Annotated in this window: 50 protein-coding genes and 5 pseudogenes (1 of these 55 running past the window's edge); 24 read left to right on the forward strand and 31 right to left on the reverse strand. The window is 66.1% G+C overall.

Annotated features, from left to right (window positions below; translation table 11 throughout):
- Window positions 1-184: pseudogene (locus AWB95_RS14625) on the reverse strand (LpqN/LpqT family lipoprotein); the annotation flags it as partial.
- A 170-nt stretch (window positions 185-354) separates the two neighbouring features.
- On the opposite strand from AWB95_RS14625, the gene leuS reads away from it, so the two are divergent.
- Window positions 355-3,240, forward strand: a complete 2,886-nt coding sequence (gene leuS / locus AWB95_RS14630) for a leucine--tRNA ligase (RefSeq protein WP_062540159.1) — start codon at window positions 355-357, stop codon at window positions 3,238-3,240.
- A 72-nt stretch (window positions 3,241-3,312) separates the two neighbouring features.
- Here the strand turns inward: leuS and AWB95_RS14635 are convergent, their stop codons facing one another.
- The 10 genes from AWB95_RS14635 to AWB95_RS14680 form a co-directional block, all read right to left on the reverse strand.
- Complete coding sequence (locus AWB95_RS14635; protein WP_062540158.1) at window positions 3,313-3,978, reverse strand: SDR family oxidoreductase; 666 nt, start codon at window positions 3,976-3,978, stop codon at window positions 3,313-3,315.
- A gap of 30 nt (window positions 3,979-4,008) precedes the next feature.
- Window positions 4,009-4,512, reverse strand: a complete 504-nt coding sequence (locus AWB95_RS14640) for a MarR family winged helix-turn-helix transcriptional regulator (protein ID WP_062540157.1) — start codon at window positions 4,510-4,512, stop codon at window positions 4,009-4,011.
- Window positions 4,513-4,567: 55 nt separating this feature from the next.
- Window positions 4,568-5,317 (reverse strand): amino acid ABC transporter ATP-binding protein, encoded by a 750-nt coding sequence (locus tag AWB95_RS14645; RefSeq protein WP_062540156.1) that lies wholly within the window; start codon window positions 5,315-5,317, stop codon window positions 4,568-4,570.
- Window positions 5,314-7,098, reverse strand: a complete 1,785-nt coding sequence (locus tag AWB95_RS14650) for an ABC transporter substrate-binding protein/permease (protein WP_062540155.1) — start codon at window positions 7,096-7,098, stop codon at window positions 5,314-5,316. The genes AWB95_RS14645 and AWB95_RS14650 overlap by 4 nt, the downstream gene beginning before the upstream one ends.
- 44 nt (window positions 7,099-7,142) lie before the next feature.
- A complete protein-coding gene (locus AWB95_RS14655) occupies window positions 7,143-7,820 on the reverse strand; it encodes a GntR family transcriptional regulator (RefSeq protein WP_062540154.1) in 678 nt (225 codons plus the stop codon).
- A 43-nt stretch (window positions 7,821-7,863) separates the two neighbouring features.
- A complete protein-coding gene (locus AWB95_RS14660) occupies window positions 7,864-8,667 on the reverse strand; it encodes an LLM class F420-dependent oxidoreductase (RefSeq protein ID WP_062540153.1) in 804 nt (267 codons plus the stop codon).
- A 9-nt stretch (window positions 8,668-8,676) separates the two neighbouring features.
- Window positions 8,677-9,561, reverse strand: coding sequence for an alpha/beta fold hydrolase (locus tag AWB95_RS14665; protein WP_084707130.1), 885 nt, complete (start codon window positions 9,559-9,561; stop codon window positions 8,677-8,679).
- 31 nt (window positions 9,562-9,592) lie between these two features.
- Window positions 9,593-10,687 carry an inositol-3-phosphate synthase gene (locus AWB95_RS14670; RefSeq protein WP_062540152.1) on the reverse strand — a complete coding sequence of 365 codons (1,095 nt, stop codon included), beginning with the start codon at window positions 10,685-10,687 and terminating at the stop codon, window positions 9,593-9,595.
- A gap of 49 nt (window positions 10,688-10,736) precedes the next feature.
- On the reverse strand, window positions 10,737-11,279 hold the full coding sequence (locus tag AWB95_RS14675) for a PadR family transcriptional regulator (RefSeq protein WP_062540151.1): 543 nt from the start codon (window positions 11,277-11,279) through the stop codon (window positions 10,737-10,739).
- Between the two features lie 108 nt (window positions 11,280-11,387).
- Complete coding sequence (locus tag AWB95_RS14680) at window positions 11,388-12,233, reverse strand: DUF1707 SHOCT-like domain-containing protein (RefSeq protein ID WP_062540150.1); 846 nt, start codon at window positions 12,231-12,233, stop codon at window positions 11,388-11,390.
- Between the two features lie 99 nt (window positions 12,234-12,332).
- Here AWB95_RS14680 and AWB95_RS14685 point away from each other — a divergent pair, with 99 nt between their 5' ends.
- From AWB95_RS14685 to AWB95_RS14725, 9 genes are all read left to right on the forward strand, one after another.
- Window positions 12,333-13,514 carry an LLM class flavin-dependent oxidoreductase gene (locus AWB95_RS14685; RefSeq protein ID WP_062540149.1) on the forward strand — a complete coding sequence of 394 codons (1,182 nt, stop codon included), beginning with the start codon at window positions 12,333-12,335 and terminating at the stop codon, window positions 13,512-13,514.
- 50 nt (window positions 13,515-13,564) lie between these two features.
- On the forward strand, window positions 13,565-13,999 hold the full coding sequence (locus AWB95_RS14690) for a DUF5318 family protein (RefSeq protein WP_062540148.1): 435 nt from the start codon (window positions 13,565-13,567) through the stop codon (window positions 13,997-13,999).
- Window positions 13,992-16,553 (forward strand): transglycosylase domain-containing protein, encoded by a 2,562-nt coding sequence (locus tag AWB95_RS14695; RefSeq protein WP_085168353.1) that lies wholly within the window; start codon window positions 13,992-13,994, stop codon window positions 16,551-16,553. Before AWB95_RS14690 ends, AWB95_RS14695 begins: the two co-directional genes overlap by 8 nt.
- Complete coding sequence (locus tag AWB95_RS14700) at window positions 16,550-18,178, forward strand: glycosyltransferase family 87 protein (RefSeq protein WP_062541849.1); 1,629 nt, start codon at window positions 16,550-16,552, stop codon at window positions 18,176-18,178. Before AWB95_RS14695 ends, AWB95_RS14700 begins: the two co-directional genes overlap by 4 nt.
- An 85-nt stretch (window positions 18,179-18,263) precedes the next feature.
- Complete coding sequence (gene rpsF / locus AWB95_RS14705; RefSeq protein WP_062541848.1) at window positions 18,264-18,554, forward strand: 30S ribosomal protein S6; 291 nt, start codon at window positions 18,264-18,266, stop codon at window positions 18,552-18,554.
- A gap of 131 nt (window positions 18,555-18,685) precedes the next feature.
- Entirely contained in the window at window positions 18,686-19,207 is a 522-nt protein-coding gene (locus AWB95_RS14710) for a single-stranded DNA-binding protein (RefSeq protein ID WP_085168354.1), read from the forward strand.
- 30 nt (window positions 19,208-19,237) lie between these two features.
- Window positions 19,238-19,492: a 30S ribosomal protein S18 gene (gene rpsR / locus AWB95_RS14715; RefSeq protein ID WP_045375648.1), complete on the forward strand. Its 255-nt coding sequence runs from the start codon at window positions 19,238-19,240 to the stop codon at window positions 19,490-19,492.
- 24 nt (window positions 19,493-19,516) lie between these two features.
- Entirely contained in the window at window positions 19,517-19,975 is a 459-nt protein-coding gene (gene rplI, locus AWB95_RS14720; protein WP_062541107.1) for a 50S ribosomal protein L9, read from the forward strand.
- 450 nt (window positions 19,976-20,425) lie between these two features.
- On the forward strand, window positions 20,426-23,503 hold the full coding sequence (locus AWB95_RS14725) for a replicative DNA helicase (RefSeq protein WP_062541106.1): 3,078 nt from the start codon (window positions 20,426-20,428) through the stop codon (window positions 23,501-23,503).
- Between the two features lie 25 nt (window positions 23,504-23,528).
- On the opposite strand, the gene AWB95_RS14730 is transcribed toward AWB95_RS14725, so the two are convergent.
- From AWB95_RS14730 to AWB95_RS14745, 4 genes and pseudogenes are all read right to left on the reverse strand, one after another.
- Window positions 23,529-23,846, reverse strand: coding sequence for a PAS domain-containing protein (locus tag AWB95_RS14730; protein WP_232315729.1), 318 nt, complete (start codon window positions 23,844-23,846; stop codon window positions 23,529-23,531).
- Between the two features lie 418 nt (window positions 23,847-24,264).
- Complete coding sequence (locus AWB95_RS14735) at window positions 24,265-24,705, reverse strand: nitroreductase family deazaflavin-dependent oxidoreductase (RefSeq protein ID WP_062541104.1); 441 nt, start codon at window positions 24,703-24,705, stop codon at window positions 24,265-24,267.
- A 79-nt stretch (window positions 24,706-24,784) separates the two neighbouring features.
- Window positions 24,785-25,727 (reverse strand): annotated as a pseudogene (locus AWB95_RS14740) (acetoacetate decarboxylase family protein).
- Between the two features lie 93 nt (window positions 25,728-25,820).
- A complete protein-coding gene (locus tag AWB95_RS14745; protein ID WP_062541103.1) occupies window positions 25,821-26,528 on the reverse strand; it encodes a type 1 glutamine amidotransferase domain-containing protein in 708 nt (235 codons plus the stop codon).
- A 205-nt stretch (window positions 26,529-26,733) separates the two neighbouring features.
- Between AWB95_RS14745 and AWB95_RS14750 the strand changes: the two genes are divergently transcribed.
- Window positions 26,734-27,420: a TetR/AcrR family transcriptional regulator gene (locus AWB95_RS14750; protein ID WP_084707247.1), complete on the forward strand. Its 687-nt coding sequence runs from the start codon at window positions 26,734-26,736 to the stop codon at window positions 27,418-27,420.
- On the opposite strand, the gene AWB95_RS14755 is transcribed toward AWB95_RS14750, so the two are convergent.
- The 4 genes from AWB95_RS14755 to AWB95_RS14770 all read right to left on the reverse strand — a co-directional run bounded on the left by AWB95_RS14755 (window position 27,417) and on the right by AWB95_RS14770 (window position 32,969).
- Entirely contained in the window at window positions 27,417-28,409 is a 993-nt protein-coding gene (locus tag AWB95_RS14755; RefSeq protein WP_062541102.1) for an NAD(P)H-quinone oxidoreductase, read from the reverse strand. The two genes, AWB95_RS14750 and AWB95_RS14755, sit on opposite strands and share 4 nt — an antisense overlap.
- A 279-nt stretch (window positions 28,410-28,688) precedes the next feature.
- Window positions 28,689-30,698 (reverse strand): fatty acid desaturase, encoded by a 2,010-nt coding sequence (locus AWB95_RS14760; protein WP_062541101.1) that lies wholly within the window; start codon window positions 30,696-30,698, stop codon window positions 28,689-28,691.
- 126 nt (window positions 30,699-30,824) lie between these two features.
- Window positions 30,825-32,060 carry a PucR family transcriptional regulator gene (locus AWB95_RS14765; RefSeq protein WP_062541100.1) on the reverse strand — a complete coding sequence of 412 codons (1,236 nt, stop codon included), beginning with the start codon at window positions 32,058-32,060 and terminating at the stop codon, window positions 30,825-30,827.
- Window positions 32,061-32,156: 96 nt separating this feature from the next.
- Window positions 32,157-32,969, reverse strand: a complete 813-nt coding sequence (locus AWB95_RS14770) for a DUF1906 domain-containing protein (RefSeq protein ID WP_062541099.1) — start codon at window positions 32,967-32,969, stop codon at window positions 32,157-32,159.
- 125 nt (window positions 32,970-33,094) lie between these two features.
- Between AWB95_RS14770 and AWB95_RS14775 the strand changes: the two genes are divergently transcribed.
- Genes AWB95_RS14775 through AWB95_RS14785 form a run of 3 tightly spaced genes read left to right on the forward strand, consistent with a single transcriptional unit; the run spans window position 33,095 to window position 35,091 of the window.
- On the forward strand, window positions 33,095-33,340 hold the full coding sequence (locus AWB95_RS14775) for an AbrB/MazE/SpoVT family DNA-binding domain-containing protein (RefSeq protein WP_062541098.1): 246 nt from the start codon (window positions 33,095-33,097) through the stop codon (window positions 33,338-33,340).
- The gene (locus AWB95_RS14780; protein WP_062541097.1) at window positions 33,324-33,746 is read left to right on the forward strand and encodes a type II toxin-antitoxin system VapC family toxin; all 423 of its coding nucleotides are present in this window, start codon (window positions 33,324-33,326) and stop codon (window positions 33,744-33,746) included. The genes AWB95_RS14775 and AWB95_RS14780 overlap by 17 nt, the downstream gene beginning before the upstream one ends.
- A gap of 55 nt (window positions 33,747-33,801) precedes the next feature.
- Entirely contained in the window at window positions 33,802-35,091 is a 1,290-nt protein-coding gene (locus AWB95_RS14785) for a DUF2786 domain-containing protein (RefSeq protein ID WP_062541096.1), read from the forward strand.
- A 114-nt stretch (window positions 35,092-35,205) separates the two neighbouring features.
- Here AWB95_RS14785 and AWB95_RS14790 read toward each other — a convergent pair whose 3' ends face one another.
- Window positions 35,206-36,111 carry an IclR family transcriptional regulator gene (locus tag AWB95_RS14790; RefSeq protein ID WP_062541095.1) on the reverse strand — a complete coding sequence of 302 codons (906 nt, stop codon included), beginning with the start codon at window positions 36,109-36,111 and terminating at the stop codon, window positions 35,206-35,208.
- A 64-nt stretch (window positions 36,112-36,175) separates the two neighbouring features.
- Here AWB95_RS14790 and AWB95_RS14795 point away from each other — a divergent pair, with 64 nt between their 5' ends.
- Genes AWB95_RS14795 through AWB95_RS14810 form a run of 4 tightly spaced genes read left to right on the forward strand, consistent with a single transcriptional unit; the run spans window position 36,176 to window position 40,401 of the window.
- Window positions 36,176-37,114, forward strand: coding sequence for an SDR family oxidoreductase (locus AWB95_RS14795; protein ID WP_180275998.1), 939 nt, complete (start codon window positions 36,176-36,178; stop codon window positions 37,112-37,114).
- The gene (locus tag AWB95_RS14800; RefSeq protein ID WP_062541094.1) at window positions 37,111-37,902 is read left to right on the forward strand and encodes an acetoacetate decarboxylase family protein; all 792 of its coding nucleotides are present in this window, start codon (window positions 37,111-37,113) and stop codon (window positions 37,900-37,902) included. The genes AWB95_RS14795 and AWB95_RS14800 overlap by 4 nt, the downstream gene beginning before the upstream one ends.
- A gap of 2 nt (window positions 37,903-37,904) precedes the next feature.
- Window positions 37,905-39,119, forward strand: a complete 1,215-nt coding sequence (locus tag AWB95_RS14805) for an amidohydrolase family protein (RefSeq protein WP_062541093.1) — start codon at window positions 37,905-37,907, stop codon at window positions 39,117-39,119.
- A 13-nt stretch (window positions 39,120-39,132) separates the two neighbouring features.
- Window positions 39,133-40,401, forward strand: a complete 1,269-nt coding sequence (locus tag AWB95_RS14810; protein ID WP_085168355.1) for an amidohydrolase family protein — start codon at window positions 39,133-39,135, stop codon at window positions 40,399-40,401.
- Between the two features lie 25 nt (window positions 40,402-40,426).
- On the opposite strand, the gene AWB95_RS14815 is transcribed toward AWB95_RS14810, so the two are convergent.
- Complete coding sequence (locus AWB95_RS14815) at window positions 40,427-41,320, reverse strand: helix-turn-helix transcriptional regulator (RefSeq protein ID WP_062540552.1); 894 nt, start codon at window positions 41,318-41,320, stop codon at window positions 40,427-40,429.
- Window positions 41,321-41,420: 100 nt separating this feature from the next.
- Between AWB95_RS14815 and AWB95_RS14820 the strand changes: the two genes are divergently transcribed.
- The 4 genes and pseudogenes from AWB95_RS14820 to AWB95_RS14835 all read left to right on the forward strand — a co-directional run.
- Complete coding sequence (locus tag AWB95_RS14820) at window positions 41,421-42,305, forward strand: aldo/keto reductase (protein ID WP_062540551.1); 885 nt, start codon at window positions 41,421-41,423, stop codon at window positions 42,303-42,305.
- A gap of 9 nt (window positions 42,306-42,314) precedes the next feature.
- Window positions 42,315-43,304, forward strand: a complete 990-nt coding sequence (locus AWB95_RS14825) for an aldo/keto reductase (RefSeq protein WP_062540550.1) — start codon at window positions 42,315-42,317, stop codon at window positions 43,302-43,304.
- Window positions 43,305-43,316: 12 nt separating this feature from the next.
- The gene (locus AWB95_RS14830) at window positions 43,317-44,366 is read left to right on the forward strand and encodes a zinc-dependent alcohol dehydrogenase family protein (RefSeq protein ID WP_062540549.1); all 1,050 of its coding nucleotides are present in this window, start codon (window positions 43,317-43,319) and stop codon (window positions 44,364-44,366) included.
- A 29-nt stretch (window positions 44,367-44,395) separates the two neighbouring features.
- Window positions 44,396-44,829: pseudogene (locus AWB95_RS14835) on the forward strand (LLM class flavin-dependent oxidoreductase); the annotation flags it as partial.
- Window positions 44,830-44,921: 92 nt separating this feature from the next.
- On the opposite strand, the gene AWB95_RS14840 reads toward AWB95_RS14835, so the two are convergent.
- The 10 genes from AWB95_RS14840 to AWB95_RS14885 form a co-directional block, all read right to left on the reverse strand.
- Window positions 44,922-45,905, reverse strand: a complete 984-nt coding sequence (locus tag AWB95_RS14840) for a glycoside hydrolase family 6 protein (RefSeq protein WP_085168356.1) — start codon at window positions 45,903-45,905, stop codon at window positions 44,922-44,924.
- Between the two features lie 57 nt (window positions 45,906-45,962).
- Window positions 45,963-46,994 (reverse strand): fused (3R)-hydroxyacyl-ACP dehydratase subunits HadA/HadB, encoded by a 1,032-nt coding sequence (locus tag AWB95_RS14845; RefSeq protein ID WP_062540548.1) that lies wholly within the window; start codon window positions 46,992-46,994, stop codon window positions 45,963-45,965.
- Between the two features lie 187 nt (window positions 46,995-47,181).
- Window positions 47,182-49,956 (reverse strand): MMPL/RND family transporter, encoded by a 2,775-nt coding sequence (locus AWB95_RS14850; RefSeq protein WP_062540547.1) that lies wholly within the window; start codon window positions 49,954-49,956, stop codon window positions 47,182-47,184.
- Between the two features lie 35 nt (window positions 49,957-49,991).
- A complete protein-coding gene (locus AWB95_RS14855) occupies window positions 49,992-50,390 on the reverse strand; it encodes an MmpS family transport accessory protein (RefSeq protein WP_062540546.1) in 399 nt (132 codons plus the stop codon).
- 239 nt (window positions 50,391-50,629) lie between these two features.
- On the reverse strand, window positions 50,630-51,055 hold the full coding sequence (locus AWB95_RS14860; RefSeq protein WP_062540545.1) for a hypothetical protein: 426 nt from the start codon (window positions 51,053-51,055) through the stop codon (window positions 50,630-50,632).
- Between the two features lie 68 nt (window positions 51,056-51,123).
- Window positions 51,124-52,011 (reverse strand): fructose bisphosphate aldolase, encoded by an 888-nt coding sequence (locus AWB95_RS14865; protein ID WP_062540544.1) that lies wholly within the window; start codon window positions 52,009-52,011, stop codon window positions 51,124-51,126.
- A 90-nt stretch (window positions 52,012-52,101) separates the two neighbouring features.
- Entirely contained in the window at window positions 52,102-52,749 is a 648-nt protein-coding gene (locus tag AWB95_RS14870; RefSeq protein ID WP_373280785.1) for a VldE C-terminal domain-containing protein, read from the reverse strand.
- 105 nt (window positions 52,750-52,854) lie between these two features.
- The gene (locus AWB95_RS14875) at window positions 52,855-54,048 is read right to left on the reverse strand and encodes an NAD(P)/FAD-dependent oxidoreductase (protein ID WP_062540542.1); all 1,194 of its coding nucleotides are present in this window, start codon (window positions 54,046-54,048) and stop codon (window positions 52,855-52,857) included.
- Between the two features lie 3 nt (window positions 54,049-54,051).
- Entirely contained in the window at window positions 54,052-54,240 is a 189-nt protein-coding gene (locus AWB95_RS14880) for a ferredoxin (RefSeq protein ID WP_062540541.1), read from the reverse strand.
- Window positions 54,237-55,142 carry a metal-dependent hydrolase gene (locus AWB95_RS14885; RefSeq protein WP_062540540.1) on the reverse strand — a complete coding sequence of 302 codons (906 nt, stop codon included), beginning with the start codon at window positions 55,140-55,142 and terminating at the stop codon, window positions 54,237-54,239. The genes AWB95_RS14880 and AWB95_RS14885 overlap by 4 nt, the downstream gene beginning before the upstream one ends.
- 136 nt (window positions 55,143-55,278) lie before the next feature.
- Here AWB95_RS14885 and AWB95_RS14890 point away from each other — a divergent pair.
- Both AWB95_RS14890 and tnpB read left to right on the forward strand, forming a co-directional pair.
- Window positions 55,279-55,840, forward strand: a pseudogene (locus AWB95_RS14890) (IS607 family transposase).
- A pseudogene (gene tnpB, locus AWB95_RS14895) lies at window positions 55,840-56,762 on the forward strand (IS607 family element RNA-guided endonuclease TnpB); it runs 477 nt beyond the window's last position. Before AWB95_RS14890 ends, tnpB begins: the two co-directional pseudogenes overlap by 1 nt.

Below are 56,762 nucleotides of genomic sequence, written 5' to 3' on the forward strand. Positions count from 1 at the left end.
CGCAGGTTCCCGACCCCAATGTGCCCGACGCGTTCGCGGTCATCGCCGACCGGGCCGGCACCGGGGTGGGTCCGGGCGGAAACAGCGGGTCCGCCGAGGCCGTGCCGCCGCCGCACACGACACCCGCGACGCCGACGGCGACACCGGCTACCAGCACCCGCAGGCCGCGGGCAATCTGCGTCATCAGAGTCGCTCCTTCCCTCCGCTCGGCGTTAGAGGCCGACTGTAACCAGCGGAAACCGGCAACGGCAGGCTTGAGATGGAGCTGGGATGAAGCCCTGATCGGTATGCGACGAAACCGAGACCAACCTGTGGCCGGAAGGCCCTGAGCGCCGTCCTTATACCCTGTGTGACGTGACCGAATCCCCGACCGCAGCAGCCGGCGCCGTCCCGGGCGCCGATGACGCGGACTCCGACGCGCCGCGGTACCGCTACACCGCGGAACTGGCCGGTCGCATCGAACAGACCTGGCAGGACAACTGGGCCCGGTGGGGGACATTCAACGTGGCCAACCCGGTCGGCTCGCTGGCGCCCGCAGACGGATCCCCGGTGCCCGAGGACAAGATGTTCGTCCAGGACATGTTCCCGTATCCGTCCGGCGAAGGCCTGCACGTCGGTCACCCGCTGGGCTACATCGCCACAGATGTCTACGCGCGCTACTTCCGGATGACCGGACGTAACGTGTTGCACGCGTTGGGTTTTGATGCGTTCGGGCTGCCCGCCGAACAGTATGCGGTGCAGACCGGCACCCATCCGCGGACCCGCACCGAGGCCAACATCGTCAACTTCCGGCGCCAGTTGGGACGGCTGGGCTTCGGCCACGACAGCCGGCGAAGCTTTTCCACCACCGACGCCGAGTTCTACAAGTGGACGCAGTGGATCTTCCTGCAGATCTACAACGCCTGGTTCGACACCACCGCCAACAAGGCGCGGCCGATCGCCGAGCTGATCGCCGAATTTGATTCCGGCGCACGGACTTTGGACGACGGCCGGGACTGGGCGGCGCTGTCGGCCGGTGAGCGCGCCGACGTGATCGACGGCCACCGGCTGGTCTACCGGGCGGATTCGATGGTGAACTGGTGCCCGGGATTGGGCACCGTGCTGGCCAACGAAGAGGTCACCGCCGACGGCCGCAGCGACCGGGGCAACTTCCCGGTGTTCCGCAAACGGTTGCGGCAGTGGATGATGCGGATCACCGCCTACGCCGACCGGCTGCTGGACGACCTGGACCTGCTGGAGTGGCCGGACAAGGTCAAGACCATGCAGCGCAACTGGATCGGCCGCTCGACCGGCGCCGCCGCGCTGTTCGGCAGCGACGCCGGCGATATCGAGGTGTTCACCACCCGCCCCGACACCCTGTTCGGCGCAACCTATCTGGTTCTGGCACCCGAACACGAGCTGGTCGACCGGCTGGTTGCCGCCGAGTGGCCGGACGGCGTCGACCCGCACTGGACGTTCGGCGCCGCCACACCCGCCGAAGCCGTGAAGGCGTACCGGCAGTCGATCGCCGCGAAGTCCGAGCTGGAGCGCCAGGAGAACAAGGCGAAAACCGGGGTGTTCCTCGGCACTTACGCCACCAACCCGGCCAACGGTCAGAAGGTGCCGATCTTCGTCGCCGACTACGTGCTTGTCGGCTACGGCACCGGGGCGATCATGGCCGTGCCGGGCCATGACCACCGCGACTGGGAGTTCGCGCACGAGTTCGGCCTGCCGATCGTCGAAGTGATTGCCGGCGGCGACATTTCGAAGGACGCCTACACCGGTGACGGCGTCCTGGTGAACTCCGGCTTCCTCGACGGGATGGATGTGGCCGCGGCCAAAAAGGCCATCACCGCGCGTTTGGAAGCCGAGGGCCGTGGCTGGGCGCGGGTCGAATACAAGCTGCGGGACTGGCTTTTCGCGCGGCAACGCTATTGGGGTGAACCGTTCCCGATCGTCTACGACAGCGACGGACGCCCGCACGCGCTGGACGAAGCGGCGTTGCCGGTCGAGTTGCCCGACGTCCCTGATTACTCTCCGGTGCTGTTCGACCCCGACGACGCCGACAGTGAGCCCGAGCCGCCGCTGGCCAAGGCCACCGACTGGGTGCACGTCGACCTGGATCTCGGCGACGGACTGAAGTCCTACACCCGCGACACCAACGTGATGCCGCAATGGGCGGGCAGCTCCTGGTACGAGCTGCGCTACACCGACCCGCACAACCCGGACCGGTTCTGCGCCAAGGAGAACGAGGCCTACTGGATGGGTCCGCGGCCGACCGAGCACGGCCCGGACGACCCGGGCGGTGTGGACCTGTACGTCGGCGGCGTCGAGCACGCGGTGCTGCACCTGCTCTATGCGAGGTTCTGGCACAAGGTGCTCTACGACCTGGGCCACATTACTTCACGCGAGCCGTACCGCCGGCTGGTGAACCAGGGCTACATTCAGGCGTTCGCCTACACCGATGCGCGCGGATCCTATGTGCCGGCCGCCGAGGTGATCGAACGCCACGGCAGGTTCTTCTACCCGGGGCCGGACGGCGAGATCGAGGTCTTCCAGGAATTCGGCAAAATCGGTAAGAGCCTGAAGAATTCGGTTTCGCCCGACGAGATCTGCGACGACTACGGCGCCGACACGCTGCGCGTGTACGAGATGTCGATGGGACCGCTGGAGGCGTCGCGTCCGTGGGCCACCAAGGATGTCGTCGGCGCGCACCGGTTTTTGCAGCGGGTGTGGCGGCTGGTGGTCGACGAGCAGACCGGCCGCAACCGGGTGGTCGACGCCGATCTCGATCCTGACACGCTGCGGCAACTGCACCGCACCATCGCCGGGGTGTCGGAAGACTATGCGGCGCTGCGGAATAACACGGCAGTGGCCAAGCTGATCGAGTACACCAATCATCTGACCAAGGAGCATCGCGACGCGGTGCCGCGCGCCGCGGTCGAGCCGCTGGTGTTGATGCTGGCGCCGCTGGCCCCGCATGTGGCCGAGGAGCTATGGCAGCGGCTGGGTCACACCACGTCGTTGGCGCACGGCCCATTCCCCGTAGCCGACCCCGCCTATCTGGTCGAGGACACGGTGGAATACCCGGTGCAGGTCAACGGCAAGGTGCGCGGAAAAGTGGTGGTGGCCGCCGACGCCGACAACGACACCCTCGAGGCCGCCGCACTGGCCGACGAGAAGGTGCAGGCGTTCCTGAACGGCGCACAGGTCAGGAAAGTCATTGTGGTGCCCGGCCGCCTGGTGAACCTGGTCGTCTAACTCTAACCTAACCAGCGCGAGCAGACGCAGAATCGCACTCCGCCAGTCGAAATCGCGCGATTTTGCGTCTGGTCAACGGGGGCGGATCACCACGTCGTGCACGTGTCCGTCCGGCGGGGTGGCAACCACGTTGGCGACCGCCGCAGCGACGGTCGCCGGCCGCAGAAAACGGGCGGGGTCGTACTCGCCGCCCTCGTAGGCGACCAGCTCGCGCTGCATATCGGTATCGACCCGGCCGGGATACACCGTGGTGACCCTCAGCGACGGCTCGTCGGCGCGCAGCGAATCGGCGAACGCGCGCAACGCAAACTTGCTCGCCGAATAGGACGCCATCCCCGGCGAAACCCTGCGCCCCGAGCCCGAGTTGATGAACACCACCTGGCCGCCGGCTCGCCGCAGCGCGGGCAGCAGCGCCAACGTAACAGCCACCGCGCCAACGACATTCACGTCGATGGTGGTGCGCCACTGCTCGACGGTGGACTCGGCGACGCGCCCGGGCAGGGACACGCCGGCATTGTGTACCAATACATCCAACTCGTCGATCGACTCGGTGGCGGCCGGGATCGCGTCGGTGTCAGCCAGATCCAGCGGAAGCACGGTCGCGCCGAGACGCTGTGCCGCAGCGTCGAGCGCAGCCGAGGGTCGACCGGCCAGCAGCAGCGTGTGCGTCGGGGCCAGGGCGTCGGCGATCGCAGAACCGATACCCCGGCTCGCGCCGGTGATCAATGCAGTGGGCATACGGTCAATACAGTTGTGACGCTAAGGCTTTCACGCCTGCTCGGCCTCGCCGGGGCAAACAGCGGTGGCCGGCTCAAGGGTGGCCAACCTTTCCAGCGGCGCCAGCGCCTTGGTCAGGGTTTCCAGTTCGGATTCGCTGAGCTTGCTGAGCATCCCGGCCAGCGCGGCGATCCGGTTGGCCAGCGACTCTCGGTGAACCGCGAGGCCCCGCGGCGTGATGTCGACGAGCACGGCCCGCAGATCAGACGGGTCGCGCGACCGCTTCACCAAACCGATCTTCTCCAGCCGGCGAATGGCCACGGTGGTGGTGGGGGTGCGCACCCGCTCGTGTGCGGCCAGGTCCGTCATCCGGATCGGACCCCGGTCGAGCAGCGTCACCAGGATCGACAGCTGGGCCAGGGTCAGCTCGCCGGCGGTTGCGGCGCCCGCACTCGGGTCGCCGCGGCGCAGAATGGAGAAAAGCTTGGACAGCGTGCGGTGTAGACCCTCAGCCAGCTGTGTCACTTCCGGCACGGTGGCTTCGCGTTCCGCCATAATTCGCCAGTCTAACCGGATTGCTCCGAACCAGTCGCCAAAATCGCTTTTGCTGTCAAAGTACTTGTGATAAGAACCGCTGCAGCCGCTCGGTTTCGGCGGCCTCGAAGATCTGCTCGGGCGGTCCGGTTTCCACCACCGCGCCGTGGTCCATGAACACGACGGCGTCGGCTGTCGACCTGGCAAAACCCATTTCGTGGGTGACGACAACCATCGTCATGCCCTCGTCGCCCAGCTCGGCGATCAGCGCCAGGATGCCCTTCACCAGCTCCGGGTCCAGCGCCGACGTCGCCTCGTCGAAGAGCATCACCTGCGGGCCCATGGCCAGCGCGCGAGCGATCGCGACACGTTGCTGTTGACCGCCCGACAACGCGCCGGGACGGACGAGCGCCTTGTGTTTCATGCCGACCCGGTCCAGCTGCGCCAGCGCCAGCTGGCGCGCCGCGTCGGCCGGCAGCCGCTTGAGCTTCCGCGGTGCGAGCATCACGTTGTCCAGCACGCTGCGGTGCGGGAACAAGTTGAAGTGCTGGAACACCATCCCGATGCGCTGGCGCAGCCGGTTGGGGTCATCGCCCAGCACGGAGCGGCCATCGAGCAAGACGTCGCCGCGGTCGGGTTCGTACAGCCGGTTCAGGGTGCGCAGCAACGTCGACTTGCCGGATCCCGACGGGCCGATGATCGCGACCGTGCTGCCGGCCGGCACGTCGAGGTCGACGCCGCGCAGTACCACGTTCTGCCCGAACGAGAGGTGAATGTCCTTGGCCGCCAACGATACCGGCGCTGCACGCTCGACGGCCGCGGTCATAGCATCTCCTGCCCGGTTGCCGAGGCGAGCGCGTCGAGCGGGTCCGGCGGCTCAACCGCGGCGGGGCCCTGGCGAAGCCGCTTGTCGACGTAGTTCACCAGATGGGTCAGCGGGATCGTCAGTATCAGGTAGAAGACACCCGCGGCCACCAGCGGCGACAGGCTGCCGGTCTGCGCGTTGAAGTCGCGGCCGACCTGGAACAGCTCGCGCTGGCCGGCGATCAGCCCGAGGAAGTAGACCAATGCGGAGCCTTTCAACAGCGCGATGAACTGGTTGACCAGCGCGGGCAAAACCCGGCGAATGCCCTGCGGCACCACCACCAACCGCATCGACGACGGGTAGCTCAGCCCCAGCGCCCGGGACGCTTCGAGCTGGCCGGTGTCGACGCTTTGAATGCCCGCGCGGAAGATCTCACCGATGTACGCCGCCGCCGTCAACCCCAGGGCGGCGATACCCAGCGGATACGGATTGTTGTGGGTCAACCCGCCGACGATCGGGCCCATCCCGAGGCCGATCAGCAGGATGATCACCACTTCGGGCAGCCCGCGGAAGATGTCGGTATACACCCGGGCCGGCCAGCGCAACCACCGGGTGTGGGAGATCCCGGCCACCGCCAGTGCAATCCCGACCACCAACCCGATGACGCTGGCGCTGACCGTCAAGATCAACGTGTTCGGCAGCCCCGTCGTCAGCAGCACCGGGATCACCTGCTTGTAGAGGTCCCAGTCGAGGAACGAATCCCGCAGCTGGGCCAGCGTCGACGTCGGTGCGGGCGGCCCGGTTTGGGGCCGGTGATGCTTCTCGGCGATCTTCGCGAAATCGGGCAGGTGCGGCGTCAGCGCATCCTTGGACCCCGGTTTCCAGTCCGGCGGCAGCGGCCGCGGCACCCAGTCGGAGTACAGACCCGACCAGGTGGCGTCGGCGATGACGGCGTCCAGCGCGGAGTTCAGCGCATCGATCAGCGGCCTGTTGTCTTTTGCGACCGCGTAGGCCACGAAGTCGCCTTCGCTGAACGTGTTGGCGACGATCGCGGCCGGGTCGCCGGGCCGCACCGCGTTCACCGCCTCCAGCCCGCCCGCCACCCAGGCGTCGATCTGGTGGGTCTTCAGGCTGGTGTAGGCGGTGATGATGTCGGGGAATTTGACCGGTTGCAGGTGCAGGGTCTCGACAACGTAGGCGTCCTGCACGGTGCCCTGAACGACGCCGATGCGCTGCCCCGGTGCCAGGTCGTCGAACCCGGTGATCGGCGAGCCCGGCTGCACCACCAGCGAGGCATAGCCGAAGTCGTAGCCGTTGGTGAAGCCGACCGTGCGCCGCCGCGCGTCGGTGGCCATGATCGACGCCGAGCCGACGTCGAAACGGCGCGACGACACCTGGGCGAGCAAGCCGGCGAAGTCGGTGCCGACGAAGCGGACCCGCAGGCCCAGTTTGGCGGCCATCGCGCGCAGCAGCTCGTTGTCGAAACCGGTGTAGTGCCCGGCGGGGTTGATGCAGGCGTTCGGCGGCGCCTCCGAGACGGTGCCGACGGTCAGCGTGCCCGGCGTGATGAGACCCAGCGCTGCGGCGTCGACCGAGCTGAGCGGCTCGACCCCGGCGGTGGTGTACTTGTCTTCGCGCGGGCGTTTGGCGGTGGCCAGCTTGGGCGGCAATGCCGTCGCGTTCTCCAGCCCGGCCGGCGCGCACTGGTTGGTGTCGGCCGAGGCGGGTGGCGCCGCCGCGAGGCCCCACACCATCAGGGTCACCGCGATCACCGCGACGAGCTTTCCGGCGATGACGTTCATATTCGCAACGTACCGGCCCGTTGCGCGCCGTCGGTTCGGCCGGTTCAGAGCGCGACGGCGGGTTTGTCGGGCGGGGCCAGCACGCGGCGGCGAACGAGTTCCGCCACCGTGATCTTGGCCATCAGCGCGGCGCAGCCGGCGCAAGCGGCGCGGGCGGCGGCGGGATCGCGACGGCGGATGGCGGCCGTCTCGTCCTCGTAGAACGGCAGCATCTCGGCGATGACATTGGGGTAGCTCAACAGGAACGCGCGCGGAATCAGGCCTGTTGACGCGCGGATCGCCGCGTGCAGTCGTGGCCCGGCGTACTCGTCGGTGACGGCACGCCGATATTCCCGCGCCGCCTGCTGGAAAGCGCGCGGCTCCTTCGTGGTGCGCAGCGTGCGCATCAGGGCGTCGAGCTGATCCAGGATTCGCGGCGTGGGGTTGGCGGCGGCACGCGCCGACGCGATGCCGTTGAGCACGCCGTGCAACTCGTGATGCTCGGCGATGGTGTCCTCGTCGAATCTCTCGACGAACGCGCCGCGGTGATACCGGGTGGACAGCACCCCGTCGTGTTCCAGCTGGACGAGCGCCTCCTGGATGGGGACACGGCTCATGCCGAGCGCTTCGGCGATCTCGTTGCGGTCGACCCGGTCACCGGTGCGCAGCTTGCCGGTCAGCACCAGGTTGAGGATGTAAGCGACAACCTGGTCCTTCTCTTTAGCGCCGTATCTCTTCGGCATATCCCTTTCGAGTTTTCCACGCCGCGCCGGTTTACGTTGGGGTTCAACGATTATCGCGCCAGCGGCACAGCGTTTCGGCGGCGCTCAGGTCGTAGTCCGGGCCGGTCGAGCCGACGGTCAACAGGGTGACGCCCAGGCCCGTCAAGGCTTCGGCCTCGGCGATCAATGCGTCGGCGCTCCGACCGCGGCCCGTTTCACCGCCGACCGCGGCGGATCGCTCGATGCTGTCCGGGTCGCGGCCGACCGCCGCGCAGTGCCGGGCCAGCACGTCCGCCTTCGCGGGATAGGTGTCGGCGGTGGCGAAGCTGTGCCACATGTCGGCATGCTCGGCGACCAGCCGCAGCGTCTTCTTTTCGCCCTCGCCGCCGATCAGCAGCGGAATCGGGCGGGTGGGCGGCGGATTGAGCTTGCCCAGCCGCGATTCGATCCGGGGCAGCGCCGCCGCCAGGTCGTCAAGACGGCTGCCAGCCGTGCCGAACTCGTAGCCGTACTCGTCGTAATCCCTGCGTTTCCAGCCCGACCCGATGCCCAGGATCAGCCGGCCGTCCGAAATGTGGTCGACGGTGCGGGCCATGTCGGCGAGCAGCTCCGGGTTGCGGTAGGAGTTACAGCTCACCAGCGCGCCGATTTCGATGCGTGACGTCTGCTCGGCCCAGGCGCCCAGCATGGTCCAGCATTCGAAGTGGGGGCCGTCGCGATCGCCGTAGAGCGGGAAGAAGTGGTCCCAGTTGAACGCGATGTCGACGCCGATGTCCTCGCAGCGGCGGACCGCGTCGCGGATCTGGCTGTATTGCGGGGCGTGCTGCGGCTGCAGCTGCACGCCGATGCGAACGGGGGAAGAGGTCATGGTGCCACGTTAGCCGTCGAGCACGGTGCGCAGAATGCCGATCAGCGCCCGAGGCTGGTCGCTCTGCACCGAATGCCCGGACCCGTCCACGGTGTGCGCGCCGCGGAAATGCTTTGCGCGCCGGGCTAACTCGTCGGCGTCTTCGTCGGTGACGAAACCCGAGTTGCCGCCGCGCACCAGGGTGATGGGCGCGTCCGTGGCGGCGACGTCGTCCCACAGCCCGGCGAAGTCGGGCATGGTCTGCATCATGTCGTAGCGCCAGGTCCAGCGCCCGTTGTCCAGGCGGCGGGAGTTGTGAAAGACGCCGCGGCGCAACGACTTCGGATCACGGTGCGGCGCCGCGGCGGTGGTCACCTCCAGCATCGCCGCAAAGCTGGGGAATTCCCGCTCGCCGTGCACCAGGGCGACCGTGCCCTGCTGTTCGGCGGTCAGCTCGGCGTGCCGCTTCAGCGCCGACGGGGTGACGTCGACCAGCACCAGCTCGCGCACCGGCGCCGCGGCGGCCAGCGCTATCGCGGTCAGCCCGCCCAACGACATGCCCACGACCAGGTCGGCGTTTGGGGCAAGCTCGCCCAAAACCGGCGCTAGCGCAGCGGCGTTGCGCCGCGGCGAGTAGTCACTGTCGTCGCGCCACGCCGAATGGCCGTGGCCGGGCAGGTCTACGGCAAGAGCCGGTTCACCGAGTCCGACGATCACGGTGTCCCAGGTGTGCGCGTTCTGCCCGCCGCCGTGCAAGAACACGACGCGGGGTGGGCCGTCGCCCCACGTGAGCGCGCTGATGGGGCCGCGGTCGACTCGTGCGACGGTGGGCACCCTGTCCACGCCGGCTTGTTCGGCGTTCTCGGGCAGCAGAGCGAATTCGTCGAGACCGAGCAACTCGTCGTCGGAAATCACCTCGACGAGGTTACCCCGCAGAATCGATGCCCTAGCCGACGATGAACTGCTCGAGTTGGGCGCGGGCGATGTCGTCGGGCAACTGCTTCGGCGGGCTCTTCATCAGATACGCCGACGCCGCCACCACGGGGCCGCCGATGCCGCGGTCCTTGGCGATCTTGGCGGCCCGGATCGCGTCGATGATCACGCCCGCCGAGTTCGGCGAGTCCCACACCTCGAGCTTGTACTCCAGGTTCAGCGGCACGTCGCCGAAGGCCCGACCCTCGAGCCGCACGTAGGCCCACTTGCGGTCGTCGAGCCAGCCGACGTGGTCGGACGGGCCGATGTGCACGTCTTTGGTCTTGAACTCGCGCTGCACGTTGGAGGTGACGGCCTGGGTTTTGGAGATCTTCTTCGACTCCAGCCGCTCACGCTCGAGCATGTTGAGGAAGTCCATGTTGCCGCCGACGTTCAGCTGCATGGTGCGGTCCAGTTGCACGCCGCGGTCCTCGAACAGCTTGGCCATCACCCGGTGGGTGATCGTCGCGCCGACCTGGCTCTTGATGTCGTCGCCGACGATCGGCACCCCGGCGTCGGTGAACTTGCGGGCCCACACCGGCTCCGAGGCGATGAACACCGGCAGCGCGTTGACGAATGCCACACCGGCGTCGATGCAGCACTGCGCGTAGAACTTGTCGGCCTCTTCCGAACCCACCGGCAGGTAGGACACCAGCACGTCGACCTCGGCGTCCCGCAGCACTTTGACCACGTCGACGGCCTCGACGTCGGAGACCTCGATGGTGTCGGCGTAGTACTTGCCGATGCCGTCCAGCGTCGGGCCGCGCTGCACCACCACGTTGGTGGGCGGCACGTCGGCGATCTTGATGGTGTTGTTCTCGGACGCGAAGATCGCCTCGGACAGGTCGAAGCCGACCTTCTTGGCGTCCACGTCGAACGCGGCGACGAACTTGACGTCGCGGACGTGGTACGGCCCGAACCGCACATGCATCAAGCCGGGCACCGACGCCGTCTCGTCGGCGTTCTGGTAGTACTCGACGCCCTGAACCAGCGAGGACGCGCAGTTGCCGACGCCGACAATGGCGACCCGGATTTCCGTCGACGCCTCTGCCGCGGTTTGCTCAGTCATTAGGGCGTTCTCCTTACCTCTACCTGTGTCGTGCGTTGCTTGGATTGGATTAGGACTGCTCGGCGCGGCGTTGCGCCACGCGTTCGGCTGTGATCAGCTCGTTCAGCCACTTGACTTCCCGTTCGCTCGATTCCAGCCCTAATTGATGCAGCTGGCGGGTATAGCGATCGAGCGAGTTGCTGGCCCGCGCCACTGCTTCACGCAGGCCCTCGCGGCGTTCCTCGACCTGGCGACGGCGGCCCTCCAGGATGCGCATCCGCGCCTCGGCCGGAGTGCGGTTGAAGAACGCCAGGTGCACTCCGAAGCCGTCATCGGTGTAGTTCTGCGGGCCGGTGTCGGCGACCAGCTCGGAAAAGCGCTGGCGGCCGGCCTCGGTCAACTGGTACACCCGCCGGGCCCGGCGCACCGGGGTCCCGGCCGGGGCGGCGTCCTCGGCGATCAGCCCGTCGGCCTGCATCCGGCGCAACGCCGGGTACAGCGAGCCGTACGAAAACGCCCTGAACGCTCCGAGCAGGCCGGTCAAACGTTTGCGCAGTTCGTAACCATGCATGGGCGACTCGAGCAGGAGTCCGAGGATGGCAAGCTCCAGCAACGAGTCACCTCCTTTGCTCGCACCGTTAGGACATATCGACGCCTCGCGACATAGTATCGCCCCGATATATTTAGCACCACACCCGGTATTCGCCCGCCGTTCAGGCGCTCAGGAGGGATAGTTCACCCGGTTGACGGTTCCGTCGCCGGCGAACTGGATGTAGCCGCTGCCGTAGTCGCTGGAGACATACACCGACAGCGACACCGTCTCGGGCGCGGTCGGGTCGCGCGACGGCTCCACGATCAGATACGTGGTCTTGACGTCGGAGGCCTTGATGCCCAGCGTTTCGGGCGCCCCACGCAGAATGCCGACCGTCGCCTTCGGGTCGAACTGCCCCAAGTCGACCAGGACGGCGTCGCTGCTCTTGGACGAGCTGTTCGGATCGCCCCACCCGCCGCGATAGGTGTAGCTCAGAACCCGGCGATCTTCCTTGGGGTCGGCGCGATCCATTACCGCGTAGTCGGGGTAGATGACCAGCCGATAGCCCTTGGTGTCGCCGAATTTCTTGCGAGCCTGCTCCAGCAGGCCAGTCAGGCCGCCCAGCGACTGCAGTTGGCGCGGCGGGGTCAGCACCACCGGCGCGACGCCGTCCGGCTTGGCCCCGGGATCGGAGGTGAAACTCAGCGGCGAGCTGGTGTTGCCGTAGAGCCCCCAGCCGATGCCGACACCGAGCAGCACCGCCACCACGAGGGCGGCCGCCGCGATGCCGGCGCCGCCGAACTTCGGCTGGGCCGATTTCAGCGACGGCAGCAGCACCGGCGCGCTGGCGGTCTGCAGATCGGCGACCAGCGCGTGCAAATCGCCGAGAGTGACGGCGCTGGTGGCCGCGCTGACCCGTTCGCGGTGCTCCTCCATCGACAGCTGGCCCTCGTCGAGGGCCCCGTCGAGAATGCGGCAGGTGTCCTGCCGGTCGCTGTCCTTGGCCCGGGTCGCCGTCGTCGCCACGGCGATGATCGTAGAAGCCCATGCTGGCGGTGATCGCGGAACCGCAGTTCTAATCAGGCTGGGCCGAAGCCTTTTCGCGGCGCCGGCCGTCGGGCATAACTGAATAGCGTGTCAATACATCTGCATTGGTTTCTTACTACCTACGGAGACTCCCGCAACCTGATCGCCGGCGGGCATGGCAGCACCATGCGCGGCGACCGGCCGGCCGATTTGCGGTACCTGATCCAGCTCGCGCAGGCCGCCGAGATCAACGGCTTCGAGGCCGTCCTCACGCCGACCGGTCAATGGTGCGAAGACGCCTGGCTGTCCACGGCGATGCTGCTCGACGCCACCCAATCGCTGAAATTCCTGGTTGCGCTGCGGCCCGGGCTCATCAGCCCGACGCTGGCCGCGCAGATGGCCGCCACCTTTCAGTGGCAATCGCAGGGGCGGTTGCTGCTCAACGTGGTCACCGGCGGCGAGAGCATCGAGCAGCGGGCGTTCGGCGACTTCCTGACAAAGGAGGCCCGATACGAGCGGTGTGCGGAGTTTCTCGACATCGTTCGCCGGCTGTGGACCTCGGAGGACCCCGTGACTTTCACCGGGGAGCATCTGCGGGTCGAGCAGGCGTCGCTGGCGCGACGTCCCGAGCCGTTGCCGGCCGTCTTCTTCGGCGGCTCGTCGGCGGAGGCGGGCCGGGTCGCGGCCAGATTCGCCGACACCTACCTGACCTGGGGTGAGCCGCCCGAGCAGGTCAGCGACAAGTTGGACCGGATCCGTGGCTTGGCGTCGGCGCAAGGGCGCGTCCTCGGCTACGGAATCCGGCTGCACGTCATCTCCCGCGACACGAGCGAACAGGCTTGGGCGGAGGCAAATCGGCTGCTGTCGGGGTTGGACCCGCACACCGTGGCGGCCGCGCAGCGCTCGCTGGCCCGCTCGGAGTCCGAGGGCCAGCAGCGAATGCGCCAATTACACGGTGGCGGCGGCGATTTCACCGCAGGCGCCGACGCCCGCAGTCTGGAGATCTATCCCAACCTGTGGTCCGGGGTGGGGTTGGTTCGCGGTGGCGCGGGCACCGCATTGGTCGGTTCGCACCAGGAGGTCGCCGACCGCATCGCCGAATACGCGGCGCTGGGCCTACAGCACTTCATCTTGTCCGGTTATCCGCATCTCGAGGAGGCGTACACGTTCGGCGAGGGCGTGCGGCCGCTCCTGGCGCAGCGCGGATTGCTGGAGGACAACGCGGCGACGCCCACGGAACCGGTCCGGTCGGCATTCCTCAGCGGGCTCGGAGACGTCAGCGCGTCCTAACCCACCGGGCAAGCTCTCGGCAACGGCGATCCGCACGTACTCTGGTCAACGTGCGACTGCAGCGACAGGTAGTGGATTACGCGCTTCGGCGCCGCTCACTGCTGGCCGAGGTCTACTCGGGCCGGACCGGGGTGTCCGAAGTCTGTGACGCCAACCCCTACCTGCTGCGCGCCGCGAAATTCCACGGCAAGCCCAGCCCGGTGATGTGCCCGATCTGCCGCAAAGAACAGCTCACGCTGGTGTCCTGGGTGTTCGGCGACCACCTGGGCGCCGTATCGGGATCGGCGCGCACCGCCGAGGAACTGGTCGTATTGGCATCCCGTTACGAGGAGTTCTCGGTACACGTGGTGGAGGTATGCCGCACCTGCAGCTGGAATCACCTGGTGAAGTCGTATGTGCTCGGCGCGGCCCGCCCGGCCCGCCCGCCACGAGGCACACGAAGCACGCGGACGGCGCGCAACGGCGCCCGCACGGCCAGTGAATAACGAAGGGCCAGAAGACCGTTCGGCCAGTGACGTCCCGAGCGGGTCACGGGCCGACGGCGAGTCGACACACCCGTCAGGCGGCGACAACGGTGCCGGGCCCCGCCGCGCATCCGGTCCGCCGCGGCACCGGCGTCCGGTCCCGCCCGACGACCGGTTGACCACGGTCTTGCCGCCGGTCGTCGACGAGCGACGGCTACGCGATCCGGTCGAACAGGTCAAGGCTGCACTGGACGGAACTCCACCGCCACCCCCACCGCCGCGGCGTTCCCGCCGCGATCCGGTCGAGCAGGTCAAGGCCGCACTGGACGGCACGCCGCCGCCCAGGCGTCCGGACCGTGAACTGAGGATGGGCGGACGACCGCCGGGCGGAGGCCCGCCCGGTCCGCCGCCGGGCACCCATGGCCAACCGAACTGGGATTGGCTGCGGCAACTGGACTGGACGTGGCTGCGCCGGATCAACTGGTTGTGGGTGCGCCGCGGCCTCTACGTGGCGGCGGTGGTGCTGCTGCTGCTGCCGATCGTCACGTTCGCGATGGCCTACTTCATTGTCGACGTGCCCAAGCCGGGCGACATCCGCACCAACCAGGTGTCGACCATCCTGGCCAGCGACGGCACCGAACTGGCGAAAATCGTTCCGCCCGAAGGCAACCGGGTCGACGTGAACATCAACCAGGTGCCGGTGCACGTGCGCCAGGCCGTGCTGGCCGCCGAAGACCGCAACTTCTATTCGAATCCGGGTTTCTCGCTGACCGGCTTCGCGCGGGCGGTGAAGAACAACATCTTCGGCGGCGACACGCAGGGCGGGTCCACGATCACCCAGCAATACGTCAAGAACGCACTGGTGGGCTCGCAGCGCGCCGGGGTGGGCGGCCTGATCCGCAAGGCCAAAGAACTCGTCGTCGCCACCAAGATGTCGGGTCAGTGGTCCAAAGACGATGTGTTGCAGGCGTATTTGAACATCATCTACTTCGGCCGCGGCGCCTACGGGATTTCCGCGGCGGCCAAGGCATACTTCGACAAACCCGTCGAGCAGCTCACCGTCGCGGAAGGCGCGCTGCTGGCCGCGTTGATCCAGCGGCCGTCGACGCTGGACCCCGCCGTCGACCTCAAAGGTGCCACCGAACGGTGGAACTGGGTGCTCGACGGCATGGTGGAGATCAACGCCCTGGCACCGAAGGACCGTGCCGCACAGGTATTTCCACCGACCGTGCCGCCGGATGAGGCCCGCGCACAGAATCAGACCACCGGGCCCAACGGTTTGATCGAGCGTCAGGTGACCAAGGAACTGCTGGACCTGTTCAACATCGACGAGCAGACCCTCAACACCCAGGGCCTGCAGGTCACCACCACGATCGATATGCAGGCCCAGCGGGCCGCCGAGAAGGCCGTGTCGACGTATATGGATGGACAGGATCCCGACATGCGGGCGGCGGTGGTGTCCATCGATCCGCACAACGGCGACGTGAAGGCCTACTATGGCGGCTCGGACGCCAACGGTTTCGACTTCGCGCAGGCCGGGCTGCAGACCGGGTCGTCGTTCAAAGTGTTCGCGTTGGTCGCCGCGCTCGAGCAAGGCATCGGGCTGGGCTATCAGGTGGACAGCTCGCCGCTGACCGTCAACGGCATCAAGATCAGCAATGTCGAGGGCGAAAGCTGCGGAACCTGCAACATCGCCGAGGCGCTCAAGCGTTCGCTGAACACCTCCTATTACCGGCTGATGCTCAAGCTGAAAAACGGCCCCGAGGATGTGGCCGAGGCCGCGCACAAAGCTGGCATTGCCACCAGCTTCCCGGGCGTGCCGCACACCCTGTCAGAGGACGGCCAAGGCGGGCCGCCCAACAACGGAATCGTGTTGGGCCAGTACCAGACTCGCGTGATCGACATGGCTTCCGCGTATGCCACGCTGGCCGCCTCCGGCGTCTACCACACGCCGCATTTCGTGGAGAAGGTGGTCAACTCCGAGGGCCGGGTGCTATTCGACGCGGCCACCCAGGACAACTCCGGTGAGCAGCGCATCGACAAGGCCGTCGCCGACAACGTCACCTCGGCGATGCAGCCGATCGCCGGCTATTCGCGCGGCCACAACCTGGCCGGCGGGCGGCCGTCGGCGGCCAAGACCGGCACCACGCAACTCGGCGATACGGACGCCAACAAGGACGCCTGGATGGTCGGGTACACGCCGTCGCTGTCGACGGCGGTGTGGGTCGGCACCGTGCAGGGCGACCAGCCGCTGGTGAACAAGTGGGGTGGCCCGGTGTATGGCTCGGGCCTGCCGTCCGACATCTGGAAGGCGACCATGGACGGCGCCCTCAAGGGCACCAACAACGAATCGTTCCCGAAGCCCACCGAGATCGGCGGATACGCCGGTGTGCCGGCCGCGCCGCCACCGCCTCCGCCGCCGCCGCAGGTGACGGTCATCCAGCCCACAATTGAAGTGGCGCCGGGCATTACGATCCCGGTCGGGCCGCCGACCACGGTGCCCGTGGCGCCGGGACCGCCACCGTCGCCGCCGGGCGCGCCCGAGGGTCCCGCAGCGCCGCCACCGCCGCCATGACGGGTGACACCGTTTCGCCGCGGCAGTTGGCTGCTGACCGGCGCTCCGCTGACGATCGCGATTGTCCCAGCCGCACAGACTTTTTGGGCTCGGCGATGTCGGGCGTCATCGGCGGTCCGGTGGGCCGGCACGCGCTGATCGGCCGGGCCCGGTTCTGGACGCCGTTGCGGGTGATGTTCGCGATCGCGCTGGTGTTCCTGGCGTTGGGCTGGTCGACGAAGGCGCCCTGCCTGGTGAGCACCGGGACGGGTCCTGGTGACCAACGGGTGGCCAATTGGGCGAATCAGCGCGCCTACTACGAGCTGTGCTACTCGGACACCGTGCCGCTCTACGGTGCAGAGTTGTTGAGCCAGGGCAAGTTTCCGTACAAGTCCAGCTGGGTCGAAACCGATGCCAGCGGCAAACCGCAGATCCGTTACGACGGCCAGACGGCGGTGCGCTACATGGAGTATCCGGTGCTGACCGGGGTCTACCAGTACGTGTCGATGGCTCTGGCCAAGACCTACACCGCGTTGAGCAAGCTGATCGCCCTGCCGGTGATCGCCGAGGTGGTGGTGTTCTTCGACGTCGCCGCATTCGGTTTGGCGCTGGCCTGGCTGGCGACGGTGTGGGCCGCCGCGAGTTTGGCGGGCCGGCGGGTGTGGGATGCGACGCTGGTGGCCGCGTCGCCGCTGCTGATCTTTCAGGCGTTCACCAATTTCGACGCGCTGGCAACGGCTTTGGCGACGGGCGGGCTGCTGGCCTGGGCGCGCCGACGGCCGGTGCTGGCCGGTGTGCTGTTCGGCTTGGGTGTGGCCGCCAAGCTGTATCCGGTGTTGTTGCTGGGCCCATTGCTGGTGCTGGGCATCCGGACCGGCCGCTTGCGTGAGCTGGCCCGCACCGCGGCGGCGACGGCGATGACGTGGCTGCTGGTCAATCTGCCGGTGATGGTGCTGTTTCCGCGCGGCTGGTCGGAGTTCTTCCGGCTCAACACGCGCCGCGGGGATGACATGGATTCGCTGTACAACGTCGTCAAGTCGTTCACCGGTTGGCGGGGTTTCGACCCGTCGCTGGGCTTTTGGCAGCCGCCGACGGTGCTGAACACCGTGGTCACGGTGTTGTTCGTATCCTGTTGCGCCGCAATCGGTTACATCGCGCTGACCGCTCCGCAGCGGCCGCGGGTGGCGCAGCTGGCGTTCCTGGTGGTGGCGGCGTTCCTGTTGACCAACAAGGTGTGGAGCCCGCAGTTCTCGCTGTGGCTGGTGCCGCTGGCGGTGTTGGCGTTGCCGCATCGGCGGGTCCTGTTGGCGTGGATGACGCTCGACGCGCTGGTGTGGGTGCCGCGGATGTACTACCTCTACAGCACGCCCAACCGCGGGCTGCCCGAGCAGTGGTTCACCGCGGCGGTGCTGCTGCGCGACCTGGCGGTTGTGGGGTTGTGCGTGCTGGTGGTCCGCGAGATCTATCGCCCCGACGAGGACCTGGTCCGCTGGGCCGGCCGGGTGGACGACCCGACCGGTGGGGTGTTCGACGGCGCCGCCGACGCGCCGCCCGGGTGGCTGCCGGATTGGCTACGCCCGGCAGCGCTGCGGTCCCCAGCTCCATCGCCGGAGCGCGATTTCGCAAGCTCAACTGTCGTCCGGTAACCTGATCCGGTTGCCGACGCAGGCGACCCTCCTGCCGCGGAGAAGACCGTGGCCGCACACGACCATAGGAGGTGATGAGGTTCCCATGCGTCCATACGAAATCATGGTCATCCTTGACCCCACCCTCGACGAGCGCACCGTAGCTCCGTCGTTGGAGGCCTTTCTCAATGTCATCCGCAAGGACGGCGGAACAGTGGAGAAGGTCGACATCTGGGGGCGGCGCCGACTGGCCTACGAAATCGCCAAGCATGCCGAGGGCATCTACGCGGTGATCGACGTCAAGGCCGCGCCCGCGACGGTGTCCGAGCTTGACCGTCAGCTCAGCCTGAACGAGTCCGTGTTGCGCACCAAGGTGATGCGCACCGACAAGCACTAGTGGCGATCGCCAGCGCGGCGAACCCGGGCGCAGCGGGTCGCCACCGACAAGCACTAGCCTGTGGGCGAACGGCCGCGCCGCGTCGGAGCCGTTGCGTAGGCTCAGCCCAATGCCAATCCCAGGAGGAGCTAATGGCTGGTGACACCACCATCACCGTTGTCGGAAACCTGACCGCTGACCCCGAGCTGCGGTTCACCCCGTCCGGTGCTGCCGTGGCGAACTTCACCGTGGCCTCCACACCGCGCATCTACGACCGCCAAAGCGGGGAATGGAAGGACGGCGAGGCGCTGTTCCTGCGGTGCAACATCTGGCGTGAGGCCGCCGAGAACGTGGCCGAAAGCCTGACCCGGGGATCGCGGGTGATCGTGCAGGGCCGGCTCAAGCAGCGCTCGTTCGAAACCCGCGAGGGCGAGAAGCGCACGGTGGTCGAGGTCGAGGTCGACGAAATCGGCCCGTCGCTGCGCTACGCCACCGCCAAGGTCAACAAGGCCAGCCGCAGCGGCGGCGGAGGCGGTGGCTTCGGCGGAGGCGGTGGCGGGGGTTCGCGGCAGCCGGCGGCGCCCGCCGCGGGCGCCACCACCGGCGACGACCCCTGGGGCAGCGCTCCGGCATCGGGCTCGTTCGGCGGCGGCGACGACGAACCACCCTTCTAGTACCCGAAAGACAGAACGAAAGAGACAGACATGGCCAAGAGCAACAAGCGCCGGCCGGCACCCGAAAAGCCGGTCAAGACACGCAAGTGCGTGTTCTGCGCCAAGAAGGACCAAGTCATCGACTACAAGGACACCGCGCTGCTGCGCACCTACATCAGTGAGCGCGGCAAGATCCGCGCGCGCCGAGTCACCGGCAACTGTGTGCAGCACCAGCGCGACATCGCCCTGGCGGTCAAGAATGCCCGCGAGGTGGCGCTGCTGCCCTTCACCTCCTCGGCGCGCTAGACCCAGAACGGAAAGCACACAACGATGAAGCTGATTTTGACTGCCGAGGTCGACAAACTCGGTTCCGTCGGCGACACCGTCGAAGTCAAAGACGGATACGGCCGCAACTACCTGCTGCCGCGCGGGCTGGCGATCGTCGCGTCCCGCGGCGCGCAGAAGCAGGCCGAGGACATCCGGCGCGCCCGGGAAACCAAGCGGGTGCGCGACCTCGACCACGCCAACGAGCTCAAGACGGCGCTTGAGGCGCTGGGGCCGGTGGCACTGCCGGTCAGGACGGCGGGCGACACCGGCAAGCTGTTCGGCTCGGTGACCGCTGCCGACGTCGTCGCCGCCATCAAGAAGGCGGGCGGGCCCAACCTCGATAAGCGCATCCTGCGGCTGCCCAAGGCCCACATCAAATCCGTCGGCAGCCACCCGGTCACCGTGCACCTGCATCCCGACGTCAACGTCGAGATCGCGCTGGACGTCGTCGCGGAAAGCTAGACCCTTCCTCACGCACCCCGGTGGCAGTCATGCCGCCGGGGTTGTCGTGTTGGCTGGCGAACTTTTCGGCGCGCCGCCCGCGCTGTGAACGTAACCGTCTGTTAACGCCCGGCACGGCTGGCCGCCACGCAACACGCCCGAAACGGCAACCTGCCACGACACGCCGAAGAGATTCCCATCCACACAAACTGCACCCCGTTGTGGTGGGCTTATCTGCAGTAATGCGGTACCCCTCGACAGTGCTCCACAGGTTTTCCACACCCGCCTCAACACAGGGGCCGATGGATATGCACACGCGATGCACAGCTTCATGAACAACACCGTTTGGAAGCCTTGCCAGCAACCTTTAGCGTCAACCCGTCGCGAGGCGGTGTCGGTGGCTTGACTTAACGTCAAATCACCAGACTCGAATGAACGTTCGAGCGATGTGCTGGAGGAGGTGGGGAGCTCATGGCAGTCGTCGACGACCTCGGTCAGCCGGGCATGGGTACCCCCAGCGAGGACTACGGCCGTCAACCGCCGCAGGACCTCGCCGCCGAGCAGTCGGTGCTGGGTGGGATGCTGCTTTCCAAAGACGCCATCGCCGACGTGCTGGAGCGGCTGCGGCCCGGTGACTTCTACCGCCCCGCGCATCAGAACATCTACGACGCCATCCTGGATTTGTACGGGCGCGGGGAGCCGGCCGACGCGGTGACGGTGGCCGCCGAGCTGGATCGGCGCGGCCTGTTGCGCCGGATCGGCGGGGCGCCGTATCTGCATGATCTGATTTCGACGGTGCCCACGGCCGCCAACGCCGGCTACTACGCGAGCATCGTCGCCGAGAAGGCGTTGTTGCGACGGCTGGTCGAGGCGGGCACCCGGGTGGTGCAGTACGGCTACGCCGGCGCGGAGGGCGCCGATGTCGCCGAGGTGGTGGACCGGGCGCAGGCCGAGATCTACGACGTGACCGATCGTCGGCTCTCGGAGGATTTCGTCCCGCTGGAGGATCTGCTGCAGCCCACGATGGACGAGATCGACGCGATCGCCTCCAACGGTGGGGTGGCCCGCGGGGTGCCGACGGGGTTCGCCGAACTCGACGAGGTGACCAACGGTCTGCACCCCGGGCAGATGATCATCATCGCGGCGCGGCCCGGTGTGGGTAAGGCGCTGGCGCTGGGCACCCCGCTGCCCACCCCGACGGGCTGGACGACGATGGGCGACGTCGCGGTCGGTGATGCGTTGCTCGGCGCCGACGGGCAGCCGACGCGGGTGGTGGCGGCCACCGAGGTCATGCTGGAGCGGCCCTGCTACGAGGTCGAGTTCTCCGACGGCACGGTCATCGTCGCCGACGCCGATCACCAGTGGCCGACGGGCTACGGCATCCGCACGACCACCCAATTGCGTTGCGGCCTGGACACAATCGCCGGCGCCGGCTCAATCGGGCGGTACGCGGAAGGCGGCGCAACGCTGATGGCGCCGGTGTTGCAGCTGGACGCGGTGCGACGGGTGCGCAGCGTCCCGGTGCGCTGCGTGCAGGTCGACAACGCCGCGCAGCTGTATCTGGCCGGCCGCGGGATGGTGCCGACGCACAACTCCACGCTCGGCCTGGATTTCATGCGGTCGTGCTCGATCAAGCACCGGATGGCCAGCGTCATCTTCTCGCTGGAGATGAGCAAGTCCGAGATCGTGATGCGGCTGTTGTCGGCCGAGGCGAAGATCAAGCTGTCCGATATGCGGTCGGGCCGGATGAGCGACGACGACTGGACCCGGCTGGCGCGCCGGATGAGCGAAATCAGTGAAGCGCCACTGTATATCGACGACTCGCCGAACCTGACCATGATGGAGATCCGCGCCAAGGCCCGGCGGTTGCGGCAAAAGGCCGATCTGCGACTGATCGTGGTGGACTACCTGCAGCTGATGACCTCGGGCAAGAAGTTCGAGTCGCGGCAGGTGGAGGTTTCCGAATTCTCCCGGCATTTAAAGCTTTTGGCCAAGGAGCTGGAAGTTCCGGTGATCGCGATCAGCCAGCTCAACCGCGGGCCGGAGCAGCGCACCGACAAGAAACCGATGCTGGCTGACCTTCGTGAGTCGGGATGCCTCACCGCTGGGACGCGGATCCTGCGCGCCGACACGGGTGCTGAGGTGACGTTCGATGAGCTGATGCGCACGGGCGAGCGCCCGCTGGTGTGGTCACTGGACGAGCAACTGCGGATGGTGGCTCGCCCGATGACGAACGTGTTTCCGAGTGGCCGCAAGGAGGTGTTCCGGTTGCGGCTGGCCTCGGGTCGCGAGGTCGATGCTACTGCCAATCATCCGTTCATGACGCTCGACGGCTGGACACCGCTGGGAGACCTCCACGTTGGCGACCGCCTTGCGGTGCCGCGCATGGTTCCCGAGCCCGTCGAAACGCAATCGATGGACGAAGCGGAAGTTATTCTGCTGGCACACATGATTGGCGACGGCTCGTGTGTGAAGAACCAGCCGATCCGGTACGCGAGCATCGATGAAGCCAATCTCGCAATGGTGACCATCGCGGCAGCGCACTTCGGGGTGAGCGCCGTCCGCGATGAATACCCCGCAGCTCGGGTAACGACGCTGAGGCTACCGGCGCCGTACCACCTGACGCACGGTCGACGTAATCCGATCGCCGAATGGTTGGACGATCTGGGGCTGTTCGGCCTGCGCAGTCACGAAAAGTTCGTGCCGGAACGGGTTTTCGCGTTGCCGAATGACCAAGTGGCGTTGTTCCTGCGCCACCTGTGGGCGACGGACGGTTCGGTGCGGTGGGACGACAAAGTCGGCCAGGGGCGGATTTACTATGCGTCGACAAGTCGACGTCTCGTTGATGATGTAGCGGCACTTCTGCTTCGGGTGGGCGTGTCCTCGCGCATCAAGCGCGTGCTGAAGGCCGGATACCGCGACTCGTGGCATCTATACATCTACGGTGCGGAGAATCAGACCAGGTTTCTTCGTTACGTTGGTGTGCACGGCGCCAAAGCGACTGCGGCACAGGAGGTCCTCGCCCAACTCGACGGAATCGTCCGCAACACCAACCTGGACACCGTGCCCAGGGAGGTGTGGACGCAGGTAAAGGCGTCGCTGATCAGCAGGCAGATGACGCACCGGCAGTTCGCCGCCGCCATGGGTACGCAGTTCTGTGGATCTACGATGTGGAAGCACGCGCCGAGCCGGGCACGGTTGCACCGAGCGGCGGCATTGCTCGAAGACCGCGAGATTCATGCCTTAGCCGTAAATGATGTGTTCTGGGATCAAATCGTGGAGATCGCCAGCCTTGGCGAGATGGATGTCTACGACGGAACCGTGAGTGACACACATAATTTCGTCGCAAACGGGATCAACGTGCATAACTCCCTTGAACAGGACTCGGACATGGTCATTCTGCTACACCGCCCCGACGCGTTCGAGCGAGACGACCCGCGCGGCGGCGAGGCAGATTTGATCATTGCCAAGCACCGTAACGGCCCGACCAAGACCGTGACCGTCGCCCACCAACTGCACCTGTCGCGTTTCGCCAATATGGCTCGCTGAGAATCAGCAGTACCAACACGGTCGTTCACCGCTTCTCGTCGTGCCACAACTGTTCGGTCAGGTCGTGGAAAGCCGCCAGCGCAATGTTGTCGTCGGCACGCACCATTGCCGACTTGCTCATGCGAGCGCGGACGATGGATCCGTCGCGGTGCGCCAGGTCGACAAGCTCGTCGGCGTAAGCACGCATCGTCTCAACCGGCTCGGCAGCAGGCAGATTGCGGAAAATGCTGTGAAATGTCAGGTCGACCATCGTGTGTCGGGTGTGGCCCAACATGGCGGCAAAGGCCGTGTTAGCGAACAAGATGGCGCCGCCCGGACCGATGGCCAGCACGGGAATAGGCATCCGCTCCAGTACCACCACTGCAGGTAGTTCGCGCAGCGTGTCAGCAGGCGATTGGTCGGCCCGTCTCGGACGCCTTCGCTCCGCCCGTGCATAGTCGGCTCGCTCGCCCGACGAGCCACATACCTCGTGCATTAGATTTCCCCCAGCGTCGAAAGGTCGCGTCACGACTCGCGCCAGCGCCCCGGTGGATAGCGGCCCAGCATGATTGATCGCGGTCCGGGGCGGGATCGGCGGCCAGGGAACAGGGGGCCTACCCGTTGGTAACACGATAAGGCATCGAGCATCCGGCCTCTAGCTCTAGCACGAATTCGAACGGTCGACGCCGACGCCGCAGCCCTCCGTTACCGAGAGGTTGTCCGTGCCGGTTCACCGAGCTCGCCGTCGCGACCTGGCTGCGACGCCGCTGCGATTCGGCAGTTCAACTCCGCACCTCGCAGATCACCACGGGTATCTCGCGGCTAGTGCGGGTTTGGTAATCCGCATAGCCCTTGTACGCCGCAACAATCTTCGGCCACAGCTCGGCCCTTTCTTGCGCAGCTGCGGTGCGGGCGTGAACCTTTCGCCGGGTACCGTCGATCACCAGCTCTGCGTCGGGATGCGCCTGAAGATTCCGGTACCAGTCGGGGTTGCGGTCGTCGCCACCCTTCGACGCGACGAGCACTACCCGATCCGAATCGTGAACGGGCGTGGTCAGATAGCAAGACCGGGGCAGCCCGGACTTGCGACCGGTAGTGTGGAGCTCCACCACCGGCATCCCAAACGGATTGGCCAACAACCTGTTTCCGCTTACCGTCAGGATGACCCGGTGCGCGCGGTTCATCAATTTGGCGCCGGTGTCCTTCAGTGCGTTGCCGTTCATCGAATGTTCCTGTCTCGAATTGTGTGCCGTGGTCGGAGATTCACTTGAGCGCTCGGGGGCGGCGATCGTAGAAAATTTCTCAACTGAACGCGATTCGTGAGCGCGATGGCGCGTTCGGCATTGAGGTGGGCACCGGCATGTGCAGAGCGAGCTGGCCTTTTGTAATGACGTCCAGCTGAATCGTCCTGATTGGCTTGAGCGATTGCAGGTCATCAGACATCCGCCCGGTCCCGGTCTGCAGATCGACCTGACGCGGGAAGCGCACCGTTCCACCCGCCAGCACATTGGTCTGGCTGAGCGTGGAGTGCCAGGCACCGTTGATCGACGTATATGACGTCAACGTCGACACCCCGCTCACCGGTGGGGTAGCGGGTCTGGGCGGGCGTGGGCGCCGACAGCGCCAGGTCGGTTCCCTCGGTGTCGTTGGCCACCCGCGCGGTGGTGCGGTCGGCGTCGATATCGACGTCGATTTCGGTGACCCATTTAGGGAAGCCGTAGCCATCGTGGCCGCGCACCTGCGCGATCTCGGCGTTCACCGGCAGGGAGAACACATATGAGTGCACGTGGTCGTTGCCGAGCCCGGTGACCAGATCGAAAAAGACAGGTCCGCCGTGGCGTGCCGGCCGCACCGCTGCCCCGACAGCAGCCTCGGTGTAGAAGTCGATGTCGCACACGTCATAGCGGAAGAAGATCACCGAAATCAGCCCCAACCCAGGCGCTACCTCCAGGGGAGCCAGCTCCCTGGGCAGACGAGCGCGGATCGCGTCCGAGCGGGCCAGCATCGTCAGCCGCGCCGTGGAGATGAGGTAGTAGAAGTTCGGGGAGAACGTGGGACCGATCAGCGAGTCGACCTTGGTCTTGGGCAGCTTGCGAAAGAAGTCCACACTGGGCACCCGCGGATCGCGGGCGACCTCGTCGAGATCGGTCTGCATCCGATACCGGTCGTACAGACCGCCTTTCGGAACCGTCACCACGTGGCCGCCTAAATCGACCTTGACGGTGTCCTGCTGGGTCGACGACATTGCAGCGCCCCCCTCACCGGTCATGTATGCACTGTTCACATCACGCTAGCCCGGCGATGTGAGCACTGTCAACACCGCGCCCAGGTGTGGACCTCACGCGGCAGCGGCGGCGATTTCGGCCACGAGGCGCCGAGCGAGTTTCTCCGAAGATTGTGGATTCTGCCCGGTGTAGAGGTTGCCGTCGACGACCACGTGAGGGCGCAGCGGAAAACCCTTGGAGTAGTCCACGCCGGCTTCCCTCAGCCTGTCCTCCAGCAGCCAGGGTGCCTTCTTGGCGAAGCGGTTGAGCAGCTCCTCGCGGTTGGACAGCCCGGTCATCTTGCAGCCGGCGAACGGCGACCTGCCATCCGGTCCGGCTGCCGCCAGGATCGCCGCAGGTGCATGACACAGCAGCGCCAGCGGCCGGCCGGATGCCAAGCGTTTGGCCAGCAACGCACCGGACGTCTTGTCATAGGCCAGATCCTCCATGGGGCCATGCCCGCCGGGGTAGAAAATCAGGTCGAAGTCGTCCGGATCGACAGTGTCCAGGGGTACGGGATGGTCGAGCACATCGGAGATGCGGTGCAGGTAGCGCCGGACTTTGCGCCGCGTCCACGGCATTCCGCCGGAGATCCCGAGGCTGAGTTGATCCAACGTCGGGGACTTGCCCCCCGGGGTGGCGACGGTGATGTCCCATCCGGCCTCCGAAAAGATGCGATACGGCATCGCCACCTCTTCGGCCCAATACCCAGAGGGATGCACCGTCCCGTCGTTGAGTGTCCAACGGTCGGCCGCTGAAATCACCATCAGAACCCTTGTCATGGCTCACCCCTCCCGATGCATATGCCAGCCAGACTCGTCGCCAGACGCGGTACTCCCGGCTCAATGTGTACAGCGCTCACATTAGCGATTAACGGTCGCGGCGTCAACGGCGCGGCTCAAACCGTGCTTGGCCTCGCCCGCATTTAATGAGCGGTGCTAACATCATGGGGAATGTAAACGGTGTCCACACTCGGTAGGTTCAGATATGCCCCCGTCGTCCAAGCGCTATCACCATGGCGATCTGCCCGCTGCGCTGGTGCGTGCCGCCATTGATCTTCTCGAGGAAGGCGGGGCGGCCGAGTTGTCGCTTCGCGAGGTGGCGCGCCGCGCCGGAGTGTCACCTTCTGCGCCGTATCGCCATTTCGCCGGCCGCGACGAGCTGTTGTCGGCCGTAGCGGCCGTGGGTTATCGCGAATTGGGTGAAGCGTTGGTCAAGGCGCATGCCGCGCCGAACTCGGCCGACGACCTCGCCGACATCGCGGTGGCCTACGTGCAGTTCGCGCTGACGCGACCCGGGCTTTTTCGCGTCATGTTCGGCGAGCCGTGTGACCCCAATGCTCCCGACCGGGTGGCGGCTGTGGAGACAATCCACGGATACCTCAAATCCGTTGTGCAGAAGGTATTTCCAGCTGCAGATCCGGAGGCGATGTCGACAGCGTCGTGGGCGCTGGTCCACGGCCTGGCTTTTTTGCACCTCGACGGCAAGTTGGACGTCTCATCCAAGCGGGCAGTCTCCAACAGGGTCAGAGGAGCCGTGCGCGCAATGATGTCGAATCCGCTCGACACCGTCGTCGCATCGAGCGCCTCGACGGCACCCATACGGGCTCGCTCCGGTAGAAGTCATGCAGGATCCGCGGCGAAGGCCCGAGCAAGCCGGGCGACCCGCCGCTAGGGTTGACGCACCGTCAGCACCACCTTGCCGATCGTCTTCGCCGAGTCCAGCAAGGTATGTGCCTCGCCGGCGTCGGTGATCGGCACTTCGGCGCAAACCACCGGCGCGACGGCGCCGTCGGAGATCAGCGGCCAAAGATGTTGCCGCAGTGCGGAAATGACCTCGGCCTTAGAGCCTGGGCCGTCCTGGGGCCGGCGCCGCAGGTTGGTCACGTGCACCGAACCCCGTTTGAACAGCAGCAGCCCAAGATTCAGCTCCGCGGTGGCTCCGCCCTGCAACGCGATGATCGTCAGGTGGCCGTCGTCGGCCAGCGATTGGACGTTGCGTTGCAGATAGCTGCCGCCCATGATGTCGAGGATGGCGTTCGCGCCGCCGAGCTCGTCGGTCACAACCTTCGCGAAATCCTGGTCGTGGTAGTTGATTAACGTCTGCGCCCCGAGTTCCCTACAGCGGTCCAACTTGTATCTTGATCCGGCCGTGACCGCGACGTGGGCACCCAGCGCACGGCACACTTGGATGGCGTGGGTGCCGATGCCGCTGCCGCCACCGTGAATGAGGGCCACCTGCCCGCTGCGCAGACCGGCGGTCATCACCAGGTTAGACCACACGGTAGCTGCCGCCTCCGGCAGTGCCGCCGCTGCGGTCAGGTTCACACCTTGCGGCACCGGCAGCACCTGACTGGCCGCCACGTTCACCCGTTCGGCATAACCACCGCCGGACAACAGCGCGCACACCGCATCACCGGGGCTCCAATCCTCAACCTCGGAACCAACTTCGGCGATGACACCGGAGACCTCAAGGCCGAGAGTGTCGCTGGCGCCGGGCGGCGGCGGATAAAACCCTTGGCGTTGCATCACATCGGCACGGTTGACTCCCGCCGCAGCCACATCGATGGCAACCTCGCCGCGGCCGGGCGCGGGCAAATCATCAACCTGTGTCCACGCCATCACCTCGGGGCCTCCGAATCCGCTGAGCGTGACCGCGTACATGCTGTCCTCCCTATGCTCGAATGTGTACGCCGCTCACATTAGTGGGGTTGTGAGCATTGTCAACATCGAGGGTGCGCGGATGCGGCGGTGCCAGTCGCACACCTGCGGGCCTTGCCCTCGGATGACGGAAGGAAAGCGGACTCCGCGAGCGACCACCACGACTGTGTTTCGGCCGACAGTCGGCTCGGCGCGCAGCGCTCCGCCAGTGAGCGTCGCGGCGACGTGTGCTTCAGCCCCGGTCCAGCCTGACAGGATTCAAACCCGGGGCTACTGTGCTTTTCAGCTGTCGTAGTCGACTGCGACCGCCTGCGTGGTGGGATGAGATTGGCAGGTCAGTATGAAGCCGGCCTCGAGCTCGGCTGTGTTAAGTGCAAAGTTTTGCTCCATCGATACTGCTCCTGTCGTGATCCGGGCTTTGCAGGTGCCACAGGCGCCGCCGAGGCATGCGTACGGCGCGTCGATGTTGTTTTTCAGCGCGGATTCGAGGACGGTCTCACCCGCGGCGAGTTCCACGGTGTGCTCCGCGCCGGACAGAGTGATGGTCACTTCGGACTTGCGAAAGTCATCAGCGTGTGCGGATTGCTTTGTGCCGCGGAACAGTTCGAGGTGGATCCGCTCGCTCGGCACCCCGACAGACGCAAGGTCGTCGCACATTGTCGTGACGAGATCGCTTGGGCCGCACAGGTACCAGCGATCGATCGAAGCGAGGTCGTCGGCGAGCAGCCGTCGAACCATCGCCGAGTCGATGCGGCCGCGAAGAGAGGCGGGGTGGTGCGGCTCGGCGGAGCGGACGTGGCAGATGCGTAACCGGTCTGCATATCGCGTTTCGAGCTCGTCGAGTTCGGTGGCGAACATGGTCGACTCTGCGGTTCGGTTGCCGTAGAAGAGGGTGAAGCGGCTCTCGGTCTCGATCTCCATCGTGGTGCGCACGATCGACAGGATGGGTGTGATGCCGCTGCCGGCGGCTACCGCGACGTAGTCGCGCCGAGCGAGTGGATCAAGCGGTCCGCCGAAGCTACCTGTGGGCGTCATCAGCTCCAAAACGTCACCGGCCCGCAGCGTTTCGACCGCGAAGCTCGAGAACATCCCGCCGGCGATGCGGCGTACTCCGATCGCCAATTCTCCCGAGGTGGCCGAGGTGCAGATCGAGTAGTTTCGTCGCACCTCCTTCCCGCCCATGCGGTGTCGGACGGTCAGGTGTTGGCCCGCCTGGAATTGGAATTGGTCGCTGAGGTGATCGGGAACGTCGAACGTGACCTTGACGCTGTCTGGGGTCAGGGGCTCGACGCTTTTGACCGGGATCGGGTGGGTGCTGGCGTGGCGCGCCGCGGACGAACGCGGTATTCGGACTGGAAGCAGCGCAGCTAGTTTGCCGTTGAGGCGTTTCCATTCGTGGTACTGCGTCGCGTCGAGCTGCTGTCCGAAGACGGTGCTTATCGCCGAGCCGCGCTCGAGGTAGGCGGCCTCGTTGCGTCGCCAGGCCGCGACGTAGCGGTAGAAGGGGATGGAGGGGTGTAAGTGGTGGACCAGGTGATAGTTCTGCGACAAGAGCAGGGGAGTCAGGATCCACTCCGAGCCGACGCGGTTGCGGGTCGCGCGATAGCGGTTCTCGCGTTGGGTGTCTTCCAGGTCGTGATGCGGTAGCCAGTCGAACCACCACGCCAGCACGAACATCGCCACCCGCTCGGGGATCAGGTAGATCAGCGCGAGCGTCCACAGATGTCCGGTGAAGGCGGCCCACACGATCATCGTCACCGCGAAGGTCATCAACGCCGCCGTTTCGAGGATCTCGGCGCGTGGCCGCCTGCGCAGGTTATGTACCAGGAAACTGATGTATGGCAGGTCCATGGCCGGGAAGCGGATGGGCAGCTGCCACCAGGGCGCGGCGCTGACGAAGTGGTCGGGATCGGACTCACCGTCATTGGTGTTGCGGTGGTGCTCAATATGGATGAACGCGAACGACCTGAATGAGATCAGAGACGAGACGAAGAACATTGCCACGCGACCGAAGGCGACGTTGACCCAGCGATGTGAGCTGATCGAGTAATGCGACGCGTCATGCAATACGGTGAACAGCACGAAGATCGCCGCGGCGCTCGCGGCGATCGTGGCGACCGCAGGCACCGCGCCGGTCAGGGCAGCCCACGTCGATGTGCCGAAGAGCGCAAGCGCGAAAGAAAAGATGCCGACTATCGGCCAAGACAACGTCGGAACCTGCTCGCCCGGATCAGGCAAGGCATGCTGCGAGGCTGCTGCTGCGGGTTGGGTGTGTTGAGTCGTGGTCACCATCGGAAGTCCTCGGTCGCGCTTCGGGATGAGATGCTTCGCAACCTACGAAGAACCGGTGTCGGTCAACAAGGCCCTCTCAGCCCTTTGCGGTGTGCTGCGAGCACATCCAGCGCGCTCGGGCTCCTGTCAACGAGGCGATGACTCGGGCAACACCGAGGCCCCCAGCACGTCGCAGACGAGTAGGGCGGCGTGCAGTTCGGCGACGTGGACCGTTGCGGGCCGGCCCCTGCGCTCTTCGGCACGACGCACCCTTTGCAGGACCGTGTTCTTGTGGATTCCCAAGGTGCGTGCTGCGGTCGTCAGACTCCCTTGCGCATCGAGAACAGCCAGGAGGGTGGCGCGCTCGTCGCGCGCTTTGGTGTCGTCCCGTGCGAGATCGCCGAGCTGAGCGGCAACGAAGGCCCTTGCCGCATCCAGGTCGCGCGAGATGGCATCCACCAACGCGACATCGCTGAACTCGGTGATCGACGGCGCCGCGCGCCCCGACAGTTCGACGACCCGGCGAGTGCGTAGAGCCTCGAGGTGGGAGGTGCGGAAGCCCGCGGCCCCCTGATGGGGCGAGCCCACCGCGATGTGAACGGGAGACTCCGTCGCCATGCCCGCGAGCGACGTCCGGGCGTCCCCGGTGATCGAGGCCCATCCCCACACCGCGAGTGGGCCGTCCGCCACGACGAGTGAATGACCCGCCCCGAGGTACCGACCAACCTGCCGAGCGAATCCCTCGAGGTCGACGCCGCGGTCGTCGACCCAGCACACGAAACCGATCTGCCGGCCCGTGAGCCGGTGGCTGAGCACACGTTCGGCCCGGGCAAGGTCGACACGTTCTCCAGCCAGCAGCGCCCGCACGACATCGTCGCGCTCGGCTCGTGCCTGGTTCTGGCGGCGGTCGAGCTCAGCGATGTACTCGGCAGCCACCAGACTGGAGATGCGGTCGATATAGCGAAACCCGAACCGCTCGAGGTCGATAAACGTCCTCAGCGCGACAGCGGGATCGTCGATCCAGTCAGTGAGCGACTCGGAGAGCATCTCGGTGAAGTACTCATGACCCAACCGATAGAACCGCAGCATCACATCGACGCTGTGCCCGCGTGATGCCATTGCTCGTGCGTGTTCGAGCGCCGTCACCGGCGCCTCCGCCGCGGCTACGTCGATCCCATGACGAAACATCGAAAGCACGGCTTCGAGATTGGACGAGCACGATCCCAGGGTCAGGCCGCGAAGCTCCGCATCCCCGCCGACTTCCGGTATCCGCTCGGCGATATACAGGAGCATGTCGTCAGCGAGGCTGGACACATTCGCCAGCAGAGACGCAGCGATACCTTTTCCCACGTCCGCGCCGCGGGCCGGCTCAAGCGCGTCCATAACTGCACACTAACGGCGGCGCGATTGGCCAACGCCGTGAACTGGGCGGGTGTGCGGGACGCCGACCATCGGTAATGGCGGGGTCCTGCCACGACCTCACCGATGTAGGTTCCACTGGCCGCAATCCTGGGCCAGAACGTCGTTGACGTCGACTTCGAGGCCGCCGACCAGCGGGCCTGGATTCGACGCGGTGCTCACTATGCGCTGGTAGAGAACGGCGGCGGGGTCGACCTGATTGCCAGACCAGGCTCGGGTCTGCCAGGCCCACCGGTGACCGGGCGTACGCGAATTCCCGATGACGCCATCTGCCGCGGCCCACTGGCACACTTTGATGCCCCCGTAGACGCCGGTGCGCTGCACGCCGAGGACCGAGTTGATTCCGCGAAACCACTGCAGCGCCACCGTGTTCCAGGTGTCGCGGTCGATGTCGTCGTCAATGGTGAAGAAGATCGGCGCACTCTGGCCGCCACCGGCCGCGGTATGCAGCTGCCAGGCGGTGCGAGCGTCGGCGACCCCGCCGGCAAACCCGCGCGTGAAGTCCGATGGTGCTGTCCCGCCCGGCTTTCCGTATTGATAGTTGCTGACGATCACCAGCCCGGCGGCGGTCAGAGACTCGGCGTAGGGCCGGGTGATCGGCTTGGCGCCAAACGACGAGCCTGGCCGCGATAGCGAGACGTAGTTGACCACCCCGGAATAGCCGGCAGCTCGGATTTGCTCGGCCGGAATCTGGTGCATGGCGAAGTCGATCAGTTGCGGGCGAGCGGCGGCCGTCGCGGTAGGGGCGCCGGCATTTGCTGATGCCGCACCGAGCCCGGCCAGCGCCGACACGGCTGCGGCATAACGGAGTGCGTCACGCCGGGAAACCGGGCGGGATCGCCGGAGGCTGATTGTCCCCGACGAGTCCTGCATCGCGCGATGTTAACAATGTGGCTGCTGTTAACCGTGTAGCCTCACCGCGCCGCGGGCCGGGTAAGTCCTGCTCCACAGGATGCCTGCCATCGACCATTTTGCCAATCAAATGGTAATCTAATGCCATGAACGTGACGGTGGATCGGCTAGGACGGCTGGTCATCCCGAAAGCGCTGCGGGTGGCGCTCGGGATCACCCCCGACACGCAGCTCGAACTGATTCCGGACGGATCCGGTCTGCGGATCGAGCCCGTCCAGCGGCGTGCCCGCCCGATCGAGACGCGCGACGGTCTTCCGGTACTCGGCCGGGTGGAGGGTGCAGTGCTGACCGATGACGACGTGCGCCGACTTCGCGATGACATCCAACGATGACCTTTGGGCCTGCGACACCAGTGTCGCCGTCGCCGCACTTGATTCGACCCACGAAGCCCACCCGGCCTGCCGCCGAGCCCTTGTTCAGCGTCGTCCCGCGCTGGCGGGCCACGCGATGTTCGAGACGTATTCGGTGCTCACCCGCCTGCCTCTGCCGCTCCGCCTGAACGCAACTCAAGCGGCCTCAGTCCTGGCGAAGGCGTTCCCGGCCGAGTGTTGGCTCGACGCACGGGCGACCGGGGATCTTTTCCAGCGGCTCGCCGGCCTCGGCATCGTCGGCGGGTCGGTGTATGACGCTCTTGTCGGTCAGGCGGCCTCGACGAATCGGCGCGTGCTGCTCACCCGTGACCGTCGGGCAGAGCGCACCTATCGCGCACTCGATGTGCCATACCAGTTCATCGACTGAGCAGGGCGGCGCGCCTGACGTAACCTGTCGGACCCCTTCGGAACACTTCGGGTGCATGAGCAGACGCAACCGAGAGAAGCGGGCAGCCAAACACAAGAACCGGCGCCGCGCCAAAGACGAGCGCGCCGGCTTCGATCCAGGGCCGGACCGCGCGCTGATCGTCGAAAGCCTCGTCGTGGCATTGAGCACGGCCGCGTCGGGTGCTGCCGAGCAGGTGCCGCGTCGCGCCGCCGAACTGCTCAGGGAGTGCCGGGCGTTTGCACGCGAGCTAGCCGTTGCGGCTGACCTCGCCATGAACGAGGCCATCCGAGCGGCCTGGGAGCACGGCTGGCAGCCGTCCGACTTGCACGAAATCGCCGGTCGCCGACTGAAGCCAGCCGAGGTCCGGTACCTCGACGAGGCCATCGTCCTCGAGTCTCGGCAGTACGCGACCGCGACACTGCACCCGGCCTGGCGTGCCGACATCGCCGGGCTCTCGGCCACTGTCGGCGCACGTACACAACCGCCGCAGATGTGGCGGTGGGCGGCCTCGAACGCCGCCGACCGGTGCGAGGCCCTGACCGTCGTCCTCAAACTGCTGAATCTTCTCGGCAGACTCCCCGTGCTGGAAGTGATCGTGCCGTTGCCCGGTGCATACCGGCACACGGCAACGGTGGTCAGCGATGCCGGCGAAAAGGCCCTCGGTCGGGTGCGCGCTCTGCTGGCCAAAGCGGAAGCCACCGAGTTCCCCGACGAAGCGGAGGCCCTGTCCGCTAAGGCCCAGGACCTGATGAGCAGGTTCTCATTGAAAGATGCGCTGGCCCAGCATGATCGTGGCCGGAAGCCCGCTGCGGCCGCGCGACGGATCTGGATCGACAACCCCTACGTCGCCGCCAAGGCGACGTTGGTGCAAGTGGTCAGTGGGTGCAACCGGTGCCGCGCAGTGTGGGCGGAGCGGCTCGGATTCGTCACCGTCATCGGCTGCGAAACCGACCTCAACCTGGTCGAGCTGCTCACCACGTCGCTGCTCGTCCAAGCCAACCGAGCGATGCTCAGCGCTGGACGCGGCGGCGGTGCGCAAGCGCGGTCCAGGTCATTTCGCCACTCGTTTTACGTCGCGTACGCGCAACGCATTGGTGAGCGGCTCGACAGCGCGAGCGCATCGGTCAGCGCGGAGGTCGAGCGCGAGGCTCGACTGCTGCCCGTGCTGGCGGCCAACAGCCGGGCGACCGAAGAGCTCACCCAACGGCTCTTCCCGTCGACGGTCCCTCGCGCAGTGGCCGTGTCCAACGGCGCCGGTTGGGGTGCCGGCCGCGCGGCGGCGAACATGGCGGTGCTTGACGCACGCGATTCGATCGCGGGCTAATTGCAGGGTCTCACCGAGCGGTTGTCTGAACCCAAACGGCCGCACCTGCGCCAACGTCGCCCGGCCGTGCCGGGCAACACCCAAAGTTGTTGTGCCGACAACAGCTCCGGGCTTCTACATATCGATCGGACCCGCGTGGGACTTTTCGGCCAACGCGGCGCTTAGCTGGCTGGTCGCCGAAGAGAGTTGCGCCCCCAGACGGGTGACCGCCGCGCCGCTCATCGGCTCGGCGCTGGGGACCAGGCTGAGCATCAGGGCGATGCGCGACCCCTGCTCCAGGATCGGCGAGTCGATGTGGCTCACCTCGTAGGTGCGGTCGGGGTTCAGGTTGATCGGGAACCACTCCTCGGTGTGAATGAGTTCGTCGGTCAACGCCTGCGCCAGTTGGCTCAGCCGGGTGGAACGTACCTCCGCACTGCGCACGATCTGCGCCAGTTCCCGCAGCCGCAGATCGGGCAGGATGTGCAGACCGACTGCGTAGCCACGCCGCTTGGCGGCGACCAGGGCCCGCCGGTAGCGATCGCGCACGTCCTCGGGCAGGGCGGCCAGCCAGCGCTCCCGAGCCTCTGGCCCGGCCCAGGCAACGATCGACGCCCCATATGGCGGGCGGTGGGGGAACTGGGTGCCGATGGGCATCGGGTGACCGCCGCCGTGTGGGCTTCGAACCTGGTCGACGACGGTGGAGTGGTCATCGCTGACCGAAAAGGCGATGCAGTGCGCGCCGGTCGCGGCCGACAGCTCGGCCATCGCAGAGCGGGCCAGCACCAGGGCCGGATAGCGGCTCGCCGCCTCCCGGCCGAGCCGGACCAGAGCGGGACCCAGGTGGTAGGTCTTGTCCACCGGATCGCGCAGCAGCCAGCCGGCCCGCAGCAGTTCGGAGAGCATCGAATGGCAGCTGGCCTTATGGACGCTCAGGTGGCGCGACACCTCGGCCAATGTCATCCCAACGCTTCCCTCGCCTGCCAGATGCTCGAAAAGGTTCACCACCCGCTCGGTCTGGGGAGAAGGACGCGGAGCCATAAGCCAATGGTCGCATAATGCGACTGCTTGCGGTGATATGCGCGACCATGTGACGATTGCCACAATGACTGACCTTCACGGCAAGGTGGCCGTCGTAACCGGCGGTGCCGGAGGCATCGGCCAAGCGATGGGCAGGCGTTTCGGTCGCGAAGGCATGAAGGTGGTGCTGGCCGATGTCCTCAAAGAACCGCTGGACCAGGCAAGCCGGGCGCTCGCCGACGAGGGCATCGAGGCGGTCGGGGTGGTCACCGACGTCACCGACTATTCCTCCGTCGAATCGCTCGCCAAGGAGACGCTCGATCACTTCGGCGCCGTGCACGTGGTGTGCAACAACGCCGGCACCGGCGCGGTCTCCGAGGGTTACATGTGGGAACACGACCTGGCCGACTGGCGCTGGGGAATCGACGTCAACGTGCTGGGCGTCATCCACGGCATCAAAGCCTTCGTGCCCATCCTGCTCGAGCAGGGCGAAGGACACGTCGTCAACACCTGCTCCGGCAACGGCGGGTTCGCGCCCATTGCCCGCGGGGCCATGGGCGGACCGGCTAATGCGGTCTACCCGATGACCAAGGCTGCCGTGCTCTGCCTGACCGAGAGCCTGTACACCCACCTGCAGATGACAGGGACGCGGGTCCGGGCACACGTCCTTTTCCCCGGCGGCTTTTTGAACACCGGCATCTGGGAGTCGTGGCGGCACCGGCCAGAGCGCTATGCCGCAACGCAGGAACGTCGCACACCCGAGCACACTTTGGCCGACGTCGTGGCCCGCTTCGAGGCCGCCGGCTCACGTGTCGAGTTCACGCCGCTTGAGACGGTCGCTGACCACGTCGTGGAGGGAATCCGGGCTGACCGGTTCTGGATGATGGGCCCGCCCACAGCCGCCGAGGACGTCGTGAGCCGCAAGGCGGCCTCGATTCTCGCTCGCAGCAATCCCGACTATCTGGTCGACGTTCTCGGCCAGAGCGCCGGGAAGGAGCCGCAAACCAAAGGAGCAGCAACATGATTCGCTACGGTGCCCGCCCACCCGAGGCACAGGTCGACCACGAGATCGACGCCACCAAGGCACCCATCGCTACCGAAGCGGTCACCGTCACCTACCTCACCGATCCGGAGATCGTGGCGGCCGTACTCCCCAAGCCGCTGGAGCCGGCGGCCGAGCCGTTGGTGCGTGTTCAGCTTCAGCGGGTCCGGATCGAGGGGAGGCCGCCGTTCGGGTCGGCGGTGTTTTCGGTGACCGCCCGGCACGGCGAACTCCAGGGCGACTACCCCCTGTTCATGCCGCAGTCCACCGAGCAGTCGGTCACGGGCGGACGCGAAACATTCGGCGAGCCAAAGAAATTGGCCCACATCGAGGTGGAGCGCGACGCCAACAGCGTCACCGCCACCGTTGACCGGCTGGGCTATCAGCTCATCAGAGTGCACGGTCGGGTCACCGGCCCGGCGGCCCCACCGCCCGACCAGGTGAACACCGAGTTCTACTTCAAGTTCTTGCGTGCCCCCGACGGCAGCGGCATCACCGATCCGCACCTGGTCTACGGCGAGTACCACCGCCACTACGAGCTGCTCGAAAACATCGAGGGCACACTCGAATTAGGGGACTCTCCGCTGGATCCGGTGGCCGACATCGTGATTCGCCAGCTCACGTCGATCACCTGGTGTCGCCGGCGGACCGCGCAGGTGGGACGCATCGCGGAGCGGGTGCCTGCCGAGTGGCTGCTGCCGTATGTGCACCAGCGCTACGACGACGTGGCACTGCTCGCGGCCCCCAGACCTGAGCCGACGCGGGTATAGCGATGGAACGGTACACGGTCATTTCGGCCGACTGCCACGCCGGCGCGGACCTGCTCGACTACCGCGAGTACCTCGATCCGCAGTACCGGGACGAATTCGACGGCTGGGCAAAGACTTACGTCAACCCGTTCGGCGACCTTACCGAGCCCGACGCCGAACGCAATTGGAACAGCGATCGGCGCAACGCTGACCTGGATTCCGAAGGCATTGCGGGGGAGGTCATTTACCCCAATACCGTGCCGCCGTTCTTCCCTCAGGCGAGCCTGGCCGCGCCCCCGCCGGAGACCGCCCGGGAGCTCGAGCTGCGCTGGGCCGGCCTACGGGCGCACAATCGCTGGCTGGCCGACTTCTGCTCCGCCTCGCCCGAGCGGCGCGCCGGGGTGGGCCAGATCCTGCTCGGAGACCTCGACGAGGCCGTGGCCGAGGTGGCACAGATCGCCAAGCTGGGGCTGCGCGGCGGTGTGCTGCTGCCCGGCGTCGTACCCGGCACCGGCATCCCCCCGCTCTACGCCGAGCACTGGGAGCCGCTCTGGGCGGCGTGCGAAGAAGCGGGCGTGGTGGTCAACCACCACGGCGGCAGCGCCGGGCCGAGCCCGACCGACGGGTGGGGCAGCTCGTTCGCGGTGTGGGTGTACGAAACGCATTGGTGGGCTCATCGGGCCTTGTGGCACTTGATCTTCAGCGGCGCGCTGGATCGCCATCCGGACCTCACCGTGGTCTTCACCGAGCAGGGCGCCGGGTGGATACCGGCGACGCTGGACTCGCTGGACGTGGCGGCGGCCCGTTACGGGCGAGCGAACTCGGCGATCGCGCGCTTCGCCGGGCCCACCGCCGGCTCGCTGCCGCTCAAGCCCAGCGAGTACTGGGCCCGCCAGTGTTACGTCGGTGCCAGCTTCATGCGACCCGTCGAATGCGCCGAGCGCCACCGCATCGGCGTCGAGAAGATCATGTGGGGAAGCGACTACCCGCACTTCGAGGGCACCGCTCCCTACACGCGGGAGGCGTTGCGCCACACCTTCAGCGGTGTCCCGGCCGACGAGGTGGCGGCCATGGTGGGCGGAAATGCGGCGGCCGTCTACGGCTTCGACCTCGAGGCCCTCGCACCGCTGGTCGACCGCATCGGCCCGACCGTGGCCGAGGTCGCCGAGCCGCTGCCGGCCGTGCCCGCCGACGCGCGCAGCACCGTCTTCGAACCCGACCCGATCCGTGCCTGGTAACGAAAGGACCACCGTGGAGCCTTATCTCATCATCTCCGCCGACTGTCACGCCGAACTGCCGACCGAGCGGTACCGCGAATACGTCGACCCCGAATACCGGGAGGACTTCGAGGCCTACCTGGCCGAGAAGGCCGCCGCGTCGCAAGTCGGCGGGTTCATCGACGAGCAGTTCGCCGAGCAGTGGTTCTCCGAGCATGGCGAGGGCATCGCCGGCGGATGGGATGTCGGCCTGCGGGACAAAGAGCTCGACGGCGACGGAGTGGTCGGGGAGGTCATCTTCCCCGACGCCGACGCGGTGACCGGGGTCGCCGGTGCCCCGTTCGGGGCCGGCCTGGGCCAGTCGGGCGAGCTCGACCCGGGCCGCGCGATGGCCGGGGCGCGGGCGCACAACCGCTGGCTGGCCGAACTGTGCAGCCACAGCCCCGAGCGGCGGGCCGGGGTCGCGGTCGTGCCGATACTGGCGGACGTCGACGCGGCGGTCGCCGAGATCACCCGAGCCGCCGAATCCGGACTGCGGGGCGGGATCCTGATCCCGGCACGCTGGGTCGGCTACCCGCCCTACCACGACCGTCGCTACGACAAGGTCTGGGCCGCCTGCCAGGACCTGCAGATGCCGGTACACACCCACTCCGGGCCCGCCCCGCAGGAGGAGTACGGCGGGCACCTCGGCATCTACGTCACCGAGGTGCGCTGGTGGGGTGCCCGGCCCCTGTGGTTCGCGCTGTGGTCGGGCGTGTTCGAGCGGTTCCCCCGGCTGCGATGGGGCGTCACCGAATGCGGTGCGTTCTGGGCCAACGACCTGCTGTGGCTGATGGATACGCGCTATCTGCGTGAGCATTCGGCCAAGAAGATGAGCCATCAGATGGAAGGCGATCTGACGATGCCGCCCTCGGCCTACTTCGACCGGAACTGTTTCATCGGGGCCACCACGACGGAACGCAGGGAGCTGGCGCGGCGCTACGAGATCGGCGTGTCAAACATGCTGTGGGGCAACGACTTTCCCCATCCCGAGGGGACCTGGCCGCACACCCGCGACTGGCTCCGCCGCTCCTTCTGGGACGTCCCCATCGAGGAGACCCGCCAGATGCTGGGTCTGGCAGCGGCCGAGGTGTACAACTTCGATCTGGACGCCCTCGCTCCGCTGGCCGAGCGCATCGGCCCGGCCCCCGAGGATCTCGGCCAGGACGACGCGGTGAGCATTCCCAAGTGGGAGACCGCCCGCCGGTTCGGACGGCACTGGCTGACGGAGACCGAGCCCATCCCCGACCTTGTGGAGAACTGAGCATTCCCGTGGCCAGCGGTCCGCCTTAGCTCTTGGCCGCAGTCCGTTCCGAGGGAAGGTCGTCCTGGCTGGCCGCCCAGGATGCAAGCAGTTTGAGTCCGTCCGCCGTCGGAGTATTCGCGGCTGCCGTATAGATGTTGAGCTGCAGGCCGGGCTCGGAGGGCAGCTCCATGGCCTCGAAGTCGAGGTCGAGTTGGCCAACGACAGGATGCCGCAGCCGCTTGCGACCGGAACGATGGAATCGCACGTCTTGGGAGGCCCACCGCTGCCGGAACAACTCACTGCGAGTGGACAATTCACCGACCAGGGCGATCAGTTCTTCGTCGTGTGGGTTGTGACCCGCCTCGAGACGCAGCATGGCAGCGGCGTCCTTGGCGATCTGGTCGTAGTCGACGAAGAACCGCTCGGCCGCCTCGGGGTTCAAGTACACGAATCGCGTGGTGTTCGCCGGCCGGCGTGGATCGGCAAGCACGGGGGCGTAGAGCGCGCGGGCGAGTTGGTTCATCGCGAGTACGTCGTGGCGACCGTTGCGGATCCAGGCAGGCGCGCCGGTGATGGCGTCGAGAACCTGCTGCAGCGCGGGTCTGATGGTCGCCGGAGTCCTCCGCTTTCGACGGCGTGTTCCCGTGCCGGACTCGCGGGCGAGAGCATAGAGGTGGTCGCGCTCGGCCTCGTCGAGCTGCAGCGCCGAGGCGAGCGCGTCCAGAACGCTCTCTGAGGCGCCGGCCAGACTGCCCCGCTCCATCCGGATGTAGTAGTCCACGGAGACCCCGGCGAGCATCGCGACCTCCTCGCGCCGTAGCCCCTTGACCCGGCGGGTGCCGCCGTACGCCGGCAGGCCCGCCTGCTCCGGTCTGATGCGCGCACGCCGCGAGGTCAAGAACTCCCTGATCTCGCTGCGCAGATCCATCGCGGACATATCTCCACCGTAGGTTCGCCCGGCCCGATCAGAGGGGTACTGCCAGTGCCCGGTTCGGCAGGCACTCCCTGGTGCCCGCTGGCGAACCTACGGTCGAGGCATGAGCCTTCCCACCTACACCTTGAACAACGGCGTCGAGATACCGGTCCTCGGATTCGGCGTCTACCAGACACCGCCGGAACAGACGATTGCAGCTGTCCAGGTCGCGCTGGAGACGGGTTACCGCCACGTCGACACAGCGGCGGCGTACGGCAACGAGCGCGAGGTTGGCGAGGCGATCCGGCGCTCCGGCCTGGACCGCGGCGAAATCTTCGTCGAAACCAAGGTCTGGATCACCGATTTCGGCTACGACGCCACGCTGCACGCCTTCGACAAGGCGACCGGCAAGCTGGGAGTCGGCCAGCTCGATCTGCTCATTCTGCACCAAGCGTTGCCCAGTGAGTTCGAACTGACCATTGACGCCTACAAGGCGCTGGAGAAGGTGTACGCCGACGGCAAGGTCCGCGCGATCGGTGTCTCCAACTTCATGCCGTCGCACCTCGAACGGCTGCTGGCCCAGACCGATGTGGTTCCTGCGGTCAATCAGATCGAGGTTCACCCCTATTTCCGGCAGTCGGAGTTGCTCGCCGTTGACGACAAGCACGGCATTCTGAACCAGGCCTGGTCGCCGATCGGCGGCATCACGTTCTATCGCGACGGCTCGCACGGCTCGACGCTCGAGGACCAGGTGATCGGCGAGATCGCGGCCGCGCACGACAAGACGCCCGCGCAGGTGATGCTGCGCTGGCATCTGCAGCAGGGCCGCCAGGTGATCCCAAAGTCGGTGACGCCGTGGCGAATCCGAGAGAACTTTTCTGTCTTCGACTTCGAGCTCACCGCCGACCAACTCGCCGCCATCGACGCCCTGGACACCGGTGTGCGCGGCGGCCCCGAGCCCGAAGACATCACCCGCGAAACCTTCGGCATCGAAATCCCGCAAGCCTGACGAGGATTCATGCATACACGTTCCCTCGGTCAAGGCCTGCGGGTCTCCGCCATCGGTCTTGGCTGCATGGGCATGTCGCAGAGCTACGGCCCAAATCCTGGGGACCGCGACGACATGATCGGCGTCATCCGCTACGCCGTCCACGAGGCGGGGATTACGTTCTTCGACACCGCCGAGGTGTACGGCCCCCATGTCAACGAGGAGCTTGTCGGCGAGGCACTGGCACCGCTTCGCGACGAGGTGGTCATCGCCACCAAGTTCGGTTGGAACATCGCCGACAACAAGATGATTGGGACCGACTCGCGGCCGGAGCAGATCAAGCGAGTCGCTGACGCATCCTTGCGACGCATGCAGACCGATGTGATCGACCTCTTCTATCAGCACCGGGTGGACCCTGATGTACCGATCGAGGACGTCGCCGGAACGGTCGGGGAGCTCGTGCAGGCCGGTAAGGTGCGACACTTCGGCTTGTCGGAGGCAGGGGCTGCGACGATTCGGCGCGCCCACGCCGTGCACCCTGTCACGGCCGTACAGAGCGAGTATTCCCTGTGGACCCGCGATCCAGAGCCGGAGGTCCTTCCGACCTGCGCCGAGCTCGGCATCGGGTTTGTGCCGTTCAGCCCACTCGGCAAGGGCTTCCTCACCGGCACTGTAGGGGTCTCGACCGACTCCTCCGCCGGCGACATCCGCACCACGATCCCGCGATTCAACGCCCAAAACCTCAGCGCCAACCAAGCATTGGTGGGCCACGTCCGCGCCCTTGCCGAGGCAAAGGGCTGTAGCACCGGTCAGATTGCACTGGCCTGGCTACTTGCCCAGCAGCCGTGGATCGTACCGATTCCAGGTACTCGCCGCCCCGGCCGAGTCGACGAGAACGCCCGCTCAACCCAGGTCGCGCTCTCGGCCGATGAAGTCGCCGACCTAGACGCCCTGGCCGCGCGGGTGGGCGTCCAGGGCGACCGCTACAACGCCGCCGGCATGGCAATGGTCGGACTGTAGAGGAGAAAGAACATGAGAGCTGCAATCTTCAAGGAAGCAGGCAAGATTGAGATCGGAGAACGGCCCGATCCGGCAGTCGTCGATCCGACCGACGCCGTCGTTCGAGTCGTCATGGCGTGTGTATGTGGATCGGATCTGTGGTATTACCGCGGAGACACAGACTTTCCCGCCGACAGTCCAATCGGTCACGAATTCATCGGCATCGTCGAACAGGTCGGCGACGACGTCACGACGGTATCGGTGGGAGACTTCGTGGTCTCGCCGTTCGCTTACAGCGACGGAACATGTCCGGACTGCCGAGCAGGCATGACCACCGCGTGCGCACGGGGCGGCTTCATTCCCGACAACGGCGACGGCGGACAAGGCGAACTCGTTCGGGTGCCCCTGGCCGACGGCACGTTGGTTACCGTGCCCGGCTCGCCAGCGGACTACAGCGACGACGTGCTGGCTTCGCTGCTGGCACTGTCGGACGTCATGGGAACGGGCCATCACGCTGCGGTGAGCGCCGAGGTCGATGCCGGCGACACCGTCGCGGTTGTCGGTGATGGGGCGGTGGGGCTGTGCGCCATCATCGCCGCGAAACGGCTTGGTGCGGAACGCATCATCGCGATGAGCCGGCATCCCTCCCGGCAACAACTGGCCCTTGAGTTCGGTGCCACCGACATCGTCGACAGCCGTGGCGACAAGGCGGTCGAAGAAGTGGAGAAGCTCACCGACGGCGTCGGAGTGGACGCCGCCCTGGAGTGCGTGGGAACCAACGAAGCGATGCAGACTGCACTGAAGATCAGCCGTGCGGGAGCCATCGTCGGCAACGTCGGCCTCCCGCACGGCGTCGAGATTCCGGCGCAGGGCATATTTCTACGCAACGTAGGCGTTCACGGCGGACCGGCGCCAGTCCGTGCATACCTGCCCGAACTGATCGCCGATGTACTGGCCAACCGAATCAACCCCGGCAAGGTCTTCGATTACACGACTGACCTCGACGGTATTGCCGAGGCGTACGCCGCGATGGACCAGCGTCGCGCTATCAAGTCGCTCATCAAGGTGCGCGATCGCACATGAGCCGTTTCACCTAAGCTGCCGCCATCCTCATGGCCCGCCCCGATGCTCCCAATCTCGTCGACGACGTGATTACCCAAGCCCGACAAGCCCACGAGCTCGGCGTCGCCCAGGTGTGGTTGCCCCAGCAGCAGAACTACGACGCGATCGCGGTAGCCGCGCTCGTCGGAGCCGCCGTGCCCGGGCTGGGCGTGGGCACCTCGGTGGTGCCGATCAACCCCGCCACCCGCTGATCGTCGCCTCGTTGGCGCAGACGGCGCAGGCCGCCGCGCACGGCAACTTCAGCCTCGGGCTCGGGCTGGGTCCCCGCAAGATCGAACGCCAGACCTTCGGCGCCGCATGGCCGAACACCATTACTCGGTTACGCGAGCATCTGACGATCCTGCGGTCGGTGTTCAACACGGCGGGCGTCGACTACCACGGGAGCGAGCTCGGCGCCAGCCCCACCTGGCCTGTGCAGGTGCCACCGACGTGGTAATCAGCCCGCTTGACCGCTCCGCCTCCGTAGACCGCAACGCGCTGTGGAGGCTCGCCGCCACGCTGTGAACTGCTCGTGAACTAGTGGCCGGCGTTCCGGGCAAGATCGATCGCGTATTGGCTGACGAAGGTGCCGGCCTGCGGTTCCCCGCGGCCGCACGACCCGTCGGATTCACCCGGACGTTTGATCCATAGATAGGCGTCGGCGTGTGCGCCAGCTGTCGCCGTGGTGGGCGGGGTACCCAGGGCACGGCCGGCTGGGTTACACCAATAGAGTTCGCCGCCGGCGGGTCCGGCACCGTTGCGCGACGTGTCGATAACGTAGTTGGATCCGTTCGTCAGCCCCGAAATCGCTTCGCCGTAACCGATTTCCTCGTCGGTGGTGAAGAAGTTGGCGGTGTTGAGGCTGAAACCCCGTGCCTTGGCCACGCCGACTTGGTTGAGCCTGGCGGCCATCTCGTCGGCGTTGATCCAGCGCGAGTGTCCTGCGTCGATGTAGACGGCCGCGGCCGGGTTGCGGGTCAGGGTGTCGACGGCATACCGGATCAGCTCGAAGCGCTCCTGGCGCTGGTCGGGCGGCAAGCAGTCGGCCATGGCCAACGCATCGGGTTCGAGGATGACCGCGGCGGGGCCGGCGCCGATGGCGGATGCGACGCCGTCGATCCACCCCCGGTAGGCGCCCGCCGACCCGAATCCGCCCGAAGCGAAGCTTCCACAGTCACGATGCGGGATTCCGTACAGCGCCAGAATCGGCACGGCGCCGGCAGCCTGCGCCCCGGCGATGTACTTCGCGTCCACAGCGGGAGTAGACGCCTGGTCCATCCAGTAGGCGTGCGGCGTGTTCGCGATGGCCGTCAGCTCTGGGCTCGGCGGATTGGCGCCTTGCGCGGCGCGCATGGCCTTCGATGCGGGATCGACATACAAGGGTTTGCCGGCCAACGGGTTGTCGTTACTGGCCAGCCGGATCGGGGGGGTCTGGATCGGGTCGGCGACAAGGCCGACAAGGGCCGCAACCGTCAGAAAGGGGGCAATCCACCGCGCGACTGCACTAGCAGCTGAGGACATCACGTCAGGAAGTTAGCGTTTCAACGGATTGAGCGCCAAACCGCCCCGGCGACCGGGTCAACGGAAGCGGATGTTCGCCGTCGCCAGGCCGAAGATCTTCCGGCCGGCGGACTTCGCGCCGACGATGACGACGCCGGAGCGCGTTGCCGGGTCCAGCGACTTGATCCGGCCGCTGAACTCGATGTCGGCCCCCTCTTTGGCCGACACGATCGCCGGCGCGGACAACCGCACCGCGTAGCGGGTAACTGCACCGGGGTCGCCCGACCATGCGGAGACAAACCCGGCGCCCAAACCCATCGTCAGCATCCCGTGCGCGATCACGTCGGGCAGCCCGGCGAGCTTGGCGATGTCTTCGTCCCAGTGAATCGGGTTGGCGTCGCCGGCCACGCCGGCATAGTTCACCAGGTCACCGCGGGACAGCCGGGTGTGGTGCACGGGTAGCTCGTCGCCGACCTTCACGTCCTCGAACGACGGCGTGCCCGGCGTGCGGGTCATGCCGGCGTCGGCGATCCGAATCTCCCCCTCGGGGCGCACCGTCTTCTGGTAGGCCGCATCGTTTTCGCCGATTGCGGCGATGTCCACGTCATGCATCATCGCCTTCTGCGCGGCCGCCTTGATTGCCGGATCGACGTCCTCGGCGGTCAGGCCGACGACGGTGGTGTGCAGCGTGTGCACCCGCTCGCCGGCAGTGTCGGTGAAGGTGTTGGTCACGGTGATCAGGTCGCGGCCGGCGATCCTGCGCACCGACGACAGTTCGACGTCGATCTTCAGCTCGTCGCCGGCAACGATCGGGCGGTGCTGCTCGAAGACTTCTTCGGTCTGCATGTAGGTGTCGTAACCGACGACCACCGATTCGAACATGCGGCGGTTGCACGCCATGGCCGGGGTTGACGTGAAGGTCAGCGGCGCCACCAGACCCGAGTAACCCAGGTCTGCGGCGGCGGCGACGTCCCAGTGTGCGGGGTGATAGTCCTGCACCGCGCGCGCGTATTCACGTACTTTCTCGCGGCCTACCAGGTAGGGGTAGTCCATCGGGTAGTAGTGGCCGACCCGCGATTCGATGGTCGACGCCTCTGCTGCTGCGGTCATGGCTGTGCTCAACCGTTCTGCCGGCTTGTTCGGAGGCCGACGCAAGCACACTAACCCGCTAAGCCGTGCCGGCGGATCATGGGCGGCAAGTCGACCGCGCTCCTCGCTTTCGCGCGATTGATTCTGCCTACACCACGCAAAAATTCGAGTGGCTCGCCTGGTAGACGCAGGATCAACGCGCGAGAGGTCAGCGCATTGGCAGCGGACGGGAACGCACCAGCGTCGGCCACCAGAACCACGGCCCGAGGATTCGCAGGATGCACGGGACCACGAACGAGCGCACGATCAGCGTGTCGAGCAGCAGGCCGATGCAAACGGTCGAACCCACTTGACCGATGCTGCGCAGATCGCTTGTGAGCATTGCCAGCATCGTGAACGCGAACACCAAACCCGCGGAAGTCACTACGCCCCCGGTACTTCCGAGCGCGCGGATCAGACCCGTATTGAGCCCGGCATGAAGCTCCTCTTTGACACGGACGATCAACAGCAGGTTGTAGTCCGAACCCACGGCCACCAGGATGATGAACGTCAGCGGCAAAACCAGCCAGTGCAGCGGCAGCCCGATCAGGTGTTGCCAGACGAGTATCGACAGCCCGAACGCCCCGGCGTACGAGAAAGCCACGGTGCCGGGAATGACCAAGGCGGCCATCAGACTTCGCGTCAGGAACAACATGATCAAGAAGATCAGCACGAAGGCGGCGATCGCCACGATCAGCAGATCCGACGCGGCGTATTCCTTGATGTCCTTGTCGTTGGATCCAGAGCCGCCGATGTAGACCCTCGCGCCGGCCAGCGACGTCTCTTTCAAGATCGTGGTTATCGCCGTAGGGAACTGCTCGACATGCTGCACGCCTTCAGGACCCATGGCGTTGCCCTCGTGGGTGACGATGAACCGAGCGGCCTTGCCGTCTGGCGACATCAGCAGCTGCATGCCGGTCTTGACGTCGTCGTTGTCGAAACCTTCACGGGGGATGTAGAAGAAGTCGTCGCTGCGGGACCGGTCGAAGTCGAGCCCGACATTGATCAGGTCGTCGAACGTCTGGTCCGTTTGCGTCGACTGCAGCGCCGACTGGCCGTAGCTGCTGACTAAGCGAGCGGCCAACGCCTCCGAGTCGTCAGCGGTGAGTTTCAGCTGCGTGATGACTTGCGGCAGGATCCTGTCCACGGCTTCGAGAGAGGTTCGGGCGTCCTTGATGTCAGCAGCCAGGTGGTCGATGTTGTCGAGCCCGTCGAACAGCGACCTGAACGTCCAGCAGATGGGGATGTCGAAACAGTGCTTCTCCCAATAGAAGTAGCTCTTGATCGGCCGGAAGAAGTCGTCGACGTTCGAGATTTCCTGGTTCATCTCGTCGGTGATCTGTTGTAGATCCTCGACGGTGAGAACCGTGCTGTGCAGCTCGTCGGACATGTTTTGGAAGTAGACGATCTCTTTCCGCAAGACTTCGACGGAGTGCGCCGTGATCTGTGCCTGCTGGTCGGTGTTGGCGTTCTGCTGCTTGTTGAACGGCAGCTGTTGACCGTTGCCGCTGCCCTGCGTGGTGAACAAGTAGGGCAGCGTGGCGTGTTCGAGTGGCCGGCCCAGCGGCCTGGTGATGCTTTGCACCATCGCGACACCGGGAAGACGGATCAGGCTCTTCGCCACCCGGTCCAGTGAGATGAAATCGGCCGAGTTGCGCATGTCGTGATCCGTCTCGATCATCAGCATCTCGGAGAACAGCTTGCTCTTCGGGAAGTGCCGGTCCGCCGCGGCGAAGCCCTGATTGGCGGGTGCGTTGTGCGGCTGGTAGGCACGGTCGTCGTAGTTCTGCCGGTAGGTCGGCACGAAGACCGCCCCGAACATCACGGCAGCGGCGCTCGCCGCGAGGATCGGCACCGGCCAGCGCACCACGCTCGCCCCGATCCGCCGATACAACGTTGCCTTGGCTTTCTGTCTGGGGTCGAACAGCCCGAAGAGGCTGCCCACGGTCAAGATCGCCGGGCCGAGCGTCAGCGCCGCCGCGATGGTGAACAGCATCGAGATCCCAACGGCCGGCCCCATGGTGTGGAAGTAGTTGAGCCGTGCGAATGTCAGGCAGTAGCACGCGCCGGCGATCGTCAACCCCGAGCCGACGATGATCGGCGTGACGCCCTTGTACGCGGTGTAGAAGGCATCCTCCCGGCTTTCGCCGGCCCGTCGCGCCTCGTGATACCGGCCCATCAAGAAGATGCCGTAGTCGGTCCCCGCTCCCAGGGTCAGCGCGACGACGATGTTGACCGCGAACGACGACAGTTCGATGTAACCCAAATGCCCGAGCGTCGCGATAACTCCCTTGGCGACGAGCATCTCGATCAGCACTCCGAGCAGCGGCACCAGCACGTTGCTGAGCGAGCGGTAGACGAGCAGCAGCATGGTGACGATGAGGATGATCGTGACGATCGTGATGTTGTTCAGGCTCGAATTGGCAACAGCCACCGTGTCCGACGCCAGCGGCGCCGCGCCGCTGACATAGACCCGCAGCCCGGGCGGCGCCGGGTCCCTGGCGACGATATCCCTTACGGCGGCAACGGATTGATTCGCTTGCATCTGACCGATATCGCCCGCGAGACGCAGCAGCACGTATGCGGCTTTGCCGTCGACGCTCTGCGCCCCCGCCGCGGTGATCGGCTTGCCCCACAGGTCCATCACGTACTGCACGTGCGTGGGGTCTTGCTTGAGCCGGCGCACCAAGTCGTCGTAGTAGCGGTGGTCCACGTCGCCCAACGGCCGGTTGGCTTCCAACACGAGCATGGTCAAGTTGGTCGAATCGGACTCGTGGAACTTTTCGCCGATACGCAGCAACGCCCGCTGCGACGGCGCGTAATGCGGAACCATCGGGCCCGCGAGTTCTTCGGCGACCCGCTCGACTTGCGGCATGAAGGTGTTCGTCGACACGGCGAGAAGCGCCCAAAAAGCGATGATCGGTATCGCGACGACACGGACCATTCTGGGGAGGAAAGGTCGTCTCGCCCGGTGCTCGCTCACGCGGATTTCACCCTGCACATGACGTGCGCATCCTCGTGGGTATCGGACTGTTCGTCGCGGACAACGCCATTCACCAACATCCGGCAGCCCAGTTGACCGCCGTGAACCTGCGCCGAGATGCTGCCGGAGACCACCGTGAGCGTCGTCGTCTCCGTGTGCGACCAGGGCAACGTGGTCAGGTCGACCTGATGCGGGTGCCCGTCGATGTCCAGGTAGACGAGCATCCCGCCTTCGCCGACGGACCCGAACAACTCATACGTGAGCTGTTTGGGCGTGGTCTGCTCAGGAGCAGCCGGGCCATTGACCGTGATGACGGGCGGGGGAGCGGAGAACTGGTGCACCTTCCACATGCCCACAGCTCCGGCGCCGACCGCAACAACGGCAACCAACGGCATCCAGGCTCGCGCCAAGACGGTCCTGCCGACTGGACGGGGGCTCACTCGATCACCTTTCGAAGTCCGGTCGGGACATCGCCTTCTTCCCCGGCGGCCGCCCTCAGGTCACTGAAGATAGTAGACGGTCATGTGCCCAATTGACATCGTGGAAAGAGTATCGGCCCTGCGGCCGGCATGCGACCGGGGAGGACCGGCGGGCATGCCCGCCCGCCGGTCCCAGCCCGAGAGCCGCGGTCGCGTCAACTCATCTTCTGCAGACGCCGCTTGTACTTGGCGCTGCCGAGAAGCCGAATCGTGAAGTTCGTGGCGGCCAACATGGGGAAGACCCCCAGAAACGTCCGCTCGGACGGGGTCGCTCCATGCAGATGGTAAAGGCTGCCGAACACATAGAAACAGCCCACCATGAACAAAGCGCCGGGGATGCAGAACGCCATGAAGGAGCTGCGATCGGCAACGATTTGCTTCGCATAGTCCAGCTCGTCCCGCGACATGGGTTGGCGTTTGCGGACTTTGGCCATCACCGTTTTCGCGCTCCCGATTTCGTCACTTATCGGAGAAGTCGCTCGATCGCCCAGCCGCTTGACGTATACGCCGGCAACGACGACGAACACCAACGCCAACAGGAGGCTAAGTACGGTCAGGTAACCAAATACACCTGAGCTCACTTTTCGCGCCTCCTTCGCTTCGCCGTCGAACCTAACACCACGCAGCAGGCACGGATTGAAGCCACCAACTAGGTCAGCGAGGCGCGGTAAATCTCGTCGATATTCGAACCGAGTTTCTCGTCGAATTCTTCGTCGGTCTGGTCTACTGTCAGGCCCTCGGTCAAGGCGCGGGAGAAGCTGGCGATCAGCCCGTGACAGCGGGCCAGGATAGTGCAGCTTTCCGCGAGGCTGTAGCCGCCCGACAACGCCACGACGCGCAGGACTCGAGGGTGTTCGATCAGCGGCGCATAGAGGTCGTTCTCGTCGGGCAACGTCAGCTTCAGCATGACCTGCCTGTCTGAGTCAAGCTTGTCGAGCTTCGCCCTAAGCGCCTCTACCAGCAGCGTGTCCGCTTTGGCCTTGTCGGGGCATTTGATGCTCACCTCGGGTTCGAGGATCGGCATGAGCCCGCGTTCGGCGATCTTGTGCCCGTACTCGAACTGCTCGTCGACGATGGCCTTGATCCCGGCTTCGTTCGGCTCGGCGATGAACGAGCGCATCTTGGTGCCGAAGATCCCCTTCTCGACGGCCCGCTCCAACAACGAGTCGAGCTTGGTCATCGGCTTCATCAGCTGTACACCGTATTTGGCGTCGTCGAGCCCTTGGTCGACCTTCACGAATGGCACAATGTGCTTCTGCTTCCACAGAAACGCGGGGGTGTCCTCGCCGCTGATGGCGCGGTCCATAGTCTGCTCGAAAAGGATGGTCGCCAGGATCTTGTCGCCGGTAAAACGGGGACTCGACATGAGCCGCGCACGCATCTGATGGATCAGATCGAACATCTGCTCCTCAGTGTGGTACTTGTCCTCCGAGATCCCGTAGAGCTTCAAGGCCTTGGGCGTGCTGCCGCCGCTTTGGTCCAGTGCGGCGATGAAGCCACGCCCCGACGCCATCAGGTTGCGTTGTTCTTCGTTCACTGCGGTCCTTCCGTCATCACGGATCGTCACCTCTGTGACTACCACTTTCGGATAGGCCCGCAAACCACCACGGCAAGGGTCGGGAGCCGCTCACTGCGGCGGCGCGGGGTTCATCGAGCCGATGTAATACGTTTCGTGCCCGGTCGGGTATCCGCCGCCGTCGGTGGCGATATGGACGTGGTCGTAGTGGTTGAGCGTTTCGTTGCCGTAATCCGCCGTCCAACTGGGCGCGCCGATGCCCGGATAGAACTTCTGCCGCCAAATCACGTGGAGCACCCCCCATCGTTTGGCATTCGCCAAGGCATACCCGGCGATTTGGTTGCCGAGTTCGATGCCGTCAGGAGTGTGGTAGTTCGGGATCATCACGTCGATCGCCAACCCGTTGGGATGCCATTTCAACGCATCCTGTCGATAGCCGCCGATGGTCTTGATCTGCGGAAACAACACGCTGATCGCTCGGGCCGCCCAAATGGTCTTGACCTGCAACCCTTGCTCCGGCGCCACGCCGGCGGGCAGCGCGAGTTGGAAGTTCTGGGCGGTGGCGGGTGCGCTTGCCGCCAGCATGTCGACTTCCGCAGGAGTGGCGATGTGCGGCTTGACCGGATCGTTGGCGTGCGCCGGGGTCGTCGGCGCACTGGGTTTGACTGCCTGAGCCGCCGCCGAACTCCTAGCGCAACACGGAGTCTCGGCGCTTTGGGCGTAGAGCATGCCCGCAGAGACGACGAGCAAGCCGGCCATTGCCAACCAGCGGCCCCGCCCGTTGGCTAACACGTCTTTGCCCACGCAGAGCACTTTAGTGTCCTGCGCGAGACCCCGTGGCAGTCTTAGTTATTAGTCAGTTGTCTAATCCGGTCGCTTGGGCGGAAACTCGGCACGTTTCGCAATCGCGTCGCGATAGGCATGCACCCGATGGGGGACCGTTCCCAGCACGGCGATCGTGCGCCCGTCGCGCCCGTATGCGGCGACGAACTCCCACGCGTCAGGGTCGCCCTCGACGATTTTCAGAGCGTCGTAACTCGTTGGCACACCGAGCATTTGGACTTTGACGTCGTATTGATCGGACCAGAAGTAAGGGACCTCGTCGTAGGCTTCGGCGGCGTCTGGGCCCGCCAACAGAGTCCGAGCGGCGGCTGCGCCCTGTCGCCCGGCGTGATCCCAGTGTTCGATGCGCAGGTGGCGTTCGTACAGCGGATGCCACCAGCGTGCGACGTCACCGGCGGCGACGACATCGGTGCCCCCTTCGGCGGCGCCCGTCGCATCGCAGACCACTCCGTCGTCGACGCGCAATCCGGAGCCGTCCAGCCAGTCGGTCGCAGGCGTCACGCCCAGACCGACGACGACAAGGTCCGCCGGAACCCGCGAACCGTCGGTGAGCCGAACCGCCTCGACCCGCCCGTTACCGAGAAACCCGTCGACGCTCACACCAAGCCGGACGTCGACACCGTGGTCACGATGCAGCTCGGCCCACCGCGGCGCCAGCTCCTTGCCGAGCGCGGCCACCAGCGGGCTGTCGGCCTTTTCGATCAGCACGACGTCGAGCCCTATCGACCGGCACGTCGCGGCCACCTCCGCGCCGATGAATCCACCGCCGACCACTACGACACGGGTCCGCGAGCCGAGTCGCTTTCGGATCGCCAGGCAGTCGTCGACGGTGCGGAGCAGCAACACCCCGTCGGGGACGGGACCACTCGGCCACGGCCGTGGCGCTGCGCCGCTGGCGATCACCAATCCGTCGAATTGCACGGAGAAGTCCTGTTCGGCATCACGCAGGTGGATGGTTCGCGAGGCCAGGTCCAGCTTGAGCGCCGTGACTCCTCTCAGCACGCGCGCGTCGAGTTCGAACTGGGGCGCGAGGTCGATACCCGCCCGGTGCACCTTGCCGCTGAGCAGTTTCTTCGACAGCGGCGGACGGTGGTAGGGCGCATGCCGTTCGGCGCCCACGATGGTGAGGGCACCGTCGTAGCCCTCCTGCCGCAGCGATTCGGCCGCCCGGGTTCCGGCCACACCGGCGCCGACGACCACCACCTGTCTGAGCATCAATCAGTCCTCCACTGTGATTGCCTGGGTCGGACAGGACACTTCGGCGGCTTTCACCTGCCCGCGCAGTTCGGGCCGCGGCTTTTCCTGGAGCAGATGAAGGCCGTCTTCTCGCACGTCGAACACTTCGTGGCACAAGCTCATGCACACGCCGTTGCCGTCGCAGGTGTCCAGGTCCACGAAAACCTTCATCGCAGCGCGGCCTTTCCTGCTCGCTCGCGGGCGGCCTTGGCTGCCGGCGAGTACTCCAGGTAAGCGACCGCCATTTCCGTGCACGCCTCGGGACCCGGATGATGACCGGGCCGCAGATACCGAAATGGCAGCGTCACCAAGATGTTCCACGGGCCGGGTAGCCGGTATTGGCGGGCCGCCCGCAGCCAGTCCCGCCAGCGCCACTTCTGGTCGACGGTCGGGTCATGCGCCATCAGGTAGCGCGCCCCGGCGATCCACCAACCCACAAACCCCGGCGCAGTCATCAGCATCGAGGCCGCCCTGATCAGATAACTCCCGCACACGTTCTGATACACGTCGAAGACCAGTGAGCGGTGCTCGACCTCCTCGGCGCCGTGCCAGCGCAGCAAGTCCAGCATCACCGGGTCGGCGCCGGCGTAATCCAGGCCCCGGTTCTGCAATACCCATTGCCCCAGCACCGCGGTGAAATGTTCCAGCGCGGCCACATCGGCCAACCGCCGATACAGCCACCACCGCTTCAGCGTCGGCGGGAAGAAACTCGGCGGATCGCCCAGCGTGATCGACAGCGCCCGTCGGAGCCGATCGGTGTACGGCGTGGTGTCGATGCCCTGCTCGGCGAGATGGTCGAGCACGACCTGGTGCGCCCAGGCATGCCACGATTCCTGCTGGATGAACGGTTTGATCGCCGCCTCGAGGTCCGGGTCGTCGACCAGTGACGACGCCTCGAGCACCGCCTTGATGAAATGCCGCTCGCCCTCGGGGAGCAGCAGGTGCAACACGTTGATCATGTGTGTCGAGAAGGGGTCGCCGGGCACCCAGTGCAGCGGGGTGTTTTCCCAGTCGAAGCGCACCATCCGGCGATACTTCGGGTGTCCGTCGTGGTGAAGTTCGACCTCCGGCATGAAAAGCTCCTCCCGCGTTCGGGCTAATCCGGAACAACTGTTCACCGAACCGCGTACCCACGCGGGCGGCCGACTATGCATTCACTCGTGGCGGCGCAGGAACCCGTGCAGAATCGCCTGGACCAATTCCTCCACGATCGCGTCGCGGGAGGGCGGCGCGGAGTCGGTTGAGGTGAACCGGCATACGGCTTATCGCTGGTTTCGGGAGGGGACGTTGCCGGCTGATTTTGGTGCACACGACACCGGCCGGCGAGGGTGCGGCGGGCGGCGTGCTGATCTATGCCGGGGTGTCCAGTCAGGATCAGTGCGCCGATTTGGACCGCCAGGTGGGCCGGTTGACGGCGTGGGTGACCGAGCAGGATCTGAGGGTTTGGCAGGTCGTTACCGAGGTCGGGTCGGGCCTGGATGGCAAACGTCCGAACTTGCGCCGGATCTTGTCGGACCCAGGTGTGAAAGTCATTGTCGTGGAGCGTCGGGATCGACTGGCGCGCTTCGGGGTTGAGCACCTGGAAGCGGCGTTGTCGGCGCAGGGTCGCCGGATCGTGGTGGCTGATCGGGGTGAGACCACAGATGATCTGCTGCCGGACATGATCGAAGTCCTCACCTCGATATGTGCGCGACTGTACGGTCGCCGCGGTGCACGCAACCGCGCCATGCGCGCGGTGACGGCCACCAAGCAGGAACCGGTGGGGGCCTGATGATCGTCGGGATGCGCACCCGTGCCGAAGCGGAGACGGTTGCTGGGCTTACCGGTGGTCTGCAGTTGCCGGCCAAGCCGAGACTCGATGGCACCCGGTCATTGTCGCGGTATGTCGACGTCGGTGCTGATTTGGAGGTGCCCGGACATGAATCGGTGGGCTGGGATCTCGGGTCGCTGCGCAAGGCGTGGAACCACGCCAAAGAGGAGGTGGCGCCATGGTGGGCGGTCAACTCCAAAGAGGCCTACAGTGCGGGGCTGGCCGATCTTGCTCAGGCACTGACCAACTGGAGCGCCAGCCGCAACGGGACACGGCAGGGCCGGCGGGTGGGTTTCCCACGGTTCCGATCCGCGCGCCGTGATCCCGGTCGGGTGCGGTTCACCACCGGAACCATGCGCCTGGAGTCCGATCGACGCACTATCACGGTTCCCGTCATCGGCGGCCTGGGCGCGAAAGAGAACACCCGGCGCGTTCAACGCCATGTCGCCTCGGGGCGGGCCCGGATCCCGAATATGACGCTGTCGCAACGATGGGGCCGGTTGTTCGTCGCGATCGGCTACGCACTGCGTACCCCCGACACAGTAAGAACTCCGACGCAACCCACCGTGCGCGCCGGGGTCGACCTCGGTGTGCCCACACTAGCCACCGTGGCAACGCGCGACAGTGTCACCGGCGCCGAAACCCTTATCGAATACCCGAATCCAGCCCCGCTCAAGGCGACACTTGCCGCTCGCCGCAGGGCTGGTCGTGAACTTTCCGCCGTATCCCCGGATCCCACGGGTATCGGGCAGCGAAAACCAAGCTGACCCGCCTGGACCGGCGGTGCGTGCACCTGCGGCGGGAAGCTGCCCACCAACTCAGCACCGAGTTGGCGAACACCTACGGTCAGGTCGTGATCGAAGACCTCGACGTGGCCGCGATG

The sequence above is a fragment of the Mycobacterium celatum genome (genome assembly GCF_002101595.1).
GTDB classification, from domain to species: Bacteria; Actinomycetota; Actinomycetes; order Mycobacteriales; family Mycobacteriaceae; genus Mycobacterium; species Mycobacterium celatum.

What these genes read in the sequence shown, in the direction of transcription:
- AWB95_RS14760 (WP_062541101.1), bottom strand. Translation starts at nt 30,698, where the DNA reads ATGGTGACCACGACTCAACACACCCAACCCGCAGCAGCAGCCTCGCAG.
- AWB95_RS14735 (WP_062541104.1), bottom strand. Translation starts at nt 24,705, where the DNA reads ATGAACGGCAACGCACTGAAGGACACCGGCGCCAAATTGATGAACCGC.
- AWB95_RS14850 (WP_062540547.1), bottom strand. Translation starts at nt 49,956, where the DNA reads ATGGTCCGTGTCGTCGCGATACCGATCATCGCTTTTTGGGCGCTTCTC.
- AWB95_RS14780 (WP_062541097.1), top strand. Translation starts at nt 33,324, where the DNA reads ATGACATCCAACGATGACCTTTGGGCCTGCGACACCAGTGTCGCCGTC.
- AWB95_RS14635 (WP_062540158.1), bottom strand. Translation starts at nt 3,978, where the DNA reads ATGCCCACTGCATTGATCACCGGCGCGAGCCGGGGTATCGGTTCTGCG.
- AWB95_RS14805 (WP_062541093.1), top strand. Translation starts at nt 37,905, where the DNA reads ATGGAACGGTACACGGTCATTTCGGCCGACTGCCACGCCGGCGCGGAC.
- AWB95_RS14800 (WP_062541094.1), top strand. Translation starts at nt 37,111, where the DNA reads ATGATTCGCTACGGTGCCCGCCCACCCGAGGCACAGGTCGACCACGAG.
- AWB95_RS14730 (WP_232315729.1), bottom strand. Translation starts at nt 23,846, where the DNA reads ATGCCTATTCCCGTGCTGGCCATCGGTCCGGGCGGCGCCATCTTGTTC.
- AWB95_RS14640 (WP_062540157.1), bottom strand. Translation starts at nt 4,512, where the DNA reads ATGGCGGAACGCGAAGCCACCGTGCCGGAAGTGACACAGCTGGCTGAG.
- AWB95_RS14750 (WP_084707247.1), top strand. Translation starts at nt 26,734, where the DNA reads ATGCCCCCGTCGTCCAAGCGCTATCACCATGGCGATCTGCCCGCTGCG.
- AWB95_RS14765 (WP_062541100.1), bottom strand. Translation starts at nt 32,060, where the DNA reads ATGGACGCGCTTGAGCCGGCCCGCGGCGCGGACGTGGGAAAAGGTATC.
- AWB95_RS14840 (WP_085168356.1), bottom strand. Translation starts at nt 45,905, where the DNA reads ATGTCCTCAGCTGCTAGTGCAGTCGCGCGGTGGATTGCCCCCTTTCTG.
- AWB95_RS14875 (WP_062540542.1), bottom strand. Translation starts at nt 54,048, where the DNA reads ATGCTCAGACAGGTGGTGGTCGTCGGCGCCGGTGTGGCCGGAACCCGG.
- AWB95_RS14815 (WP_062540552.1), bottom strand. Translation starts at nt 41,320, where the DNA reads ATGTCCGCGATGGATCTGCGCAGCGAGATCAGGGAGTTCTTGACCTCG.
- rpsF (WP_062541848.1), top strand. Translation starts at nt 18,264, where the DNA reads ATGCGTCCATACGAAATCATGGTCATCCTTGACCCCACCCTCGACGAG.
- AWB95_RS14830 (WP_062540549.1), top strand. Translation starts at nt 43,317, where the DNA reads ATGAGAGCTGCAATCTTCAAGGAAGCAGGCAAGATTGAGATCGGAGAA.
- AWB95_RS14700 (WP_062541849.1), top strand. Translation starts at nt 16,550, where the DNA reads ATGACGGGTGACACCGTTTCGCCGCGGCAGTTGGCTGCTGACCGGCGC.
- AWB95_RS14745 (WP_062541103.1), bottom strand. Translation starts at nt 26,528, where the DNA reads ATGACAAGGGTTCTGATGGTGATTTCAGCGGCCGACCGTTGGACACTC.
- AWB95_RS14785 (WP_062541096.1), top strand. Translation starts at nt 33,802, where the DNA reads ATGAGCAGACGCAACCGAGAGAAGCGGGCAGCCAAACACAAGAACCGG.
- AWB95_RS14845 (WP_062540548.1), bottom strand. Translation starts at nt 46,994, where the DNA reads ATGACCGCAGCAGCAGAGGCGTCGACCATCGAATCGCGGGTCGGCCAC.
- AWB95_RS14755 (WP_062541102.1), bottom strand. Translation starts at nt 28,409, where the DNA reads ATGTACGCGGTCACGCTCAGCGGATTCGGAGGCCCCGAGGTGATGGCG.
- rplI (WP_062541107.1), top strand. Translation starts at nt 19,517, where the DNA reads ATGAAGCTGATTTTGACTGCCGAGGTCGACAAACTCGGTTCCGTCGGC.
- AWB95_RS14775 (WP_062541098.1), top strand. Translation starts at nt 33,095, where the DNA reads ATGAACGTGACGGTGGATCGGCTAGGACGGCTGGTCATCCCGAAAGCG.
- AWB95_RS14655 (WP_062540154.1), bottom strand. Translation starts at nt 7,820, where the DNA reads ATGCCGAAGAGATACGGCGCTAAAGAGAAGGACCAGGTTGTCGCTTAC.
- AWB95_RS14885 (WP_062540540.1), bottom strand. Translation starts at nt 55,142, where the DNA reads ATGCCGGAGGTCGAACTTCACCACGACGGACACCCGAAGTATCGCCGG.
- AWB95_RS14770 (WP_062541099.1), bottom strand. Translation starts at nt 32,969, where the DNA reads ATGCAGGACTCGTCGGGGACAATCAGCCTCCGGCGATCCCGCCCGGTT.
- AWB95_RS14650 (WP_062540155.1), bottom strand. Translation starts at nt 7,098, where the DNA reads ATGAACGTCATCGCCGGAAAGCTCGTCGCGGTGATCGCGGTGACCCTG.
- AWB95_RS14660 (WP_062540153.1), bottom strand. Translation starts at nt 8,667, where the DNA reads ATGACCTCTTCCCCCGTTCGCATCGGCGTGCAGCTGCAGCCGCAGCAC.
- AWB95_RS14670 (WP_062540152.1), bottom strand. Translation starts at nt 10,687, where the DNA reads ATGACTGAGCAAACCGCGGCAGAGGCGTCGACGGAAATCCGGGTCGCC.
- AWB95_RS14710 (WP_085168354.1), top strand. Translation starts at nt 18,686, where the DNA reads ATGGCTGGTGACACCACCATCACCGTTGTCGGAAACCTGACCGCTGAC.
- AWB95_RS14645 (WP_062540156.1), bottom strand. Translation starts at nt 5,317, where the DNA reads ATGACCGCGGCCGTCGAGCGTGCAGCGCCGGTATCGTTGGCGGCCAAG.
- AWB95_RS14820 (WP_062540551.1), top strand. Translation starts at nt 41,421, where the DNA reads ATGAGCCTTCCCACCTACACCTTGAACAACGGCGTCGAGATACCGGTC.
- AWB95_RS14880 (WP_062540541.1), bottom strand. Translation starts at nt 54,240, where the DNA reads ATGAAGGTTTTCGTGGACCTGGACACCTGCGACGGCAACGGCGTGTGC.
- AWB95_RS14825 (WP_062540550.1), top strand. Translation starts at nt 42,315, where the DNA reads ATGCATACACGTTCCCTCGGTCAAGGCCTGCGGGTCTCCGCCATCGGT.
- AWB95_RS14795 (WP_180275998.1), top strand. Translation starts at nt 36,176, where the DNA reads ATGACTGACCTTCACGGCAAGGTGGCCGTCGTAACCGGCGGTGCCGGA.
- AWB95_RS14790 (WP_062541095.1), bottom strand. Translation starts at nt 36,111, where the DNA reads ATGGCTCCGCGTCCTTCTCCCCAGACCGAGCGGGTGGTGAACCTTTTC.
- AWB95_RS14725 (WP_062541106.1), top strand. Translation starts at nt 20,426, where the DNA reads ATGGCAGTCGTCGACGACCTCGGTCAGCCGGGCATGGGTACCCCCAGC.
- AWB95_RS14870 (WP_373280785.1), bottom strand. Translation starts at nt 52,749, where the DNA reads ATGGCCGGCTTGCTCGTCGTCTCTGCGGGCATGCTCTACGCCCAAAGC.
- rpsR (WP_045375648.1), top strand. Translation starts at nt 19,238, where the DNA reads ATGGCCAAGAGCAACAAGCGCCGGCCGGCACCCGAAAAGCCGGTCAAG.
- AWB95_RS14855 (WP_062540546.1), bottom strand. Translation starts at nt 50,390, where the DNA reads ATGCCGTTGGTTGCCGTTGTTGCGGTCGGCGCCGGAGCTGTGGGCATG.